The sequence below is a fragment of the Pseudomonas sp. CBS genome (genome assembly GCF_024734645.1).
Lineage (GTDB): Bacteria > Pseudomonadota > Gammaproteobacteria > Pseudomonadales > Pseudomonadaceae > Aquipseudomonas.
Window position 1 is genome coordinate 5,653,815 of sequence record NZ_CP102929.1, and the last position, 57,448, is coordinate 5,711,262.

Below are 57,448 nucleotides of genomic sequence, written 5' to 3' on the forward strand. Positions count from 1 at the left end.
CTACGGCACGCCATGCCAGATCGAACTGCCCGATGGCCTGCTGACGGCGGCGAGTGAGCAACGCCTGCTGATCAGCAACTACAACGACTGCCCACAGCGCTCGAGCCAGGTCTCGCTGCGCCCGTATGAATCGTTTGTGCTGCATCTCAAGGACTGAGACGCCAAATCCAGGCCGTAGCCGCTGTCGAGCACCAGCGAGGCTGCGTCAGGGGCGACTCGATGTCTGCGCCTGGCGTGATTGCGGCGGCGCGGCCAACGCAGCCTCGCTGGTGCTCGACAGCTGCTACGGGACGTGGCGCGTTAAAACCCTGCGTGGGAGCGCAGGGGGCTTCAAAAAAACATAATAAAAATATCGGAGTGCTTCATGAAAACAACAATAAAGCTGGGCCTCGTTGCATCCTGCCTGACCTTGCCGATGGCAGCTCAGGCGTTGGAATTTGCCGGCTACTTGCGTAGCGGTGCAGGGACTTCAACCGGCAGTGGCAAGCAGCAGTGCTTCCAGTTGCCGGGTGCACAATCCAAATACCGCCTGGGCAACGAGTGCGAGCAGTACGCCGAACTCGAATTGCGCCAGGACCTGCTGACCCTCGACGACGGCTCGGTGTTCAGCGTCGATGCCATGGCCTCGCTGTACAACAAGTACGACCGGGCGCTGAAGTTCCAGGGCGAAGACAACGGCTCGGCACGCATGCCGCAGATGTATGCGCAGTGGTCGAACATTCCCAGCCTCAACGGCGGTTCGCTGTGGGCCGGCCGGCGTTACTACAAACGAAACGACATCCATATCTCCGACTTTTACTACTGGAACCAGAGCGCCACGGGCGGCGGTATCGAGGACGTGAAAATCGGTGATCTGAAGTACAGCTATGCACTGTCCCGCAAGGACAACCTGTACCAGAAGGAATATGCGACCCGTCACGACTTCAACGTGGCCGGCTTCAAGACCAACCCCGGCGGTGAGCTGGAACTGGGCTTGAGTTACATCGAAAAAGCCGGTGGTCGTGATACCAACAGTGGCTGGGCCATTACCGCCCAGCACGTGCAGAAACCCTTCCTCGGCGGGCGCAACAAGTTTGCCCTGCAGTACGGCGAAGGCCCCGGCACCGGTCTCGGCTACACCGGCGATACCTTCCTCGATAAAAGCAGCAAGAGCTACCGCGCGGTGGAGTTCTTCGACTGGCAAGTGACCCCGCGGTTTGGCGGGCAGATCGAGGCTGTTTACCAGAAGGATATTCGCCCGGGCAGCCAGGATCAGACCTGGATGTCGCTCGGTGTGCGCCCGGCCTATGCGATTTCCGAACAGTTCAAACTGGTCACCGAACTAGGTCATGATCAGGTCGAGGCTAGTGGAGGCACGCGCAAGCTGAGCAAATTTACCTTCGCCCCGACCTGGTCGCCCAAAGGCCCGGATTTCTGGGCGCGGCCGGAAGTGCGGTTGTACTACACCTACGCGACCTGGAACGAAGCGGCCAAGCGTGCGGCGAATGAACTGGCGGCAGGGTCGGCGTTGTCCGACACCGGCAGCTACGGCACGGCGTTGCATGGTTCCAATTTTGGTGTGCAAGTCGAATATTGGTGGAAGTAATCACTTATCTGTAGGAGCGAGCTTGCTCGCGAAAAACTCAAGGGAAACGCGTCTACCCAGAAGGCACGCGTTATCGTTGACGACCTTCGCGAGCAAGCTCGCTCCTACAGGGATTTTTACAGAACAAGACAGCAGGTGAAGTCATGACCACAACTCAATCCCTGGAATTGCTGGCGCCGTTGTCCGGGGTGCTGCTCGCCCTGGACCGGGTGCCGGATCCGGTGTTCTCCAGTCGCCTGATCGGCGATGGCCTGTGCATCGATCCGACCTCGCAGACCCTCTGCGCGCCACTGGCCGGGGTAATCAGCAATATCCAGGACAGTGGTCATGCGGTGAGTGTCACCGACGACAACGGCGTCCAGGTGCTGATGCATATCGGCCTGGACACCGTGAATCTCGCGGGCAAGGGGTTTACCCGATTGGTCGAGGAAGGCCAGCGGGTGGAAGCCGGGCAACCGCTGATCGAATTCGATGCCGACTACGTGGCGCTCAATGCCCGTAGTTTGCTGACCCTGATGCTGGTGGTGAGTGGTGAGCCCTTTAAACTGCTGACGCCCGAGCAGGGTTTGGTCGATGTGGGGCAACCGCTGCTGCGAGTGACGCCGCAAGCCGTTGCCGACGAGGTAAAAGACGAGGAGGGTGACGCCCTGTTCTCCAAGCCACTGACCTTGCCCAACGCCAACGGCCTGCATGCGCGCCCGGCGGCGGTGCTGGCGCAGGCGGCCAAAGGTTTCAAGGCGAGTATTTACCTGCACAAGCAAACCGAGAGCGCCAACGCCAAGTCGCTGGTGCGGATCATGGCGTTGCAGACGGCGCAGGGTGACACCGTGCAAGTCAGCGCGGCAGGCGAGGACGCCGAAGCGGCGATCCAGGCGCTGGTGACCTTGCTGGCCGAAGGTTGCGGGGAAGCCGTCGCGGCTCATCAACCTGCCGCTTCGCCCGTGGCGCCTGATTCATCGGCGACCTTGTTGCGCGGTGTGTGCGCCTCGCCGGGTTCGGCGTTTGGCCAAGTCGTGCAGGTTAAAGAGCCGGCGCTGACCATCGTCGAAGCCGGTACGGGTGAAGCGCTGGAGCGTGCCGTCCTGACGCAGGCCCTGAGTGACGCGAATCTGGCCCTGCAAGCCTTGCAGGAAAAGGTCGTTGGCAGCGCCCGGTCCGAGATCTTCCGCGCGCACCAGGAATTGCTCGACGACCCGGCCCTGCTGGAACAGACCCGCGACCTGCTGGACCAGGGCAAAAGCGCGGCCTTCGCCTGGAACAGCGCCACCGAAGCCACCGCCACGCTCTTACAGGGCCTGGGCAATGCCTTGCTTGCCGAGCGTGCTGCCGACCTGGCAGACGTTGGCCAGCGGGTGCTGAAACTGATCCTCGGCGTTCAGGACCGCGCCTGGGATTTGCCGGAGCAGGCGATCCTGATTGCCGAGCAACTCACCCCTTCACAAACTGCCAGCCTCGACACTCGCAAGGTGTTGGGCTTCGTCACCGTGGGCGGCGGCGCTACCAGCCATGTCGCCATCCTTGCCCGCGCTCTTGGCTTGCCGGCCATCTGCGGCGTGCCGGCGCAGGTGCTGGAGTTGGTCAACGGCAAACAAGTGCTGCTGGATGCCGACAAAGGCGAGCTGCACCTGAACCCGGACCTGGCCGAGATCGAGCAGCTGCAAGTCACCCGCCAACAGCACGTGCTGCGCCGTCAGCGGGAAGTGGAGCAGGCTTCACTGCCCGCCACTACCCGCGACGGTCATCACGTCGAAGTGACGGCCAACGTCGCGTCGTTGCAGGAGGTGGAGCAGGCGTTGTCCCTGGGGGGCGAAGGCGTCGGTTTGCTGCGTTCCGAGTTCCTGTATCTGGACCGCAACCGCGCGCCGAGCCCCGAAGAACAGGCGGGCACCTACAGCGCCATCGCCCGCGCGTTGGGCCCGGAGCGCAATCTGGTGGTGCGTACCCTGGATGTCGGTGGCGACAAGCCGCTGGCCTATGTGCCGATGGACAGCGAGACCAACCCATTCCTCGGCCTGCGCGGGATTCGCCTGTGCCTGGAGCGCCCGGAACTGCTGCGCGAACAATTCCGCGCGATCCTCGCCAGTGCCGGTTTCGCCCGGCTGCACATCATGTTGCCGATGGTCAGCCTGCTTTCGGAATTGCGCCTGGCGCGGAAGATTCTTGAAGAGGAAGCACTGGCCATGGGGCTGACGGAATTGCCGAAGCTGGGAATCATGATCGAAGTCCCGTCGGCGGCGTTGATGGCTGATCTGTTTGCGCCGGAGGTGGATTTCTTCTCCATCGGCACCAACGACCTGACCCAATACACCCTGGCCATGGACCGCGATCACCCGCGGCTCGCCAGCCAGGCTGACAGCTTTCACCCGGCGGTGCTGCGCCTGATCGCCAGCACCGTCAAGGCGGCCCATGCCCATGGCAAGTGGGTCGGCGTGTGCGGGGCGTTGGCGTCTGAAGCGCTGGCGGTGCCGGTGCTGATCGGGTTGGGGGTGGATGAGTTGTCGGTCAGCGTGCCGTTGATCCCGACCATCAAGGCCACCGTGCGCGAGCTGGACCTGGCCGACTGCCAATCCATCGCTCGGCAGGTGCTTGGCCTGGAAGAAGCGGCGCAGGTACGCGAGGCGTTGCGCCTGTACCACGCGGCTACCGTTGAAACCTCATTGGTTGTGGAGCACTGATATGTTCGAGAAATTTCAGCGGGCGTTCTGGAAAGCCCTGACCCCGGATCTGGTTCTTGAAACGCCACAGGCGGTAGTTGCGCCAGTGGGCGAAACAGCCTTGGCGCCGGCGGTGCTGAATGCGCTGGGTGGAGCGGAGAATCTCAAGTCTCAGCAGCGAGTAGCACTGACCCGGGTGCGGGTGCAGTTGAAGGATGCGGGGCGGTTGGATACGCAGGCGTTGAAGGTGGCAGGCGTGCCGGGCGTGATGGTATTGGCGGGCGGGGTAGTGCACCTGCTCACCGGCCTGAACACCGCTCTATAAAACGATGAAGATCAAATGTGGGAGCGGGCTTGCTCGCGAATGCGGTGTATCAGCCAATGCATTTGCCGGCTGACACACCGCATTCGCGAGCAAGCCCGCTCCCACATTGGTTTTGTGGAGTTTGGAGAATCGGGGGATTAGAGCGGCGGGGGGTCGTCGGTCGGCTTGGTCTTGTCCACCCCCGGCACATGCAGGTTGCCTTGAATGCGCTGGGTGGGGCGGAGAATCTCACGTCGCAGCAGCGGGTGGCACTGACCCGGGTACGGGTGCAGTTGCCGGATGCGGGGCGGTTGGATACGCAGGCGTTGAAGGTGGCAGGTGTGCCGGGCGTGATGATATTGGCGGGCGGGGTAGTGCACCTGATCACCGGCCTGAACACCGCTCTATAAAACGATGAAGGTCAAATGTGGGAGCGGGCTTGCTCGCGAACGCGGTGTATCAGTCAATACATGTGCTGGCTGAACCACCGCATTCGCGAGCAAGCCCGCTCCCACATTGGTTTTGCGGTGTTTGGAGAATCGGGGGATTAGAGCGGCGGGGTTTCGTCGGTCGGCTTGGTCTTGTCCACACCCGGCACATGCAGGTTGCCTTGAAGGCGCTGGGCGGGGCGGAGAATCTCACGTCGCAGCAGCGGGTGGCACTGACCCGGGTGCGGGTGCAGTTGAAGGATGCGGGGCGGTTGGATGTGCAGGCGTTGAAGGCGGCAGGTGTGCCGGGCGTGATGGTGTTAGCGGGCGGGGTAGTGCACCTGCTCACCGGCCTGAACACCGCTCTATAAAACGATGAAGATCAAATGTGGGAGCGGGCTTGCTCGCGAAGGCGGTGTGTCAGTCAATACATGTGCTGGCTGAACCACCGCATTCGCGAGCAAGCCCGCTCCCACATTGGTTTTGTGGTGTTTGGAGAATCGGGGGATTAGAGCGGCGGGGTTTCGTCGGTCGGCTTGGTCTTGTCCACACCCGGCACATGCAGGCTGCCTTCCACTACCTGATTGCCTTCCAGCTGCGGCTGCGTCACCCACGTCAGGATGTCGTAGTAACGCCGGATGTTCGCCACAAAATGCACCGGCTCACCGCCACGGGCATAGCCATAACGGGTCTTGCTGTACCACTGCTTCTGCGACAGGCGTGGCAGCATCTTCTTCACGTCCAGCCACTTGTTCGGGTTGAGGCCTTCCTTTTCGGCCAGCTTGCGCGCGTCATCCAGGTGACCGGTGCCGACGTTGTACGCCGCCAGGGCAAACCAGGTGCGGTCCGGCTCGGCAATCTTGTCGTCCAGTTCATCCTTGATCTTGGCCAGGTACTTGGCGCCGCCCATGATGCTCTGCTTGGCGTCCAGGCGGTTGGACACGCCCATGGCCTGCGCCGTGTTCTGGGTCAGCATCATCAGGCCGCGCACGCCGGTCTTGGAGGTCACCGCCGGCTGCCAGAGTGATTCCTGGTAGCCGATGGCCGCCAGCAGTCGCCAGTCGACCTTTTCTTCCTTGGCGTAGGCGCGGAAGTGTTTCTCGTACTTGGGCAGGCGCTGCTGCAAATGTTGGGCAAAGGTGTAGGCGCCCATGTAGCCGAGTACATCCACGTGCCCGTAATAGCGATCTTTCAGACGCTGCAGGGTGCCATTCTTTTCGACCTTGTCGAGGTAGCTGTTGACCTCGTTGAGCAGGCTGTTGTCTTCGCCGGAGGCGACCGCCCAGGCTTGATGGCTGGCGTCACCGAGGTCAAAGGCCACCCGCACGTTGGGGAAGTACACCTGGTTCATCGCCACTTCGTTGGAGTCAACCAGGGTCAGGTCAATTTGCCCTTCGTCCACCATGCGCAACAGGTCGACCACCTCAACGGCGTCGGATTCTTCGTATTCAATCCCGGGAAATTGCTTTTTCAGCTGCGCCAGTTGCTCGGCGTGGGTGCTGCCCTTGAGCACCATGATCTTCTTGCCCACCAGGTCTGCCGCCGTGGTCGGGCGGGACTGGCCGTTGCGGTAGATGATCTGCGGGGTGACTTCCAGATACGGGTGGGAGAAACGCACTTGCTGGCGGCGCGGCTCACTGCTGACCAGACCGGCGGCGGCCAGTACCGGGCCGTTGGGTTTGCCGATCTGTGAGAACAGGTCATCCAGGTTGTCAGCGGTCTCGATCTCCAGCTTTACCCCCAGCTCGTCGGCAAAACGCTTCACCAGTTCGTATTCGAAACCGGTTTCGCCGTTACGGTCCTGGAAATAAGTGGCCGGGCTGTTTCGGGTGACCACCCGCAATACGCCATCCTCCTTGATTCGCTCGAGCGTGTTGGGTTTATCCACACACGCACTGAGCAGCAGGAAGAGTCCGGTGACGAAGAGCCATTTGGCGCATCGCGGGCGTAAAGCAGTAGGGGAGAACATCTGCGCAGTATACGCAAAGGACCCTCGGCGCCATATCTCGACAGCGGGGCACTTGTCTGCTAGCACCCGTAAAGCGTGGCTGCAGGCCGCAGAAACGGGGCTTGGCAGCCGATTGTGACGGTTAAAATAACTGCCCTGAATAGCGGGGATGGCCCTCTGATATCGTGCGATTTATGCCAACTGACGTCCGGCAGCGGCCATAGGTGCCGTTTCGGGTGCCGTTGGCGACGGTTTACGCTAGAATGCACGGCCTCAAAGCACACCCCCTTCCCGAGGCTGTCCCGAAGATGTTGATCCTGCGCGGCGCTCCTGCCCTTTCTGCCTTTCGCCACAGCAAACTCCTTGAGCAACTGAGCCAGAAGGTACCTTCTGTCAGTGGCTTGTATGCTGAATTTGCTCACTTCGCCGACGTTACCGGCGTTTTGACCGCCGACGAACAGCAAGTGCTGGCGCGCCTTCTGAAGTACGGTCCCAGCGTTCCAGTTCAAGAGCCTGCGGGCCGCTTGTTCCTGGTTCTGCCACGATTCGGCACCATCTCGCCCTGGTCGAGCAAGGCCAGCGACATCGCCCGCAACTGCGGCCTGGAAAAAATCCAGCGCCTGGAACGCGGGATCGCCTTCTATGTAGCAGGCCAGTTCAGCGAGGCCGAGGCCGAGCTGATCGCCAGCAGCCTGCACGACCGCATGACCCAGATCATCGTGGGCCAGCTGGAACAGGCCGCCGGTCTGTTCAGCCACGCCGAACCCAAGCCGCTGACCGCGATTGACGTGCTCGGTGGCGGTCGCGCCGCCCTGGAAACCGCCAACACCGAACTGGGCCTGGCCCTGGCCGAAGACGAAATTGACTACCTGGTCAATGCCTTCATCGGCCTGAAGCGCAACCCCCACGACATCGAACTGATGATGTTCGCCCAGGCGAACTCCGAGCACTGCCGTCACAAGATCTTCAACGCCAGTTGGGACATCGACGGCCAGAGCCAGGAAAAAAGCCTGTTCGGCATGATCAAGAACACCTACGTGATGCACAGCGAAGGCGTTCTGTCGGCTTATAAAGACAACGCCTCGGTCATCGTCGGCTCCGTCGCCGGCCGTTTCTTCCCGGACCCTGAGACCCGCCAGTACGGCGCGGTGCAGGAGCCGGTGCACATCCTGATGAAAGTCGAGACCCACAACCACCCGACCGCGATTGCCCCGTTCCCGGGCGCAGCCACCGGTTCCGGCGGCGAGATTCGCGACGAAGGTGCAACCGGTCGTGGCGCCAAGCCAAAGGCTGGCCTCACGGGCTTCACCGTGTCCAACCTGCAGATCCCGGGCTTCGAACAGCCGTGGGAGGTGCCGTACGGCAAGCCTGAGCGCATCGTCACCGCGCTGGACATCATGATCGAAGGCCCGCTGGGCGGCGCCGCGTTCAACAACGAATTCGGTCGTCCGGCCCTGACCGGCTACTTCCGTACTTTCGAACAGTCCATCACCACTCCGCGTGGCGATGAAGTGCGCGGTTACCACAAGCCGATCATGTTGGCCGGCGGCATGGGCAACATCCGCGCCGAGCACGTACAGAAAGGCGAGATTCTGGTCGGCTCCAAGCTGATCGTCCTCGGCGGCCCGGCGATGCTGATCGGCCTGGGCGGCGGCGCCGCTTCCTCCATGGCCACCGGCACCAGCTCGGCCGACCTGGACTTCGCTTCCGTTCAGCGTGAAAACCCTGAGATGGAACGCCGTTGCCAGGAAGTCATCGACCGTTGCTGGCAGTTGGGTGACAAGAACCCCATCAGCTTCATCCACGATGTCGGCGCCGGCGGTTTGTCCAATGCCTTCCCGGAACTGGTCAACGATGGCGACCGGGGCGGCCGTTTCGAACTGCGCAACATTCCAAACGACGAGCCGGGCATGGCCCCGCACGAAATCTGGAGCAACGAATCCCAGGAACGCTACGTGTTGGCGGTAGGTCCTGCAGACTTCGAACGCTTCCAGGCGATTTGCGAGCGCGAGCGCTGCCCGTTTGCGGTAGTCGGCGAAGCCACTGCCGAGCCGCAACTGACGGTCACCGACAGCCACTTCGGCAACAGCCCGGTGGACATGCCGCTGGAAGTGCTGCTGGGCAAAGCCCCGCGCATGCACCGTTCGGCCGTGCGTGAAAACGAACTGGGCGACGATTTCGATCCGTCGACCCTGGCCATCGCCGACTGCGTGGAGCGCGTCCTGCACCACCCGGCCGTTGCCAGCAAAAGCTTCCTGATCACCATCGGCGACCGCACCATTACCGGTCTGGTTGCCCGTGATCAAATGGTCGGCCCGTGGCAGGTTCCGGTGGCTGACGTTGCCGTCACCGCCACCAGCTTCGACGTCTACACCGGTGAAGCCATGGCCATGGGCGAGCGTACTCCGCTGGCGCTGCTGGACGCCCCGGCGTCGGGCCGCATGGCCATCGGCGAAACCCTGACCAACATCGCAGCGTCGCGAATCGCCAAGATCTCCGACATCAAACTGTCGGCCAATTGGATGTCCGCTGCCGGTCACCCGGGTGAAGATGCGCGTCTGTACGACACCGTGAAAGCGGTCGGCATGGAGCTGTGCCCTGAGCTGGGCATCACCATTCCGGTGGGCAAGGACTCCATGTCCATGGCCACCCGCTGGAACGATGAAGGCGTGGACAAGAGCGTCACCTCGCCGCTGTCGCTGATCGTCACCGGTTTTGCGCCGGTCACCGACATTCGCCAGACCCTGACCCCGCAACTGCGCATGGACAAGGGCACCACCGACCTGATCCTGATCGACCTCGGTCGCGGCCAGAACCGCATGGGTGCCTCGATCCTTGCCCAGGTGCACGGCAAGCTCGGCAAACAGGCCCCGGACGTCGACGACGCCGAAGACCTGAAAGCCTTCTTCGCCGTGATCCAGGGCTTGAACGCCGACGGTCACCTGTTGGCTTACCACGACCGTTCCGACGGTGGTTTGCTGACCAGCGCCGTGGAAATGGCCTTCGCCGGTCACTGCGGCCTGAACCTGAACCTCGATGGCCTGGCAGAAACTTCCGCCGACATCGCTGCAATCCTGTTCAACGAAGAGCTGGGCGCCGTGATCCAGGTTCGCCAGGACGCAACGCCAGACGTACTCGCACAGTTCAGCGCTGCTGGCCTGGGTGACTGCGTGGCCGTGGTTGGCCAGCCGATCAACAACGGTGAAATCAACATCGTCTTCAACGGCGAAACCGTGTTTGAAGGCCAGCGCCGCCTGCTGCAACGCCAGTGGGCCGAGACCAGCTACCAGATCCAGCGCCTGCGTGACAACGCCGACTGCGCCGAGCAGGAATTCGACGTGATCCTGGAAGAAGACAACCCGGGCCTGAGCACCAAGCTCAGCTTCGACGTCAACCAGGACATCGCCGCGCCTTACATCAAGAAAGGCATCCGCCCACAAGTGGCCGTACTGCGTGAGCAGGGCGTCAACGGCCAGGTGGAAATGGCGGCAGCGTTCGACCGGGCCGGCTTCAATGCGATCGACGTGCACATGAGCGACATCCTCGCCGGTCGCGTTGATCTCAACGAATTCAAAGGCCTGGTGGCCTGCGGCGGTTTCTCCTACGGCGACGTACTGGGTGCCGGTGAAGGCTGGGCCAAGTCGGCCCTGTTCAACAGCCGTGCCCGCGACGCGTTCCAGGGTTTCTTCGAGCGTAACGACAGCTTCACCCTGGGTGTGTGCAACGGTTGCCAGATGATGTCCAACCTCAGCGAACTGATCCCGGGCAGCGAGTTCTGGCCGCACTTCGTGCGTAACCGTTCCGAGCAGTTCGAAGCCCGGGTTGCGATGGTTCAGGTGCAGGAATCCAACTCGATCTTCCTGCAGGGCATGGCCGGTTCGCGCATGCCGATCGCCATCGCCCACGGTGAAGGCCATGCCGAGTTCGCCAGCGAAGAAGCACTGCTGGAAGCCGACCTGTCCGGTACCGTGGCCCTGCGTTTCGTCGACAACCACGGCAAGGTCACCGAAGGCTACCCGGCCAACCCGAACGGCTCGCCGCGCGGGATCACCGGCCTGACCAGCCGCGACGGTCGCGTCACCATCATGATGCCGCACCCGGAGCGTGTGTTCCGCGCCGTGCAGAACTCGTGGCGCCCGGAAGAGTGGAACGAAGACGGCGCGTGGATGTGCATGTTCCGTAACGCTCGCGTCTGGGTGAACTAAGACGGTGTACAAGCTCAGCTTCTTTGTGCCCGACAGCCATGTGGAGACGGTGAAAACCGCCGTCTTCGCAGCCGGCGGCGGGCGCATCGGCAACTACGACAGCTGCGCCTGGCAGGTCCTGGGCCAGGGCCAATTCCGCGCGATGGACGGCAGCCAGCCGTTTATCGGGCAGGTGGGGCAGGTTGAAGTGGTTGAAGAATGGAAGGTTGAGCTGGTGGTGGCGGATGAGTTGATCGTGGCTGTCGTGGCTGCGTTGAAACTGAGCCATCCGTACGAGACACCGGCGTATGAGGTGTGGCAGTTGGCGGATTTTTGATTCGCTGGCTGCAAAACAAGAAACCCGCTGGGCCAGTTTGGTCAGCGGGTTTTTTGTTGCCTGTCAGGGCCTAATCGCGGGCAAGCCCGGCTCCCACATTTGACCGCGTTGCCATGTCTGGTGGCGATCAAATGTGGGAGCCGGGTTGTCGGAGCGACTCGGATTTTTCTGACAAGCCTTTCAGGTTGTCCCTCGGAACCTGCCTCTCTAACCTTCGCCGGTCGCTGCCAATTCAGTGACCGGGACTGCAAGCTCGTAAACATCACTAGGAGCGTATTCTTCTCGGAGCTTCACGATGGTCAACGAAAACACTTCATCTTCCATAGCCTCGCTTCAAGCTGCAGCCCGTCAGGCGACGGGGCAACCTGCCGATCAGCTATTCACCCTTGTACCTAATCTGGATAGCGAAAGCCTGCTGGCCAACGCCTCTCAGGATCTTGCCTCAGTGCAGGCGCTGACGGTTCATCTGGCGTTTGAAGTCGACGGTTCCCACCGGGATGTGGCGCTGGGGATTTGTCGGATGCTGGAGGGGATTCAAATGATGGTGGATCGGATGCTGGACTTGTATGAGGTGCCTGAGCCTGAGTAATTCGGCGCCTGTGAGGGCCATTCGCGAGCAAGCCCGCTCCCACATTTGACCGCGTTGCCATGACGGGCACCGATCAAAATGTGGGAGCGGGCTTGCTCGCGAAGAGGCCCTGATGCTCAGTAAAGATTCAGGCTTTTACCCCAACCTCACGGCCACTGACCAACCGCTCCAACGCCTCACCCAACCCCGAAGCCTTGTCACCAATCAGCAAGTGCCAAACCCCACTCTCAAGCTGGCTAACCCCCTGGCAACCCAGCGCCGTCAGTTGGGATTCCGACAACACCGAACCATCCCCCAACTCCACCCGCAGCCGCGTCATCGCCACCGCATCCAGTTGCAATACATTGGCCCGACCGCCCAGCGCACTCAGCCATTTCTCGGCCTCATGCACATTCACCGGTGTGCTCTTCTCAACAGGCGCTACTACCACCGCAGCCGCCGCAACATACGAAGGCATCGCCAAGCGAATCTCATCGGCAATGCTGTCCGCCATCGGCCCGACCACAACCTGCAAGCTCCCGCCATTGCCTGGCCGAACCACTGCCATGGCACCCAGTGCTTTCAGCTCGGCATCTACCGCCTTGTTGCGATCCACCATGTCCAACCGCAGGCGCGTCGTGCAAGCACCCACACTCAGCAGGTTCTCCGCACCACCCAGCGCTCGAATGTAAGCCCCGGCCCGCTGGTTATCGGTCATGGCCTCAGCCTGTACGACCTGAATATCCTCACGCCCCGGCGTCTTCAAATTGAAGCGACGGATGCAGTAGTTGAACACGCTGTAGTAGATCACCGCATACGCCAGCCCAACCGGGAACACCAGCCAGCCGTTGGTGGATTTACCCCAACCCAGCACCATGTCGATAAACCCGCCGGAGAAGGTAAAGCCCAGGTGGATGTTGAGCATGTTGGTGACCGCCATCGACAAGCCGGTCAGCAACGCATGCAGCAGATACAGGAATGGCGCGAGGAACATGAACGCGAACTCAATCGGCTCGGTCACCCCGGTCAGGAACGAGGTCAGCGCCATCGACAGGAAAATCCCGCCCATGATCTTGCGCCGTTCCGGCAGGGCATTGCGGTACATCGCCAGGCACGCCGCCGGCAGGCCGAACAGCATCACCGGGAACATGCCGGTCATGAACTGGCCGCCTTTCGGGTCGCCGGCAAAGTAGCGAGTCAGGTCGCCGGTCACTACCGCGCCGGTCACCGGATCCGTGAAGCTGCCGAACACAAACCAGGCCATGTTGTTGAGGATATGGTGCAAGCCGGTGACGATCAGCAGGCGGTTGAACACGCCAAACACGAACGCGCCAAAGCTGCCGCTTTCCATCAGCAGTACGCCGAAGCTGTTGATGCCGTGCTGGATCGGTGGCCAGATCAAACCAAAGATCACCCCCAGCGCCACCGCCGAGAACCCGGTGACGATCGGTACAAACCGTCGCCCACCAAAGAACGCCAGGTACTCCGGCAGCTTGATGTCCTTGAAGCGGTTATACAGCGCACCGGCCATCAAGCCGCTGGCGATCCCCGCGAGCATGCCCATGTTGATGCTGGCGTCCATCACCTTGAGGGTGGAGACCATCACCAGGTACCCAATGGCACCCGCCAGGCCCGCCGTGCCGTTGTTGTCGCGGGCAAAACCCACGGCGATCCCGATGGCGAAGATCAGCGCCAGGTTGGCGAAGATCGCCTGCCCGGCGTCGTGCATCACCGCGATGTTCAGCAAGTCGGTGTCGCCCAGTCGCAGCAGGAGGCCGGCGATCGGCAGAATCGCGATCGGCAGCATCAGCGCACGGCCCAGGCGTTGCAGCCCTTCGATAAAATGTTGATACACGGCGTGTCTCCCTATTTTTGTTGTTTTCAGCTCAGCGGCCAGTGGTGTTGACAGGCTTGGCGAACGGCTTTGGCGCTGCTCAGGTTAAGCAGGCTTTGGCTCAGTTGCCGGCATTGGGCTGCGTCCAAGTGACGGACACGGTCCTTGATTTCTCCGATTTGCGGCGGGCTGACAGACAGCTCGCTGATGCCCAGGCCGATCAGCACCGGCGTGGCCAGCGGGTCGGACGCCAGTGCCCCGCACACACCCACCCAACGGCCATGCCTGGCGGCGCCGATGCAGGTCTGGGCGATCAGTCGCAGCAGCGCAGGGTGCATCGCGTCGACCCGGGCGGCGAGGCCGGCGTGGTCACGGTCCATGGCCAGGGTGTACTGGGACAGGTCGTTGGTGCCGATGGACAAAAAGTCCGCATGCTCGGCCAGTTGCTCAGCCATCAACGCGGCGGCAGGGACTTCGATCATCACGCCCAGCTCCGGGCGCTGGGTCAGTTCCAGTTCGGCGCACAGTTCATCGAGGCGCCGGCGGATGTGCAGCAGTTCGTCGACTTCGCTGACCATCGGCAGCAGGATCCGGCAGCGTTCCAGTGGCGAGACTTGCAACAGCGCACGCAGTTGCTGATCCAGCACTTCCGGACGCACTTGCGCCATGCGAATGCCCCGCAGGCCCAGCACCGGGTTGGTCTCGAACGGCAGCGGCAGGTAGTCGAGTTGCTTGTCGCCGCCGACGTCGATGGTGCGGATGATCACGGATTTGTCGCCCATGGCATCCAGCACGGCTTGGTAGGCCTGGCGCTGCTCTTGCTCGTCGGGCGCAGTGCGGCGGTCGACGAACAGAAATTCTGTGCGCAGCAGGCCGACGCCATCGGCGCCATTCTCGAAGGCCACTTGGGCTTCGGCGCTGGAGGCGACATTCGCGGCCACTTCAATGCGCACGCCATCCTGAGTGCTGGCGGTGCCTTGAGCCTCCGCCTGCTGTTGCTGGCGACGCAGTTTCTGTGCATCGCGCAACTGATGAACCTGAGCGTGGCGTGCATCATCCGGCGTCAGTTCCAGGCGACCATTGGCGGCATCCAGCACCACCCGTTGACCTTGTGGCACCTCCAGCACTTGCTCGCCCAAAGCAACCACACACGGCAGGCCTTTGCCCCGTGCCAGAATCGCCACATGAGAAGTCGCGCCGCCTTCGGCCATGCAGATGCCGGCGGCGTTTTGCTTGCTCAGTTGCAGCAGGTCCGACGGGGTCAATTCATGGGCCGAGACGATCGCGCCAGCCGGCAATTCGAAGTGCCAGGCCTCGCCCAACAGCGCCCGCAGCACGCGTTGTTGCAAGTCCCGCAGGTCGTTGGCGCGTTCGGCGAACAGCGGTTTGCCAAGGGCGAGCAGCACTGCGCATTGGGCCTGGATTGCATCGCGCCAGGCATGAGTGGCAGCGCTGCCGTGTTCGATGCTGGTGGTGGCGGCTTCCAATAGCGTCGGGTCTTCCAGCAGGGCCAGGTGGGCGGCGAAGATCTCTTCTTCTTCCACATCCTTGCGCTGGCGGGCCTGGTCCAGGGTGTGGCGGATTTCGCTGCGCACCTGTTCCAGGGCGCTGTCCAGGTGCTGCAATTGTTCATCCGGCACGTTGTTGCCCGGGTCCGCCGGCAGCTCGATTCCGTTCAGGCGGAACAACGGGCCGCAGACCAAACCGGGCGCTGCGCAGACGCCTTGCAGCACCCCGGCCTCGGTATTTGCGCGTCGCGGGGCGGCGGCCACCGGGGCGTGATGTTCTTCGCTGACGGGCACCGACAACGCGGCAATCAGTGCTTGCAGCGCCGCTTTACAATCCTTGCCGCGACAAGTGACCTGTACCTCGTCCTGCTCACCAATCCCCAGCCCCATCAAGCCGATCAAGCTGTCGCACGAAGCCGACTTGCCGGCGAAGTGCAGCTGCGACTGGCTGCTGAATTCTTGTGCGGTCTTGCGGATCAAGGCGGCGGGGCGCGCGTGCAGGCCGCCACGATGGGTGATGCGAATGGTTGCGCTGGCTTCGGCGACAGACTCATCAATCACTTTCGCCGCACCGGCCAACCGCGCAACCACCTGCAGCAGCGGCTCGCCGACCTTCACTGTTTTCAAGGTGATCGGCCGTAGCTCAAACAACTCGCTATTGGTCAGGATGATCAAGCTGACCAGGCTTTTGCACTGCCGCGCAATCAGGTCCAGGTCAAACTGCACCAGCGCCTGGCCCTTGCTGACCCGCGCCCCTTGCTTGACCAGCAGCGCAAAGCCTTCGCCGTTCAATTCCACCGTGTCGATGCCCAGGTGCATCAGCAATTCAGCGCCGTTATCGGCGCGAATGGTCAGCGCATGCCCGGTGCGGGCGACGTGGATGATCACGCCGTCGCACGGCGCATGCAGGCAATCGTTGAGCGGGTCGATGGCAATGCCGTCGCCCATGGCGCCACTGGCGAACACTTCGTCGGGAACGTTGCCCAGGGTCAGCACCGGCCCACTGAGGGGAGCGCTGAGGGTAAGGTCTTTATTATTGTGGGACATGGGCACGGTACTCATCAGGAAAACGCTGCAATCAACTCAGTGGGTGCGGGTCACTTTGCTCAAGTGACGCGGTTGGTCCGGGTCCATGCCCCGGGCCTCTGCCAAACCGGCGGCCATCACGTAGAAACTCTGGATTGCCAGGATCGGGTCCAGGGCCGGGTGTTCGGCGCGGCTCAGGGTCAGGTCGCGTTCGGCGATGTCGTCGGGAGCGGCCAGCAACACGCGGGCACCACGCTGGCGCATGTCGGCGGCGAGACTCAGCAGGCCGGCTTGTTCGGCACCACGGGGCGCGAAAACCAGCAGCGGGTAGTTGGCATCGATCAGGGCCATCGGGCCATGGCGCACTTCGGCGCTGCTGAACGCTTCGGCCTGGATCGCCGAGGTTTCCTTGAGTTTGAGCGCGGCTTCCTGGGCAATGGCAAAACCGGCGCCACGGCCGATCACCATCAGTTGCTGGCAGCCGCGCAGGGCTTCGATGGCCACGCTCCAGTCTTGCTTGGCGGCTTCACGCAAGCCTTCGGGCAATGCCTTACAGGCTTGAAGTAACTCGTCTTCCTGATTCCAGTGGCCGATCAATTGGGCGCTGGCGCTCAGGGTGGCGATAAAGCTTTTGGTGGCCGCGACGCTGCGTTCCGGCCCGGCGCACAGCGGCACGTGGAATTCGCAGGCGGCTTCCAGCGGTGAGTCTTCGGCGTTGACCATCGAGATGCTCAAGGCACCACGCTTGCGCAACAGGCGCAGGCTGTTGACCAGGTCCGGGCTTTGCCCCGACTGGGAGAAACCGAACGCCACTTGCCCGCTGACCTTGAGCGGCGATTGCAGCATGGTCACCACCGACATCGGCAACGACGCCACCGGAATCCCCAGGTGTTGCATGGTCAGGTAGGCGAAGTAACTGGCGGCATGGTCCGAGCTGCCGCGAGCAATGGTCATTGCCACTTGCGGCGGCTGGCGACGCAGGCGGCCGGCGACTTCCTCCAGCATTGGGTCCAGGCGTTGCAGTTGAGTCTCGACGGCCTCGCAGGAGGCCAGGGCCTCTTCAAGCATTTTTGAAGTCAATGGTTTCTCCTTCGACCATTACGTCGGTGAGGTGCAGGGAGCGGTCCAGGCGCACGCAGTCGGCGAAGCTGCCGGGTTGCAGGCGACCGCGTTCTTCGAGGCCCAGGTAGTCCGCAGGAAATTGCGACAGGCGTTGTGAGGCTTCACTGATGGGCAGACCGATCTTCACCAGGTTGCGCAGCGCCTGGTCCATGGTCAGGGTGCTGCCGGCCAGCGTTCCATCGGCCAGGCGTACGCCGCCCAGACACTTGGTCACGGTGTGGCTGCCCAGCTTGTATTCACCGTCGGGCATGCCGGCGGCGGCGGTGGAATCGGTGACGCAGTACAGGCACGGGATCGAACGCAGGGCCACGCGCATGGCGCCGGGGTGCACGTGCAGCAGGTCGGGAATCAGCTCGGCGTATTTGGCGTGGGCCAGGGCTGCGCCGACGATGCCGGGCTCGCGGTGATGCAACGGGCTCATGGCGTTGTACAAATGGGTAAAGCTGGTGGCGCCGGCGGCGAGGGCGGCGACGCCTTCTTCGTAGCTGCCCAGGGTGTGGCCGATCTGCATGCGCACGCCGCGTTCGCTGAGGGCGCGGATCAGGCCGTCATGGCCGGCGATTTCCGGGGCAATGGTGATCACCCGGATTGGCGCCAGGCGCAGGTATTCTTCGACTTCGGCCATCAAGGCCGTGTGGGCGAAGTTCGGTTGTGCGCCGAGTTTTCCCGGATTGATGTAGGGGCCTTCCAGGTGCACGCCGAGCACACGGGCGGTGCCGATTGGGCGGTTTTCGCAATAGGTGCCGATCTCGCCGAGCACACGGGTGATTTCGTCCACCGGCGCGGTCATGGTGGTGGCCAGCAGCGAGGTGGTGCCAAACCGCACGTGGGTGCGAGTGATGGTGTGGAAGGCGTCGGTGCCTTCCATGATGTCTTTGCCGCCACCGCCGTGCACGTGCAGGTCGATAAAACCTGGCAGCAAATACGGCAGGTCGTTGTCAGCCGGGTCGCACGGGCTGCCTTCAACGGCAGTGACCTTGCCGTGCTGGTGCACCAGGCGGCCGCGAATCCAGCCGTGTGGCGTGAGGATATTGTCTTCGGACATGGGCAGTTCTCTAAATTCGCAGTTCAGCGGAATAGTCGTGGCGGCGCAGTTCTGCGACGAAGTCGTAGTAGTCGTTGCGGCAATAGGTGTCGGTGATTTCAATCGGGGTGTTGTCGGCGGTGTAGCCCACCCGGGTCATCAGCAGCATGGCGGTGCCGGGGGCGATGCCCACCAGGGCTGCGAACTCGTCCGAGGCGTTGATTGCCTGGATGTGTTGCAGGGCGCGCACGATGGGCTTGCCGATGCTTTCCAGGTATTCGTACAGCGAGTTGCCGATGGCCTGCGGGTGGGGGAGGACGGAGGCGGGCATGGCGGTCATTTCAATCGCCATCACCGTGTCGTCGGCCTTACGCAAACGCTTGAGCCGCGCGACCTTGTCGCTCGGCGACAGGCCCAGGCGGATCAGCTCTTCATGGGTCGGCGGGGTGATGTCGCGCTCCAGCCACTGGGAAGTCGGCACAAACCCCTTGAGCCGGAGCATTTCGCTGAAGCCCGAGAGGCGCGACAGCGGCTGTTCCAGGCGTGGGGTGATGAAGGTCCCGGAGCCTTGGCTGCGACGGATCAGGCCTTGTTCGAAGAGTACTTCCAGCGCTTTACGGGCGGTCACCCGGGAAATGCTCAATTGCTCGCTGAGGGCACGTTCCGACGGCAATGCCTGCTCGGATTTCCATTGGCCGGCATGAATCGCGGCTTCGAGGTTGCGGGCCAGTTGCAGGTACAGCGGCGTCGATTGTTTATCGTCGGGGCGCAGGGCCAGGATGGGGTTCATCGTGTCGGTTTCCGATGCGGTTATTGGAGTGTTGTCGCCCGGTAGTGATCGCAAGCTAATACCACTTAAATACCATGTCAATGCAGCGAAAACGGTGCAGGCGAGTGTTTACGGGCGCCTTAATAGTGCGCCAGTTCAAGTGGTATTAGAGAGGTCTTTCTGTCGGGCAGAAGCGAGCAGCTTGCCGGGGTGAACTGGTATTCACCGGCAAGCGCCGCGTGGGGCGGGATTTTTTTTCGAATTATTTTACGAGCGGCAGGAAATTACGGACGAATCTCGATCATCGTGCCGTCTTTCACCAGGTTCCAGACTTCGCGCATGTCGACATTGCGCATGCCGATGCAGCCGTCGGTCCAGTCCAGGGTGTGGAACAGCTCTTCGGGGTAGTCCTCGGCGTCGGGGGTGCCGTGGATCATGATCATGCTGCCGGGCTTGACCCCTTCGCGGCGGGCGCGGGCGGAGTCGCTGATGTTGGGGTAGGAGATGTGCATGGCCAGGTTGAAGCGGTCGCTGGTCTTGCGCCAGTCGATCCAGTAGAAACCTTCCGGGGTTCGGCGGTCGCCTTCCATCAGCTTGGTGCCCTTGGGGTTTTTACCCAGGGAGATGCGATAGGTCTTGAGGGGCTTGCCGTCGTTGATCAGTTGCAACTGATGGGCGGACTTGAGCACCAGGATTTTCTCGACGGGCTTGCCCCCCAGGATCACTTGGGTGGAGGCTGGCGACAGCGTGGCAAACGACAGGCAGATCAGAGCAAGCAACCAACGCATTAAAACGGTATCCCCTGAAAAGACTACGTGCCGCCTGGATTGTTATTTGGCCAGCTGGGTCAGCGGCGGCACGGACTCGCTGCGCACCGGATACGACTGTTGCCGGCGGTCAGCAAAAAAGCATTCTAAGGTACGCCCGACCGTGCGGAAAGCCAGCTCGGACCAAGGGATGTCGGCTTCATCGAATAAGCGCACTTCAAGGCTTTCGGGGCCTGCGGCAAAATCCAGGTCGATCAGTTCGGCGCGGTAGAAAATGTGCACCTGGCTGATGTGCGGCACGTCGATCAAGGTATAGATGCTCAGGTTGCGCACCCGGGCGCAGGCTTCTTCCAGGGTTTCGCGCATGGCGGCCTGTTCGACTGTCTCGCCGTTCTCCATAAACCCTGCAGGCAAGGTCCAGAAACCCAGGCGCGGCTCGATGGCGCGGCGGCACAGCAGCACCTGCTCGCCCCACACCGGCAGCGTGCCGGCGACGATATTGGGGTTCTGATAGTGAATGGTCTGACAGTGATCGCAGACATAACGCAGGCGTGCGTCGCCTTCGGGAATGCGCTGGGTGACCGGTTTACCGCACTGGCTGCAGAAGTTCATGCTGGGGTTCCTGGAGAGTGCGCCTATCTTGGCGTGACCGGGTATGGGCTGCAAGTTGTCGTTTAGCGACATGGCCAGGGTTTTGGGGTTGGGCGTGCGCACGGTTTGGTGCATGATGCAAGGTAGCCAACAGACCGAGATGACTCATGCTGGACGAGCTACTTCGCCGGGTAAGCAATCATACGCCACGCACGCTGGAGACCGACGGTCGGTTCCCGGAAGCGGCGGTACTGGTGCCGATCACCCGCAGTGACGAACCCGAGCTGATCCTGACCTTGCGCGCCAGCGGGTTATCCACCCATGGCGGTGAAGTGGCGTTCCCTGGCGGGCGCCGCGACCCTGAAGATCCCGACCTGATATTCACCGCACTGCGCGAGGCCGAAGAAGAAATCGGCCTGCCGCCGGGGTTGGTTGAAGTGATTGGTCCGCTGAGCCCGCTGATTTCCCTGCACGGTATTCGTGTCACGCCTTATGTAGGCGTTATCCCTGATTACGTTGAATACCTGGCCAATGACGCCGAGATCGCCGCTGTGTTCAGCGTGCCCCTGGAGTTTTTTCGCCAGGATCCCCGCGAACACACTCACCGTATCGATTACCAGGGCCGCAGTTGGTATGTGCCCAGTTATCGGTTTGGCGAATACAAGATCTGGGGGCTGACGGCGATCATGATTGTCGAGCTGATCAATCTGCTCTATGACGATGCCGACATCAGCCTGCATCGACCGCCGAAAAGCTTCATCAATACCTAAGAGCCAGATGGCCATCGTTCCTGCCGTGAGGATCCACCTATGAAATACCGCCTGGGCGACGCCCGAGTCGAAACCCATCCCAACAGCTGGGTGGCTCCCAATGCCACGCTGGTGGGCAAGGTCAAGCTGGAGGAGGGCGCCAACGTCTGGTTCAACGCGGTGTTGCGCGGCGACAACGAGCTGATCCTGATCGGCAAGAACAGCAACGTGCAGGACGGCAGCGTGATGCACACCGACATGGGTTACCCGCTGACCCTCGGCACCGGCGTGACCATCGGCCATAACGCCATGTTGCATGGCTGCACCGTCGACGATTACAGCCTGATTGGCATCAATGCGGTGATTCTTAACGGGGCGAAGATCGGCAAGCACTGCATCATCGGCGCCAACTCGCTGATCGGCGAGGGCAAGGAAATTCCCGATGGTTCGCTGGTAATGGGCTCGCCGGGCAAAGTGGTACGGGAGCTGACCGACGTGCAGAAGAAGATGCTTGAAGCCAGCGCTGCACACTATGTGCATAACGCCCAGCGTTATGCCCGTGACCTGGTTGAGCAGGAAGAATGACCGTATCTGAACGGCCGGTAGCGTCGCCTTGCGTGAGCATTTGCGCGCTGGATGACGATGATATCTGCACGGGATGCCAGCGCACGGTGGAAGAGATTACCCGCTGGAGTCGCATGGACAACGCCGAGCGCCGGGTGGTGTTGGGGTTGTGCCATGAGCGGGCGAAGGCGAGTGGGCTGGTGTGGATGATTCCGGGGAAGTCCGGCGCCTGATCGCTAGAAGGCTGCACATAACTGTGGCGAGGGAGCTTGCTCCCGCTGGGCTGCGAAGCAGCCCCAAATCAGACGACAGGATTACTTCAGGGACACCGCTATCGCCCATTTCAGGGCCGCTTCGCGCCCCAGCGGGAGCAAGCTCCCTCGCCACATTGATGGGTTGTGAAGTACCCTGTGCCCCTTGTTCACAGGTCCCTCGCCCCATGTTCTTCCTGATTGCCTACATCAGCAGCGTCGTGCTGATCAACTTCGCCTTTTCCACAGCCCCGCACCTGGATGTCATCTGGTCTGCCTGGGGCGGCTTGGTATTTGTCCTGCGGGACATGGTGCAAACCCGCTTCGGCCATGGCGCGATCATTGCCATGCTGGCGGCGCTGGTGCTGTCCTATATCACCTCCGATCCGTCCATCGCCCTGGCCAGCGCCACGGCGTTCGCGGTGTCCGAATGCATTGACTGGCTGGTGTTCAGCATCACCAAGCGCCCGCTTCACGACCGCCTGTGGATCAGTTCGGCGCTGAGTATTCCCCTCGATACCTTCATCTTTTTCGGCCTGATCGGCGCGCTCACGCCTGCCGTGGCCGGCACTGCCCTGGTCTCGAAATTCGCCGGCGTTACCGTGGTGTGGCTGGCCATGGCCTGGCGTTTGCGCCGGCAGCGCGTCGCCAACTGAAGCCAATCCTTACAGTTCATGTAAAATGCCGGCCTTTCTCCACATGATCCGCTCCCCTGAGGACCTGAGATGACCCGAATCGGAACTCCATTGTCGCCAACCGCGACCCGCGTAATGCTGTGTGGCTGCGGTGAGCTGGGCAAGGAAGTGGTAATCGAACTGCAACGCCTGGGCGTTGAAGTGATTGCCGTGGATCGCTACGCCAACGCACCGGCCATGCAGGTTGCCCACCGTAGCCATGTGATCAACATGCTCGACGGCGCCGCCCTGCGTGCCGTGATCGAAGCCGAAAAGCCGCACTTCATCGTGCCGGAAATCGAAGCGATCGCCACCGCGACCCTGGTTGAGCTGGAAGCCGAAGGCTTCAACGTGATCCCGACCGCCCGCGCGACCTTGCTGACCATGAACCGCGAAGGCATCCGTCGCCTGGCCGCTGAAGAGCTGGACCTGCCGACCTCGCCGTACCACTTCGCTGACACCTTCGAGGACTACAGCAAGGCCGTCACCGACCTGGGCTTCCCGTGCGTGGTAAAACCGGTGATGAGTTCGTCGGGCAAGGGCCAGAGCCTGCTGCGCAGTGCCGATGACGTGCAGAAAGCCTGGGATTACGCTCAGGAAGGCGGGCGTGCCGGCAAGGGCCGGGTGATCATCGAAGGCTTTATCGACTTCGACTACGAAATCACCCTGCTGACCGTGCGCCACATCGGCGGCACCACGTTCTGCGCGCCTGTCGGTCACCGTCAGGAGAAGGGCGACTACCAGGAATCCTGGCAGCCACAGGCCATGAGCCCGATTGCACTGGCAGAGTCCGAGCGCGTTGCCAAGGCAGTGACCGAGGCCCTGGGCGGTCGTGGTCTGTTTGGTGTCGAGCTGTTCATCAAGGGCGATCAGGTGTGGTTCAGCGAAGTATCGCCGCGGCCCCATGACACTGGTTTGGTGACCCTGATTTCCCAGGATCTTTCGCAGTTCGCCCTGCATGCGCGGGCAATTCTCGGCCTGCCGATCCCGTTGATCCGTCAGTTCGGGCCTTCGGCTTCGGCGGTGATTCTGGTGGAAGGCAAGTCGACCCAGACGGCGTTTGCCAACCTGGGTGCAGCCTTAAGCGAGCCGGATACGGCGTTGCGTTTGTTCGGCAAGCCGGAAGTGAACGGTCAGCGTCGTATGGGCGTGGCGTTGGCGCGGGATGAGTCGATTGAGGCTGCCCGGGCTAAAGCGACCCGTGCTTCGAAAGCGGTTGTTGTAGAGCTGTAACCCCCCGCTGATCGTTCCCACGCTCCGCGTGGGAATGCCGCGCTGGACGCTCCGCGTCCGCTCTTAAGGGCGTGACGCAGAGCGTCACCGGATGCATTCCCACGCAGAGCGTGGGAATGATCATCATCAGGCGACCTTGTTCAAATCGTTATTGCGCGTCTCTTTCAGGCACAACACAGCAATCAAGCTGATCACCGCTGCCGCCGACACATACCCGCCGACATAACTCAAACCACCCATCGCCACCAGCTTGGTCGCGAAGAACGGTGCGGCCGACGCGCCTACGATCCCGCCCAGGTTATACGCCGCCGAAGCACCGGTATAACGCACGCGGGTCGGGAACAGTTCCGGCAACATCGCGCCCATCGGGGCGAACGTCACGCCCATCAGGAACAGCTCCAGCGCCAGGAACAATGCCACGGCCCAGGTTGAACCGTGGGTCAGCAACGGTTCCATGGTGAAGCCGGAGAGGATGGTCAGAATCGCCCCCACAATCAGCACCGGCTTACGCCCGTAACGGTCGCTTGCCCAGGCGGCCAGCGGCGTCGCCGCGCCCATGAACAGCACGGCGAAGCACAGCAGCCCTAGGAAGGTTTCACGGCTATAGCCCAGCGTGGACACGCCGTAGCTCAGGGAAAACGCCGTGGTGATATAGAACAGCGCATAACACACCACCATCGACGCCGCGCCCAGCAGTACCGGCAGCCAATGCTGGCTGAACAGTTCCACCAGCGGCACTTTCACCGGAGCTTCCTTGGCTACGGCATTCGCGAATACTGGCGTTTCGTGCAGTTTGAGCCGCGCGTACAGACCGACCATCACCAGCGCTGCGCTGAGGATGAACGGAATGCGCCAGCCCCAGCTGCGGAACTGCTCGTCGCTCAGGTTCATGGCCAGGATCAGGAACAGCCCGTTGGCTGCCAGAAAGCCGATCGATGGCCCCAGTTGCGGGAACATGCCGAACCAGGCGCGTTTGCCCTTCGGTGCGTTCTCGGTGGCCAGCAACGCCGCGCCGCCCCATTCGCCGCCAAGCCCGAGGCCTTGGCCAAAGCGCAGCACGCAGAGCAGGATCGGTGCCCAGGCGCCGATGCTGTCATAACCGGGCAGCAAGCCAATCAGCGTGGTGCACACGCCCATCAGCAGCAGGGACGCCACCAACGTCGATTTACGACCAATCCGGTCACCAAAGTGGCCGAACAGCGCCGACCCCAACGGCCGCGCGATAAACGCGATACCGAAGGTCAGGAACGAGGCGAGCATCTGCGCCGTGCCGGAGGTTTGCGGGAAGAACACCGGGCCGATCACCAGCGCGGCGGCAGTTGCGTAGATATAGAAGTCGTAGAACTCGATGGCGGTGCCGATGATGCTCGCGGTGGCGACCCGGGCCGTCGAATTGGTCGGGGCGGCGTTCGCCGTCTCTTTATAGGTGGTGCTCATTGAGTTATCCCTGACGGTCATTGCGCGTTTGGACGCGGATTATTATTGGTCGAACACCCATGGATCAGGGTTGTGCGCGGGGCGGCTCGGGATGGGAGCAAACACCGGTCAGACACGGTAAAGCGGTGCCTGGACGCGCTCAGTGCGGGTAGCACGCGGTCGGGCGGGGCTTGGGTAAGCCGCCCGATTATAGGAAGGGGTTTGCGGATCCAACAAGGGGCTTAAGCGGCGACCGGCACCGTGCTGGTGTGCCAGATCAGCACCTTGGCGACGCGGTTGTCCTCGGTCTCGAGGATTTCCAGGCGATAACGGCCGATTTTCAGGCACACGGCGCAATCCGGGATGGTCTCCAGCGCTTCGGTCACCAGGCCGTTGAGGGTCTTGGGGCCGTCGCTGGGCAGGTGCCAGCCGAGGGTTTTGTTCAGGTCGCGAATCGAGGCGGCGCCGTCGATCACGTAGCGGCCATCCAGTTGGGGCTGGATGTGCGGGTTGTCGAGGTGCTGCTCGTTTTCGAACTCACCGACGATTTCTTCAAGAATGTCTTCCAGGGTCACAATGCCCAGCACTTCGCCGTACTCATCCACCACCATGCCCAGGCGGCGCTGTTGCTTGTGGAAGTTCAGCAATTGCAGTTGCAGCGGTGTGCTTTCCGGGACGAAGTAGGGCTCGTGACAGGCCTCCAGCAGCGCTTCCTTGGTCAGGCTGGCGTCCGGCAGCAGGTGGCGGATCTGCCGGGTGTTGAGCACCGCTTCGACCTGGTTGATGTCGCTGTGGAACACCGGCAGCCGGGTACGCGTGGAAACCCGCAGTTGCTCGATGATTTCCTCTACCGAGTCATCCAGGTTGATGCCGTCCACTTCGCTGCGGGGCACGAGGATGTCATTCACGGTGATGTTGTCCAGGGCATGAATGCCTGGCATGCCCGGTGCACGGGTGTTGGGGATTTCGGCTTCCGGCTCGTCGTCCTGATCCGGCTGCGGCTCATCGCTTTTCTTGACCACACCCGGCTTGCGGGTGAACGGGCGCAGCAGCAACAGGCTGATTCCGTTGAGCAGCCAGGCCAGCGGGGAAAGGATTTTCAGCGGCACGCTCAGCAGGGTGTTGCCAAAGCCGAGGATGGTTTGCGGGTGGCGAGTGGCCAGGGCGCGCGGCAGGTAGTCGGCCAGCACCAGCAGGACCGCGCTGGAGATCACCCAGCCGAGCCACGGGCCGTTTTCCGCCCAGGCGTAGATCGCCAGCAGGGTGCAGAGAATCACCACCACGGCGCGGCACAGGGTGTTGCAGAGGATCAGGCTGTTGCGCGGGAAATTCAGGCGGGCGGCGGCTTTGTCACCCTGGCGGGTGCCAGGGCGCAGGGCCAGCAAATGTTGCTGGGCGGCTTCGATGGCGGTAAACAGCGCCGACCATAAAACCAGCAAGGCTACTACGGCAAGCATCGGCCCTAAGGGCAAGTTGTCCATGTCGGCTGCCCGTCAGATATGCAGGATGTATTCGCGAACCAGCTTGCTGCCGAAATAGGCCAGCATCAGCAGGCAGAAACCGGCCAGGGTCCAGCGGATCGCCTTGTGCCCGCGCCAGCCGAGGCGGTTGCGGCCCCACAGCAGCACGCTGAACACCACCCAGGCCAGGCACGCCAGCAGGGTTTTGTGCACCAGGTGCTGGGCGAACAGGTTCTCGACGAACAGCCAGCCGGAGATCAGCGACAGCGACAGCAGCGTCCAGCCGGCCCAGAGGAAGCCGAACAGCAGGCTTTCCATGGTTTGCAGCGGCGGGAAGTTCTTGATCAGCCCGGACGGGTGCTTGTGCTTGAGCTGGTGGTCTTGCAACAGCAGCAGCAAGGCCTGGAACACCGCAATGGTGAACATGCCGTAGGCGAGGATCGACAGCAGAATGTGGGCGAGGATGCCCGGCTCTTCATCAATGACCTGCACGGTGCCCGTCGGCGTGAATTGCGCCAGCAGCACCGTCAGCATCCCGAGCGGGAACAGCAGCACCAGCAGGTTCTCCACCGGGATCCGGTAGCAGGCCATCAGGGTCAGCGCGATCACCGCGGCGGCAATCAGACTGGCGGCGCTGAAAAAATCCAGGCCCAGGCCGACCGGCGTCATCAAATGCGTGAACAGGCTGGCCGCGTGGGCCAGCAGGGCGATCACGCCAAGGCCTACCAACAGGCGTTTGTCGGCCTTGGCGCCTTGGGCCAGACGAGTGCCCTGATAGAGGGTCGCAGCGGCATACAAGATGGCGGCGGCGAGGCTGGGTAGCAAACTGGGTGACAAAGGGAGCATAAATCCTGTTAAGCAGGCCCGAAAGGCGCTGAGTTTGGCATACACCTGCGTAACACGAAAGACTCTCAGGCCAGACAGCGGGTGTGCATGGCGGCAGTCTTCGCTATAATCCGCGACCTGCCCACGCCGCAGGCTCGCCGAGCGCTGTTTTTAATAGCGATTTACCACAGCCTGGGCCGCCATTACCTCGGTCTAACAATGCATTTCGATGAATAGGGCCTGAAAGGATCGCGCATGTTTGAAAATCTGACTGACCGTCTCTCGCAGACGCTGCGCCATGTCACCGGCAAGGCCAAGCTGACCGAGGACAATATTAAAGACACCCTGCGTGAAGTACGCATGGCGTTGCTGGAAGCCGACGTCGCCTTGCCGGTGGTGAAGGACTTCGTCAACTCGGTCAAAGAGCGCGCGGTCGGCACCGAAGTGTCCCGCAGCCTGACCCCGGGCCAGGCGTTTGTGAAGATCGTCCAGGCTGAACTCGAAAGCCTGATGGGCGCGGCCAACGAAGATTTGAACCTCAGTGCCGTGCCGCCAGCCGTTGTGCTGATGGCCGGCCTGCAAGGTGCGGGTAAAACCACCACGGCCGGCAAACTGGCGCGCTTCCTTAAAGAGCGCAAGAAGAAGTCGGTGATGGTGGTGTCTGCGGACGTTTACCGTCCGGCCGCTATTAAACAGCTGGAAATGCTTGCGGGCGAAGTGGGTGTGACCTTCTTCCCGTCCGACCTGAGCCAGAAGCCGGTCGATATTGCCCAGGCGGCTATTAAAGAAGCCAAGCTGAAATTCATCGACGTGGTCATCGTCGATACCGCCGGTCGCCTGCACATCGATGAAGAGATGATGGGCGAGATCAAGGCGCTGCATGCCGCGATCAACCCGGTAGAAACCCTGTTCGTGGTCGACGCCATGACCGGCCAGGATGCGGCCAACACCGCCAAGGCCTTTGGTGATGCGCTGCCGCTGACCGGTGTGATCCTGACCAAGGTCGACGGCGACGCCCGTGGCGGTGCCGCCTTGTCGGTGCGTGCGATTACCGGCAAGCCGATCAAGTTCATCGGTATGGGCGAGAAGAGCGAAGCGCTCGAGCCTTTCCACCCTGAGCGGATCGCCTCGCGTATCCTCGGCATGGGCGACGTGCTCAGCCTGATCGAGCAAGCGGAAGCGACCCTCGACAAGGACAAAGCCGACAAGCTGGCTAAAAAGCTGAAGAAGGGCAAGGGCTTCGACCTCGAAGACTTCCGCGACCAGCTGCAACAGATGAAGAACATGGGCGGTCTCGGCGGCCTGATGGACAAGCTGCCGAACATCGGCGGCGTGAACCTGGCGCAAATGGGCAATGCCCAGGGCGCGGCAGAGAAGCAGTTCAAGCAGATGGAAGCCATCATCAATTCCATGACCCCGGCCGAGCGCCGCGACCCTGAGCTGATCAGCGGTTCGCGCAAACGTCGGATCGCCATGGGTTCCGGCACCCAGGTGCAGGACATCGGTCGCTTGATCAAGCAACACAAGCAGATGCAGAAGATGATGAAGAAATTCTCCGCAAAAGGCGGAATGGCCAAGATGATGCGCGGCATGGGCGGTATGTTGCCCGGCGGCGGCATGCCGAAAATGTAAAGAATTCGAGCAAAAGCCTGCTTTTGCTCCGACCCACAGGGATGTGGGATCTCCAGCAAACCCGCCGTTGGCGGGAGCTGACTTGCCGTTTTAACCGACGGCTCTATAGCAGATCTGAATGGCACGCTGATAGGCGCCAGAAAAAGACATTTGCAAAAGTCCGGATATTCCTTAGAATATGCGGCCTTTCGGGCACCTATGCCCGCTGTGCATTTAGATTTGCAGCACCGACTACAGGAACGATGTTCACATGCTAACAATCCGTCTTGCCCTTGGCGGCTCCAAAAAGCGCCCGTTTTACCACTTGACCGTAACTGACAGCCGCAACCCACGTGACGGCTCTCACAAGGAACAAGTTGGCTTCTTCAACCCGATCGCTCGTGGTCAAGAAGTCCGTCTGTCCGTGAACCAAGAGCGCGTAGCCTACTGGCTGAGCGTTGGTGCACAACCTTCTGAGCGCGTTGCTCAGTTGTTGAAGGATGCATCTAAGGCTGCGGCCTGAGCAATATGAACGCGACGCCAGCGGTTGCTGATGATTTGATCGTTATCGGCAAGATTTATTCTGTTCATGGCGTTCGCGGCGAAGTGAAGGTGTATTCCTTTACTGATCCGACTGAAAACCTGTTGCAGTACAAGACCTGGACGCTCAAGCGCGAAGGTAGTGTGAAACAGGTAGAGCTGGTCAGTGGACGCGGGAACGACAAGTTCCTGGTCGCAAAGCTCAAGGGTCTTGATGATCGTGAAGAAGCTCGTCTTCTGTCCGGTTATGAGATCTGCGTGCCGCGCAACCTGTTCCCTGAATTGACCGACGGCGAGTACTACTGGTACCAGCTGGAAGGTCTGAAGGTTATTGATCAACTCGGGCAATTGCTCGGGAAAATCGATCATCTTCTGGAAACCGGCGCCAATGATGTAATGGTGGTCAAGCCTTGCGCTGGCAGCCTGGATGATCGTGAACGCCTGTTGCCCTATACAGAGCAATGCGTGTTGGCCGTCGACCTCGCAGCGGGCGAGATGAAGGTGGAATGGGACGCGGATTTCTAACGTGGCTAACCTGCGCGTTGAAGTGATCAGTTTGTTTCCCGAGATGTTTTCCGCCATCAGCGAGTACGGCATCACCAGTCGGGCGGTGAAACAGGGGCTCTTGCAGCTCACCTGTTGGAACCCGCGAGACTACACGACGGATCGACATCACACTGTGGACGACCGCCCATTTGGCGGTGGCCCGGGCATGGTGATGAAGATCAAGCCCCTGGAAGATGCGTTGGTTCAGGCCAAGGCAGCCGCCGGGGAGAAGGCGAAGGTAATTTACCTGTCCCCTCAAGGCCGTCAGCTGAATCAGTCGGCGGTACGCGAGTTGGCGAATCTGGAAGCATTAATCCTGATTGCCGGTCGCTATGAAGGCATTGACGAGCGGTTTATTGAAGCTCATGTCGATGAAGAGTGGTCGATTGGGGACTATGTCCTGTCTGGCGGCGAGCTGCCGGCGATGGTCCTGATAGATGCGGTTACACGACTGCTGCCTGGAGCTTTAGGGCATGCGGACTCCGCGGAGGAAGATTCCTTCACGGATGGTTTGCTGGATTGCCCGCACTACACCCGACCGGAGGTGTATGCGGATCAGCGTGTTCCCGACGTATTGCTAAGTGGCAATCACGCACACATCCGGCGTTGGCGTTTACAGCAGTCCCTCGGGCGGACCTATGAACGACGCGCCGATCTTCTGGAAAGCCGCTCGCTTTCTGGAGAAGAGAAGAAGCTGCTCGAGGAATACATCCTCGGGCGGGACGATAGTTAACAACGTATCGATGGTAGGTCCGACGACTTACCTTAGGAGCACAGCATGACTAACAAAATCATCCTTGCACTCGAAGCAGAGCAGATGACCAAAGAGATCCCTACCTTTGCCCCGGGCGACACCATTGTCGTTCAGGTGAAAGTGAAGGAAGGCGACCGTTCGCGTCTGCAAGCGTTCGAAGGCGTGGTAATTGCCAAGCGTAACCGTGGTGTGAACAGTGCTTTCACTGTTCGTAAAATCTCCAACGGTGTTGGCGTAGAGCGTACTTTCCAGACCTACAGCCCGCAAATCGACAGCATGGCCGTTAAACGTCGCGGTGACGTACGTAAAGCCAAGCTGTACTACCTGCGTGACCTGTCCGGTAAAGCAGCTCGCATCAAGGAAAAACTGGCTTAAGTCCAGCTTCCCGATGCAGAAAAAAGCAGCCTACGGGCTGCTTTTTTGTTGCCTGCAATTTGTCTATTTCCCCGGTATCTATTCATGACTACCCGCCTCGAAGAAATTCAGCGTCGTACTGACCTTTCCGTTACCCATGTGACCAAAGCCGTTTTCCCACCGACTACCAACCACCACAACACGCTGTTCGGCGGTACCGCACTGGCATGGATGGACGAAGTGTCGTTCATTACGGCGACGCGTTTCTGCCGCTTGCCTCTGGTGACGGTCTCCACCGACCGTATCGACTTCAATCACGCGATACCGGCGGGCTCCATCGTTGAACTGATCGGTCGCGTGATCAAGGTGGGTAACACCAGCCTTAAGGTTCAGGTGGAAGTATTTGTCGAAAGCATGAGCGCTGACGGACGAGAAAAGGCCATCCAGGGTGTGTTCAGTTTTGTCGCGATTGATGCTGACAAACGACCGGTGCCCGTGCTGCCAGGGTTTGCCGACTGATCTTGAATCGAGTCGCTTTTGTGGCGAGGGAGCTCGCTCCCGTTGGGCTGCGCAGCGGCCCTGAAACCGGCAATAGAAGTCTCTCTGTTGGGCCTCAGGGTCAGTCAGGGCCGCTTCGCGCCCCAGCGGGAGCAAGCTCCCTCGCCACAGATTATTTGCCCGCCTTCATTGATGTGTAGATGCCTGTGCTGCGATAGGATCTACCCGACACCGCCACTTTCCCAGCCTGAGCCCTCATGCCCGCCATTGACCATCCCCAGATAGACCGCTTCCTCGATGCCCTATGGCTGGAAAAAGGCCTGTCAGACAACACCCGCCAGGCTTACCGCAGTGACCTGGCGTTGTTCAATGGCTGGCTGCAGGAGAAAAACCTCGAACTGCTTAACGCCGGTCGCGAGCTGATCCTTGACCATTTGTCCTGGCGCCTCGAGCAAAACTACAAACCTCGTTCTACCGCGCGTTTTCTTTCCGGCGTACGTGGCTTTTATCGCTACCTGCTGCGGGAAAAGCTGATCGCTGTCGACCCAACCCTGCAAATCGACATGCCACAGTTGGGCCGGCCACTGCCCAAATCCCTGTCGGAAGCCGACGTCGAAGCCCTGCTCGCAGCCCCCGACCTGAGCGAAGCCATCGGCCAGCGTGACCGCGCGATGCTGGAAGTGCTGTATGCCTGCGGCTTGCGCGTCACCGAGCTGATCAGCCTGACCCTGGAACAGGTCAATCTGCGCCAGGGCGTATTGCGCGTGATGGGCAAGGGCAGCAAGGAGCGCCTGGTGCCCATGGGCGAAGAGGCGATTGTGTGGGTCGAGCGCTACATGCGCGATGCCCGCAGCGAGTTGCTCAACGGTCGGCCCAGCGATGTGCTGTTCCCCAGCCTGCGCGGTGAGCAGATGACCCGCCAGACCTTCTGGCATCGCATCAAGCACCAGGCCAAGGTCGCGGGGATCGGCAAGTCGCTGTCGCCCCACACCCTGCGTCACGCCTTCGCCACGCATTTGCTCAACCACGGCGCGGATTTGCGCGTGGTTCAAATGCTCCTGGGCCACAGCGACTTATCCACCACCCAGATCTACACCCACGTGGCCCGGGCGCGTTTGCAGGAGATGCACGCCAAGCACCATCCCCGTGGATGAAAAACCCTTCGGAAAAAGCCCAATTTCCCCGCGACTGGCTGCCCTGCGGCCCAACTGTGGTAGGCTTTGCCGGTTCGCAAAGGGGACGGCCCAAACCCGTGTTTGAAGATCGGTGTTCCTGCTCCCGTCCCTGCATCTGCCTTCAGGAGTTCCCATGCGCTTGACCCAGATTTTCGCCATCGCAGCCATTGCGTTGGTCTCCACCTTTGCCGTCGCCGATGACGCCGCAGAAAAGACAATCCGCAAGAGCCTGGAAGCCCTCCAGCTCGATACCCCGATTGAAAGCATCAGCGCCAGCCCGATGGCCGGTCTGTATGAAGTCAAGCTCAAGGGCAGCCGCGTGCTGTACGCCAGCGCCGATGGCCAGTACATCGTCCAGGGCTACCTGTTCCAGTTGAAAGACGGCAAGCCGGTGAACCTCACCGAGAAAGCCGAGCGCCTGGGCGTGTCCAAGCTGATCAACGGCATTCCGGTGGCTGAAACCGTGGTTTACCCGGCCATTGGCGAAACCAAGACTCACATCACCGTCTTCACCGACACCACTTGCCCGTACTGCCACAAGCTGCACGCCGAAGTGCCTGAGCTGAACAAGCTTGGCGTTGAAGTGCGCTACGTGGCGTTCCCGCGCCAGGGCCTGGGTTCGCCGGGTGACGAGCAGTTGCAAGCCGTCTGGTGTTCGGCCGACAAGAAAGCCGCCATGGACAAGATGGTCGATGGCAAGGAAATCAAGGCCGCCAAGTGCGCCAACCCGGTTTCCAAGCAGTTCGCCCTCGGCCAGTCGATTGGTGTGAGCGGCACGCCGGCCATCGTTTTGGCTGACGGTCAGGTGATTCCGGGCTACCAGCCGGCGCCGCAAGTTGCCAAACTGGCACTCAACGCAAAGTAAGCAAAATCGTCGAGCCTTGACGATCATGACTCGCCGACAGTTCGGCGGGTCATTAATAGAGAGCCGCAGTTGTGCGGCTGTTTTCACGGCCGACCTTGAGTCGGCCGTTTCATGGGGAGTTCTTCAGTGAAACCGGTCAAAGTAGGCATCTGTGGGTTAGGGACCGTCGGTGGCGGCACCTTCAACGTACTTCAGCGTAACGCTGAAGAAATTTCCCGCCGTGCAGGGCGTGAGATTGAAGTGGCGCAAATTGCCACGCGTACGCCAAAGCCTCAGTTCCAAACGACCGGTATTGCGATTACCAACGATGTCTTCGAAGTCGCCACCAACCCTGAAATCGATATCGTCATCGAGTTGGTGGGCGGCTACACCGTGGCCCGCGAACTGGTGCTCAAGGCCATCGAAAACGGCAAGCATGTGGTTACTGCCAACAAGGCGCTGATCGCCGTGCACGGTAACGAAATCTTCGCCAAGGCCCGCGAGAAGGGCGTGATCGTGGCGTTCGAAGCCGCAGTGGCCGGTGGTATCCCGGTGATCAAGGCGATCCGTGAAGGCCTGTCCGCCAACCGCATCAACTGGGTGGCCGGCATCATCAACGGCACCGGTAACTTCATCCTCACCGAAATGCGCGAGAAAGGCCGCACCTTCGAAGACGTGCTGGCCGAAGCCCAGGCCCTGGGTTACGCCGAAGCCGATCCGACCTTCGACGTCGAAGGCATCGACGCTGCCCACAAGCTGACGATCCTGGCGTCCATCGCCTTTGGTATCCCGCTGCAGTTCGACAAGGCCTACACCGAAGGCATCACCAAGCTGACCACCGCCGACGTGAACTACGCCGAAGCCCTGGGCTACCGCATCAAGCACCTCGGTGTGGCGCGCAGCACCCCGGCCGGTATCGAGCTGCGTGTGCACCCGACGCTGATCCCGGCCGACCGCCTGATCGCCAACGTCAATGGCGTGATGAACGCCGTGATGGTCAACGGTGATGCTGCCGGTTCGACCTTGTTCTACGGTGCCGGTGCCGGCATGGAGCCGACCGCTTCGTCGGTGATCGCCGACCTGGTGGACGTGGTTCGCGCCATGACCAGCGACCCGGAAAACCGCGTACCGCACCTGGCCTTCCAGCCGGACTCGCTGTCGGCCCATCCGATCCTGCCGATCGAGGCCTGCGAAAGTGCCTACTACCTGCGCATTCAGGCCAAGGATCACCCGGGCGTGCTCGCTCAGGTGGCCAGCATCCTGTCGGAGCGTGGCATCAATATTGAATCGATCATGCAGAAGGAAGTCGAAGAACAAGACGGCTTGGTGCCCATGATCCTGCTGACCCACCGTGTGCTGGAACAGCACATCAACGATGCCATCGCCGCGCTCGAAGCGTTGCAGGGCGTAGTTGGGCCGGTGGTGCGGATTCGCGTCGAACACCTGAACTAATCGTTTTGCGGCAAGGGCCCCACACGTTCGGCGGCCCTTGTTCAAGCATGCTCTAGAGGAGCCAGTCATGCGTTATATCAGCACCCGCGGCCAGGCACCGGCCCTGAATTTCGAAGACGTTTTGCTGGCCGGTCTGGCCACTGACGGCGGCCTGTATGTGCCGGAAAACCTGCCACGCTTCACCCACGAAGAAATCGCTTCCTGGGCCGGCCTGCCGTACCACGAGCTGGCGTTCCGGGTCATGCGCCCGTTCGTCACCGGCAGCATCCCCGATGCGGATTTCAAGAAGATCCTGGAAGAAACCTATGGCGTGTTTTCCCACAGCGCCATCGCCCCGTTGCGTCAACTGAACGGCAACGAATGGGTCCTGGAGCTGTTCCACGGCCCGACCCTGGCGTTCAAGGATTTCGCCCTGCAACTGCTGGGTCGCCTGTTGGACTACGTGTTGGAAAAACGCGGCGAGCGCGTGGTGATCATCGGCGCCACTTCCGGTGATACCGGCTCGGCGGCGATCGAAGGTTGCAAGCACTGCGAAAACGTCGACATCTTCATCCTGCACCCGCACAACCGCGTGTCGGAAGTGCAGCGTCGGCAGATGACCACGATCTTCGGCGAGAACATTCACAACATCGCCATCGAAGGCAACTTCGATGACTGCCAGGAAATGGTCAAGGCCAGCTTCGCCGACCAGAGCTTCCTCAAGGGCACGCGCCTGGTGGCGGTGAACTCGATCAACTGGGCGCGGATCATGGCCCAGATCGTCTACTACTTCCATGCGTCCCTGCAGTTGGGCGGCCCGGCGCGTTCGGTGTCGTTCTCGGTGCCAACCGGCAACTTCGGCGACATCTTCGCCGGTTACCTGGCGCGCAACATGGGCCTGCCGATCAACCAGTTGATCGTCGCCACCAACCGCAACGACATCCTGCACCGCTTCATGAGTGGCAACCAGTACGTCAAGGAAACCCTGCACGCCACGCTGTCGCCGTCGATGGACATCATGGTCTCGTCGAACTTCGAACGCCTGCTGTTCGACATGCACGGTCGCAACGGCGCGGCCCTGGCTGGCCTGATGGACAGCTTCAAGCAGGGTGGCGGCTTCAGCGTCGAGCAAGAGCGCTGGACCGAAACCCGCAAGCTGTTCGACTCCCTGGCCGTGGACGATGCACAAACCTGCGAGACCATTGCCGAAGTCTACGCCCAGACCGGCGAGCTGCTGGACCCGCACACCGCCATTGGCGTCAAGGCCGCGCGGGAATGCCGTCGCAGCCTGGACATCCCGATGGTGATTCTCGGCACCGCGCACCCGGTCAAATTCCCGGAAGCGGTAGAGAAGGCCGGTGTTGGCAAAGCGCTGGAATTGCCGCCGCACCTTACCGACCTGTTTGAGCGCGAGGAGCGTTGCACGGTGTTGGCCAATGACCTGAAAGCGGTGCAGGCGTTTGTCAGCCAGCATGGCAATCGCGGCAAGCCACTCTGAGCCAACGGCTTTACGTGGTGGCTCAAGCCCGTCCTCGTGACGGGCTTTTTCATTCTGGCGAGCCATACTTGCGCGGCGACCAACAAGAATAATCAAGGAAACCCAACCGGTGTATTTATCGACCCGCGCGTGTGTGTGGCTGACAGGTGTGCTGTTGCTTGTGCAGGGTTCGGCAAGCCTTGCGGCTGTCAGCCTGCCGTTCAAGCTGGTACCGGCGTTCATTGCCCTGGAGCCCATGCCCCTGACGGCCAGCGAGCAGCAATGGCTGGCGGCGCATCGGCCGTTGAGGGTGGGCATCTCGATTGATGACTATCAGCCGATTGATATCACCCGCGACCGCAATCGCTACCAGGGCATCAGCGCCGATTACCTGAGCCTGATCGGCGCGCGCCTGAATGCACCGATGCAAGTGCTGGGCTTCGCCGAACGGGCGCAGGCGGTGGAAGCTTTGCGTAACGGCACCATCGATATTCTCACCAGCGCCAACGGTTATGAGCGTGACGTACCGGGGCTGCGCTTTACCGACGATTACATGCCGGACCGTTCGGTGGTGGTTGTGCGCCGGGACGACACCACCCAGAACGAAGACCTCAATGACAAGAAGCTGGTGTTGCTGGACGGCTACGCCAACGTCAAGAACGTCCATCAAGCGTATCCCGGCAGCCACATCATGCTGGCGCCGAACCTCTACAGTGGCCTCGAAGCGCTGAAGCAAGGCGATGCCGATGCGTTTATCGGCAACGAAGTGATTGTGCGCGCCTACAAGTCTTTGCGGCCCTACCTGGGCTTGCAGATCAAGGTGGAAAGCCGCCTGGCGCCCATTGGTTTTGCCTTTGCCACACGGGAGGCCGACCCGTTGCTGGGAGCGATGATGGACCAGGCGCTGGCAAGTATCGATGACTCAGTGCGCCGGGAAATCCTCGCACGCTGGACCACCGGCCTGGGCGTCGGCATGGCCGCCGAGCGCATCGCCTTGTCGGCCCGGGAGCGGGCCTGGGTGCTCCAGCATCCCCATGTGGTGGTGGCGTCCCAGCAACTCTCGCCTTACGTATTCAAGGACAAGGACGGTCAATGGGTGGGGCTGAATGTGGACTTGCTCAACCGCATTTCACGCATGACTGGCCTGCAGTTCGTCATGGAGGATGTGACTTCCACGGCGCAAACCCTGGCGTTGCTGGAAACGGGCAGGGCGGACATGAACACCACCCTGGCCGAGAATCAGGAGCGCAAGGCATTCCTCAATTTCAGCCATGGTTTCGGGGGCTCAGGCTGGGTGTTTATCCAGCGCGCGGATGCGCCGCCAGTGGCCAGTTTGAGCGAGCTGTCAGGCAAGGTCCTGGCGCTGCCGGCGCGCCATGTCCTGGAGGGGTACATTCGTCGCGAGCACCCCGGGATCAAGCTGCACTCGGTGGATAACTACGCACAGGCCCGTGAGCTGGTAACGCAGGGCCGCGCGGCGGCGACTATCCAGAGTGAAGTGGAAGTGCAGAGTTACCCGGCCGATGAATTGCGCATCGGTCGCAGTGTCGAGGGCAAGTGGTCGGCCAATAGTCTCTCGGTGCGCAAGGATCAACCCGAGCTGCTGAGTATTTTGAACAAGGCCTTGGAGGCACTGCCGGTAGCGGAGTTGAGTGCCCTGCGTTTGCGTTGGCTGGGTACCGTGCCGGTCCCGGTGCCCGCCTGGCAACGGGTGCCACCGTGGGCGTATTGGACGGTCGCCATGGCGTTGCTGTTTGTGCTGGTGTCCCTGGTCTGGAACAGCCGGCTCAAGCGCCAGATTCGCCAACGCCTTCAAGCCGAGCAGCGGCTCAACGACCAGTTGGCATTCAAGCGCGCGTTGCTGGATGGCATGCCCAACCCGGTATTTGTGCGTGATCTGGAAGGACGCCTGGTGACCTGCAACACCCGCTATGAGCAACAGTTGAACACCCGGCGTGAGCAGATCCAGGGCCTGACGCTGATGGAAAGCGGATTGATGCCTGACGCAACGGCCGCGCGCCTGCACGCCGGCCATATGGAGCAGTTGGCGACCCAGCAGTCGCTGTTCGTCGACCGGCAACTGGAGTTCAACGGCGGGGCGTTTCATGTCTATCAGTGGACGGTGCCGTTCTTTGACGCCAAGGGCCAATTGCAAGGGTTGCTCGGTGGCTGGATCGACATCAACGAGCGCAAGATCCTGGAGCACCAACTGATGGATGCGCGCCAGGCTGCTGACGAAGCGAACTACGCGAAAAGTGCCTTTCTCTCGACCCTGAGCCATGAGATTCGTACACCGATGACTGCCATTATCGGTCTGCTTGAATTGGAGCAGGAGCGTGCCCTGGCCGAAGGCAAACCGGTGTCTGAAGCGCTGCGGGTAGCCCATCGCTCGGCGCGGGAATTGATTGCCTTGATGGGGGACAGCCTGGACCTGGCGAAGATTGAAGCCGGTCATCTGCAACTGGCGCCGCAGACCACTGACTTGAAAGCATTCTTTGAGGGCATACAGCGGCTGTTTGAAGCCATGGCGCAGAAAAAGGGCCTGCACTTGACTCTTTCCTTCGATCCCGCAGCGCAAGGGTACTACTGGTTCGACCCGCTGCGCCTGCGCCAGGTGATCCATAACCTGTTGGGCAATGCGATTAAATTCACCCAGCACGGCGAGGTTCGGGTCAGTGTCGCGCGCAAGCTCGACCAGGCGGGAGCTGAATACTTGCACATCTGCGTGGAGGACAGCGGCCTGGGTATCAGCATCGAGCAGCAGGCGCGGGTGTTCAAGCCGTTTATCCAGGTCAGCGCGCTGACGGCTGCGGAGCACGGTGGTACGGGGCTGGGCTTGAGCATCTGCCAGCAACTGGTGGAGTTGATGGGCGGCAGCATCACCTTGAGCAGTGTTGTGGGGCAGGGCACGGTGGTGTGCATCGAGCTGTACCTGGACCGGGTCAGCAGCGACGACGTGCCGGCGGCACCTGCGGTGTCGCCGCCCGTCGCCGGCCGCAGCCTGTCGGTGCTGGTGGTGGATGACCTGCCGGCCAACCGTCTGGTACTGGTTCAGCAGTTACAGTTCCTTGGCCATCAGGTGGTGGCCGTCGACTCCGCCGAGGCTGCCTTGCAGCATTGGCGCAACGAGGTGTTTGATCTGTTGGTCACCGACTGCAACATGCCGGGCATGTCCGGCTATGCCTTGAGCGAGGCCATCCGCCGGCTTGAAGCCCAGGAGCAACGGCCACGCCTGGCGCTGGTGGGGTGCACGGCGAATGCCCAGGATGACGAACAACAGCGCTGCCGGGAGGCGGGAATGGATGAACTGCTGGTCAAGCCCGTGACCCTTGAACACTGGACGCGCGTGCTCGCCCAGGTGGCGCCTTCGCGTTCTTTCAGTATCGAGACCCTGCGCACCATGACCCAGGCCGACGGACCGGTTTTGCAGCAGATGTTGCAGGAGCTGGCGAGGAGTCTTGAGCAGGAACAAAGCGTGATGACCGCCGCCATGGCGGACCACGATCAGGCCCGGCTGGTCGCCTCGTTGCACCGTCTGAAGGGCATATGCTGCCTGGTGGACGCGTTGTCGCTGGCCAAGGCCTGCGTGGCGCTGGAAGGTTGTATTCGGGAGCAGCGCCACGCTGAGTTTGAAAGGCATTGGTTAGCGCTGCGCGAAGCATTGATCGAGTTCCGGTGCGAGCTTGATGCCTGTCTGGATCAGTCCGAATAAGACATGTCCTATGGGGAAGGTGCGGGGTTTTGACTAGTCTGTGCACCCTCGCTTCTCCCCGGTAAAGTTTTCATGCGTTCCCTCAAAGTCCTGATCCTCGAAGATAACCCGTTCCAACTGATGGCCCTGCATCAGATGCTCAATGCCAACGGCGTATTCAATGTACGCACTGCCGAAACGGTTGACGCCGCTCGGCAGTCACTGGAGAGCAAGGGCGCGGTAGACATTGCGATTTGCGATCTGTACCTGGAGCAGGGCGATGGCCTGGAGCTGATCCGTGAACTGGCTGAACGTCGCCAGGCTCAGGTGTTGATCTTGTTGAGCAACGCCGAGCCCGAGGTGTTGGAGGGCGTGGCGAACATGGCGCGGCAGTTGGGGCTCAACGTGCTCGGCTGCTTGCCCAAGCCCGCATCGGCAAAGTTGATCGGGCAAGTCCTGACGGCGTGCCAGGAACGCCTGCGGCCCGGGCCGGCGGCGATGTCCTGGGAGCAGGTGCGCCAGTTGCTGGGTTTGAGCGACATCGAGGTGTTGCCACCTTCAGCCGATCTGAGCCAGGCGGTTATCGCACGCTGTGGCACGGTCTGGTATCAGCCTATCGTCAGCCAGGCCGGTGCGTTGCAAGGTGTTGAAGCGCTGGCGCGTTGGCAGCTGCCTGAAGGTGAGCTGTTGCTGCCTGACGAGTTTCTACCGGTGCTGGAGTTTGCCGGAATGGAAGAGGCGTTTACCTGGCACGTGTTGGAGCAAGCGCTGGGCCTGTCGGCACACGTCATGCGCGAGACCGGCCAAGCGCTGCCGGTGGCGGTGAATATCCCGGGGCGAATGCTGGAGCGCGCGCACTTTCCCCAGGTGCTGCAAGGCTTGCTGCAACTTCACGGCGTGCCCGCTCATGGCCTGACCCTGGAACTGGTTGAAACCTCGCGCTTGAACACCGACAGCGCCCACGTCACCGGCTTGCTGCGTTTGCGGATGATGGGGTGCAAGCTGTCCATTGGTGATTTCGGCGTGGGCGGCACCAGCCTGCAGCGCTTGCTGGAATTGCCCTTCAGCGAATTGAAGATCCCGCCGGCGTTTGCCAGCGGCATGGCCAGGGACGATCGCAAGGCAGCAGTGGTTGCCGGTGCCATGAGCATGGCGGGGCGACTGGGTGTGGGGGTGGTGGTGACCGGGGTTGAAAGTGCCGCCGATTATCACGCGGTGAGTGAGCTGGGGGCTGCGTGGTTGCAAGGCTGTTTTATCGCCCGGCCCATGGATGTCGAGGCGCTGAAACAGTGGATCGCGTTTCAGGCTAGGCCAGCCCGTGTTCCTGCACATAGATAAACAGCGCGGCGTCGTTGCTCAGGCCCAGCTTGCGCATGGCGCTGACTTTTTGCGCGCTGACGGTCTGCTTGCTGCGATGAAGATTCGCGGCGATCTCGCCTACCGTCAAGCCGCCGGCCAGCAGGCGGATGACTTCCAGTTCACGGGGTGACAGTTGATCCTGGGAGTGCACGCGCTCGACGCCTGCCAGGTTCAGTGACTGACTGATGGTCTGGGCCACATAACGTCGCTGCTGGCGCACCTGGCGGATCGCCTCAGGCAATTCGTCTGCGAGACTGGCCTTGCTCAGCAGGCCCAGGACGCCCAGCTCCAGGATGGCGTGGAACAGGCCAGCGTTGTTCAGCATGGTCACCACCACGATGGGCAGGGCCGGGTGATGCCGGCGCAGTTGCTCGATCAGGCGCAAGCCATCGGCCTGGGGCTCGGCGGGCATCATGAAGTCGGTGACCAGTACGTCGCAGGTGCAGTGTTGCAGTAGCTCGGCAAGGGCTTGGGGGGAATTGGCTTCACCGACGATGGTCAGCCGTTCGTCACGTTCCAGGACCGCCCGCAGACCGATGAGGAAAATCGGATGGTCGTCGGCGAGGACGATGCGCAATGGCTTGTCAGACGCTTCTTTCAATACAGGCTCCCGGGGTAATTTGGGGATTCTAGCCTGTTAACGCAGGAGAGGCTCTGAAGGTGCGGTTTTAGAAAGGGGTAAAAAAACGCCGCGTTCCCGTCCTTGGGTCAGCGGCGTTTTTCGTTTCTGGCAGGCCCGGTCGGGGCGATCGTTTATGCGAGTAATTTGTGCGCCAGGGCCATTATGGTGCCGATAGCCGTAAACATGCCCAGGACGATGCCCATGGGGTACCAGAAATTCTCACGGGTTATCTTGTGAGCTTCGGCGTTGAGTTTGCGCTGCTCTGCATAGATGCGTGATATATCTGCGTGAATCTTTTCCAGTGCAGCCTGCTCTTGGTTGTGTTCCAGCATCGCCTTTATCCTCCGAATCAGGGGCCTTTTGATATGCGCTTTGGTCTGCATGGCAGCATGATCAGCACTCACCGAGTATAGGATTCACCCTCGGTATCAGCGCCAAAACGGCAACTCATTGAGTAAGCAGTTATGTACTGCCGTTTTTTGGTTGTCATGTTGCAAGCGCATGCTGGACACGTCATCCCCCGCCAACCCTTGAAAGACGAAAAAGCGAACTTTCCTACGACACAAATAGTCACTTAGGATAGATGCAGCTCCCGTTTACACGATTGTTCCCGAACTATTGAGTGGTGATCGAGATGGAAAGTATCAGCCTATTGCTCGGTGAAGCACTGAGCCCTTATCAGGTCACGCTGACCACCTCGGGTGTGCAGGGCGAATGCCTGGTAACCGTAAAGAATCCGGCCGGTGCCATCGTGGTCGAACGTGAAGTCGACCAGGCGCAATTGACCGACAAGCGTGCGTTGGTGGATGTGGTGGACTGTTTGCACCGCGACCTGATGATTGCCGAAGGACGCCTGGAACCCTCGGTCATGGCGGCTCTGCGCAACGCGGCCCTGACTCGGCCGAACGCCTGCGCATGAAGATTTATTTTTGTTGGGAACCTTCCTACGGTAAGGCGAGTCAGACTTTGTAACAGCGAGACCAAGCATTGTGCTCCGGTGCTTGTGGCTCATTGTTACTGGTCTTTGTAGGCCCTTATTAACCCCGAGTTGTCTCCCCACTGCTCGGGGTTTCTTTTTGCCCGCGATTTGTCAGGGCCTCGGGGCATCCTGGAAAAACGTCGGGTTGTCTTGCAGGTATTGCTCACGCATGACCGGGTCGAGCCAAGAGGCGTAGGACTGCCGCAGTTGCTCCTGCGGGATCTCGCGCAGTACCTGATTGATGCGCTCGATAGCCTCGCGCCCTGCTGCTGTATCCGTGCAGCCGATATGGGTCAGTTGATAGGGCGGGGTGCCCTTGATGGGATAAAAGATCAGCTCCTGGGGATCGATGCCCTGTTGCAGCGCCTGATAGCGAACTTCTGCCCAGTAACCCAACACCGCCTCCAGCCGCTCCTTTCGCTGCATTTGCAGCAGACTGCCGAGGGCGTCATTGCCGTAGTGCGGTGCCAGCTTGTGATCACTGGCGTGCTTGAGCGCTTCATCGATAAGGGCGCCGTAACTGCGTTCGGCGATGATGCCAAGGCGCGCATCCCGGGCATTTAAAAACGCCTCCAGGTCAAACAGTCCATCCACCACAAATGGCGCCAGCGCTGCCCGCTGACTTTGGCGGATGGTCACCCCATTGCTCACCGTCGCAAAGGCCTGGGCGGAAAATACAACGGTTTTTGCGCGTTCTGCTGTCCGCAGCAGCGACGGGTCACACGTCAGCGTGTCTGGGTCGCGGAGCATTTGCATGCCACGGGCGCGGTTTACGTGGAGCGTCCTGTGTCGATACTCCGGCATATGCTCGGCGAGCATCGGCAGCAATTGGTCGAGGGCACCCTGGCCCTTTTGCGGGCCGTCGAAAATGGTCACGGGCGGCAGGTCACGCAGCAGCCAGGTCAAGGTCTCCTGAGCCTGGCTCGACAGCGGCCAAGCCCCGAGCAGTGAACCCAGGAGGCATAGACGAATGATGAAGCGCGGCGCCATCAGATCGCGCCATTCTCACGCAGGCGGGTAATGGCGGCTGCGTCGTAGCCCAACTCATTGAGCACCATTGCGTTGTGTTCACCCAACTGTGGTCCGACCCACTCACAACTGCCCGGTGTGTCCGACAGTTTGGGCACGATGCCGGGCATCTTGAAGTCCTTGCCGCCAGGGAGTTGGGCCTTGAGGAACATCTCGCGGGCGAGAAACTGCGGGTCTCCCAGCATGTCTTCGGCGCTGTAGATTCGGCTGGCGGGGACTTCGGCCTTGTTCAGCTGTTCCACCACTTGCTCCAGCGGCAGTGAGTTGACCCAGCGATCAATCACGCCGTACAGCTCATCGCGCCGACTGTCGCGGCCATCGTTGCTGGCCAGGGCGGGGTCATTGGCCAGGTCGTCCCGACCAATGGCCGACATGAACCGCTTGAAGATCGCATCGCCATTGGCGCCGATCTGCACATGCTTGCCATCCTGGCTGGTGTGGATCGAGGACGGCGTGATGCCGGGCATGATGTTGCCGGTGCGCTCGCGGATAAAGCCAAATACGTCGAACTCCGGGATCATGCTTTCCATCATCGCGAAGATCGCTTCATACAGCGCCACATCCACGACCTGGCCGAGCCCACCGTTCACTTCACGATGACGCAGGGCCATCAATGCCCCAATCACCGCCCACAAGGCCGCTATCGAGTCACCGATGGAAATTCCGGTGCGCACCGGCGGGCGGTCCTCGAAACCGGTGATGTAGCGCAGACCGCCCATCGACTCGCCCACCGCGCCAAACCCTGGCTGGTCCTTCATCGGCCCGGTCTGGCCAAAGCCCGAGAGGCGCACCATCACCAGTTTCGGGTTCAGGGCGTGCAGGGTTTCCCAGCTCAGGCCGAGCTTTTCCAGCACGCCAGGGCGAAAGTTCTCGATCAAAATGTCGGCGTCCGCCAACAGTTGCTTGAGGATCGCCAGGCCGTCCGGGTGTTTCAGGTTCAGGGTCAGGGATTTCTTGTTGCGCGCCTGCACAAACCACCACAGCGACGTACCTTCATACAGCTTGCGCCACTTGCGCAGCGGGTCGCCGCCATCCGGGGATTCGACCTTGATCACCTCGGCGCCGAACTCGGCACAGATGCGGGACGCGAACGGGCCGGCGATCAAGGTGCCAAGTTCGATGACTTTCAGGCCGGCAAGTGGTTTGGCGGTAAACGACATGAGGAACCTTTCGGGCAGGGCTGGGATGTGAGCCTTTTAACATAGGCGAGTCGCGCAGTGATAAGGATGATGCAGCGCAGGATTCGTTGAATCAGCTCACCATCGGTTAGACTTGCCGCCTTTCCCTGTCTCTAGAAGTCCGTTCATGGCCCAGCCGTCCACGACCTACAAGTTTGAACTCAACCTCACCGACCTTGATCGTTCGGTGTACGAGAGCGTCAAGCAGACCATCGCCCGCCACCCTTCGGAAACCGAAGAGCGCATGACCGTGCGTTTGCTGGCCTACGCCCTTTTCTACAACGAACAGTTGTCTTTTGGTCGTGGCCTGTCAGATGTAGACGAGCCAGCGTTGTGGGAAAAAAGTCTGGATGATCGCGTCCTGCACTGGATCGAAGTCGGCCAGCCGGATGCGGACCGTCTGACCTGGTGTTCCCGTCGTACCGAACGCACCACCTTGCTGGCCTATGGCAGCTTGCGCGTCTGGGAAGGCAAAGTGGTGCCGGTGGCGAAAACCCTGAAAAACGTGAGCATCGCCGCCGTACCCCAGGAAATCCTGGAAGTGCTGGCCAAGGACATGCCCCGGGTGATCAAGTGGGACGTGATGATCAGCGAAGGCACGATCTTCGTGACCGATGATCGTGGCCAGCACGAAGTCCAGCTGGAATGGCTGGCTGGCGAGCGCGGCTGAAACGTCGACAGGTCGAATGTGGGAGCTGTCGAGCTTCAGCGAGGCTGCGCTGCAGGCGCTGCGGTCTGACAGGTACACCGAGGTGATCCTGTCGCAGCCTCGCTGGGGCTCGACAGCTCCTACAAGGGATCACCGCTAATTTTCAACATTAAAGAGAAGCTTCCGTCACCCCATGCGTATTGATCCTCGCCCGTTGCCTGCCGTCCTGCCATTCCTCGGTGAATTGCCACCGTTGTTGACCCGTCTCTACGCCGCACGCGGGGTGCAATCGGAAGCCGAGCTGGATAAAAGCCTGGCGCGGCTGATTCCGTATCAGCAGCTCAAGGGCATCGATGCCGCCGTGGACCTGCTGGTGACGGCCCTGGAACAGCGCCAGCGGATCCTGATCGTGGGTGACTTCGACGCCGACGGCGCCACCGCCAGCACCGTGGGCACCCTGGGCCTGCGCTTGTTGGGTGCCGCCCATGTCGATTACCTGGTGCCCAACCGCTTTGAGTACGGCTACGGCCTGACCCCGGAAATCGTCGCCGTGGCCTTGCAGCGCGAGCCACAGCTGCTGATCACCGTGGACAACGGCATCTCCAGCGTCGAAGGCGTGGCGGCGGCGAAAGCGGCGGGGCTCAAGGTGTTGGTTACCGACCACCACTTGCCGGGCGACGAACTGCCGGCGGCGGATGCGATCGTCAACCCGAACCAGCCGGGCTGTGAATTCCCCAGCAAGGCCCTGGCCGGTGTAGGCGTGATCTTCTACGTGCTGATGGCCCTGCGCGCGCGTTTGCGCAGCCTTGGCTGGTACGAGAACAAGACGCAGCCGAACATCGGTGAACTGCTGGACCTGGTGGCCCTGGGCAGCGTGGCCGACGTGGTCCCGCTGGACGCCAACAATCGCATCCTGGTCTATCAAGGCCTGGAACGCATTCGTGCCGGTCGCGCTCGCCCGGGGATCAAGGCGATCCTCGAAGTGGCCAAGCGCGATCACGCCCGCATCACCTCCACCGACCTCGGGTTTATCCTCGGCCCGCGCCTGAACGCCGCCGGTCGCCTGGATGACATGAGCCTGGGCATCGAATGCCTGCTCACCTCGGATTTCGCCGCTGCCCGGGAAATGGCCGCGCAGCTGGACGGCATGAACCAGGACCGCAAATCCATCGAGCAAGGCATGCAGCGTGAGGCCCTGGCCCAGCTCAAGGACTTGCCGGTGGAATCGATGCCGTATGGCTTGTGCCTGTTCGACCCGGAATGGCACCAAGGCGTGATCGGCATCCTCGCCTCGCGGATGAAAGAGCGCTACTTCCGCCCGACCATCGCCTTTGCCGATGCCGGGGATGGCCTGCTCAAGGGCTCCGGGCGTTCCGTGCCGGGCTTTCATATCCGTGACGCGCTGGCCGTGGTGGCCAGCCAGCACCCAACGCTGATCGCCAAGTACGGCGGCCACGCCATGGCGGCGGGGCTGACCTTGCCCGAGGCCAACTTCCCACTGTTCGCCGAAGCCTTTGACGCCGAAGTGCGCCGCCAACTGCGTGAAGAAGACCTGACGGGCCGATTGCTGTCCGACGGCACCCTGGCGGTTGAAGAGTTTCACCTGGAACTGGCCCGCGCCCTGCGCAATGCCGGGCCTTGGGGCCAGCATTTCCCCGAGCCGTTGTTTCACGGGGTGTTCCAGTTGGTGGAGCAGCGTGTCGTTGGCGAGCGGCACCTGAAAGTGGTGCTCAAGAGCGAATGCGGTTCGGTGAAACTCGATGGCATCGCCTTCGGCATCGACCGCGAGATCTGGCCCAACCCGACCATTCGCTGGGTGGAACTGGCCTACAAGCTCGACGTGAACGAGTTCCGAGGCCAGGAAACCGTGCAACTGATGATCGCGCATATCGAGCCACGCTGAACCCTGTGCAATCCTCTGTTGTCGACTAGTCTCTAAGCACTGTGTGATCGGTCTTGTGACCTTGTCTTAATTTCAGCCCGCCGGGGACGGGTTTTTCGTCGACCTTTCAAACAGAACCCTGGAGCCTGCCCACTGCATAAAAGAGGTGCCCCATGAGTCTGCTGCTTGAACCCTATACCCTGCGCCAACTGACCCTGCTCAACCGCATCGCCGTGTCACCGATGTGCCAGTATTCCAGTGTCGATGGCCTGGCCAATGACTGGCACCTGGTGCACCTCGGCAGCCGTGCCGTCGGTGGCGCCGGGCTGATCTTTACCGAGGCCACCGCCGTGACCGCCGATGGCCGCATCACCGCCCAGGACCTGGGCCTGTGGAACGACGAACAGATCGAACCCCTGCAACGCATCACACGCTTCATCAACGCCCAGGGCGCGGTGGCTGGCATTCAACTGGCCCACGCCGGGCGCAAGGCCAGCACGCACCGGCCATGGATCGGCAAGCACGGCAGCGTCAAACCGGAAGACGGCGGTTGGGTGCCGGTGGGCCCATCACCGATTGCCTTCGATCCGCAGCACACTTCACCCAAGCAACTGGACGAAGGGCAGATCCAACAAGTGATCGCTGACTTTGTCGCTGCCGCCAAGCGTGCGTTGACCGCCGGTTTCAAAGTGGCGGAAATCCACGCAGCCCATGGCTACCTGCTGCATCAGTTCCTTTCGCCCCTGAGCAATCAACGTCAGGACCAGTACGGCGGCTCGTTCGAAAACCGCATCCGCCTGGTGCTGCAAGTGACCACGGCGGTGCGTGAAGCCTGGCCGCAAGAGCTGCCGCTGTTTGTGCGGGTCTCGGCCACCGATTGGGTCGAAGACGGCTGGAACCCGGATGAAACCGTCGAACTGGCGCGCCGTCTGAAAGACCTGGGCGTCGACCTGATTGACGTCTCCTCCGGCGGTACCGCGGCCAATGCGGAAATTCCTACCGGCCCCGGTTACCAGACCCGCTTCGCCGAACGTGTGCGTAAAGAGTCGGGGATTGCCACCGGCACCGTGGGCATGATTACCGAGCCCGCCCAGGCCGAACACATCCTGCGTACGTGCCAGGCCGATATCATCTTCCTCGCCCGCGAGCTGTTGCGTGACCCGTACTGGCCACTGCATGCCGACGATGACCTGGGTGGGCGCAAGGCGACTTGGCCGGCGCAGTATCAGCGGGCCACCCATCGCGACCAGCCGATTCATGAGTCGGATTTGCGGGATTGATCTGCACAGCAATCCTGGTAAACATAAAAGCCCGCCCTTGAACCGGCGGGTTTTTTATTGGCTTCAACACCGGAGGAACCCATGTTGCACCTGATCTGCGGCAAAATCGCATCCGGCAAATCGACCCTGACCCAGCAGTTGTCACAGGCTCCCCAGACGGTATTGATCAGCGAAGATGAGTGGCTGGCATGCCTTTATCCCGGACAGATCCAGGCGCTGGGCGACTACGTGCGCTGCACCGGCCACCTGCGCGATGCGTTGACAGCCCATATCATCTCTCTGCTCAAGGCTGGCATCTCGGTGGTGCTGGATTTTCCCGCCAACACCCTGGCCAGCCGTCGCTGGATGCGGTCTTTGTTCGAGGGCGCGGGCGCCGATCACCAATTGCATTACCTGGACGTGCCGGACGAGGTCTGCAAGGCGCGCCTGCGTGCACGTAATGCTGCCGGTACCCACGCGTTTGAAACCAGTGACGCCCAGTTCGACCTGATCACCGGCTATTTCGAAGCGCCAACGCCTGGGGAAGCCTTCAACCTTGTTCACCATCACTCCTCGGACGCACAGCATGTTGATCAAGCGTGACCTGGCCGAAAAAGACCTGCCGTTGCTGGCACTGATTGACCGTACCGAACGGGTCGATGAGTGCTATCGCGTGGAACACGGTGAGTTGCGGCTATATTCCGAGCACCACGACATGCACGGCTGGCCTGAAGGCGAAGCCGAGCAGGATGCCGTGGCCCTGCACGCGTGCCTGAAGCGCGGCGGCTGGCTGCATGGGGTGTTCGACGGCCAAACGTTGCTGGCTGCCGTGGTGGTGGACAACCGGGTTATCCACAACCAGGGCCTGCACATGCGCCAGCTCAAGTTTTTGCATGTGAGCCATGGTGCCCGTGGTCTGGGCCTGGGTGGCCAGCTGTTTGCCCTGGCCTGTGAGCACGCCCGCACGGCGGGGGCCGAGGCGCTCTACGTATCGGCCACCGAGTCGCGTAACACAGTGGAGTTCTATCTCCGGCACGGTTGCCACCTGCTCAAGCTGCCGGACCCCGAGCTGTATCAACAGGAACCGGACGACATCCACCTCTACCGGCCACTTGTGGGATAACGCTGTAGGTGACTGCCCTATAAGCATTTTTTTAAGTGATTGCTCTAAAAAAGTCCCACGTCCGGCAAGATAGTTTCTACGCTTACAGTAAGTCTGGTTTCTGGCCCAGGAAGTCGGCTTGATGAGCCTCGCGGGTCGAACTGCGGGATGAGGTTATGGGCAACCAGGAGCAGTTGATTGATACGAGGAGACAGTCCATGGCCAAGTCTTATGGTGTTGCGGGTGTTGTGTCGTCCTTTCTGGCCCGACGGATGTCGTTGCGTAGCCGGCGGTTGAGTTCGGACGAGGCGGAATTGCTGGAACAGTACCGCGCCCTGACCGAGAGTGATCAGGTGGCGATGCGGTACTTGATCGGGGCGATGAAGAGTATTTCGCGGTTTTGAAAGCGCCGAAGGGATGTTCCCACGCAAGCGTGGGAACATTCGGTATCAGGTGTACTTGCGCTTGTCTGGCGCGGGTGGGAAGTACTGGTACAGCCAGGTTTCGCTCAAGGTACGGTCCTGGGTGCGGATGAACAGCCGCAGTTCAACCGGCTCGACACTGTCGCTGGTCGGGTACCAATCAAACAGGATTCGATAACCCTTGATGGCATCCAGCACCAACACGCTGAAGTCTTTGACCTCGCCATGGGAGCACGTCACCACCGGCTCGATCCCGGTGCCTTCTGGCAGACGATCCAGCCCGCCGCCGTTGAAGTCCACCGCAAAGCGCCGCGCCCATACTTCAGGGTAATGCTCGCCCGGTGCCCAACCTTCGGTGAAGCCGCCCATGCCCGAACGGGTGGCATTGACCTTCGCCAGTGGTGTGCTGACCGGCGGCAGGGCGCTCCAGTACAGCTTGTAGCCGTAGTTCAGGGATTCACCGGCTGCCACGGGTTTCTTCGGGGTCCAGAAGGCCACGATGTTGTCCAGGGTCTCGCCGGTTGTAGGAATTTCCAGCAGGTCGATAGAGCCTTCGCCCCACGAGGTTGTAGGTTCTACCCACAGGCTTGGGCGCTTGCTGTACCAGTCCACGGTGTCCTGGTAGCTGGCGAACTCATGGTCGGTCTGCACCAGGCCGAAGCCTTTCGGGTCTTTGTCGGCAAACGCGTTGAATTGCAGGGTGGCCGGGTTGTTCAGCGGGCGGCAGATCCACTCGCCATTGCCGCGCCACATGGCCAGGCGATCCGAGTCGTGGATTTGCGGGTGGATGGTGTCGCACATCCGCCGCTCAACCGTGCCGCAGCTGAACATGCTGGTCATCGGCGCGATGCCCAGTTGTTCGATGGCGGTGCGCGCGTTGATGTGGGCGTCGATGCCCATCACCACTTGGTTGGCCTGGCAGTCGATATCGAAGCGGTAGGCACCGGTGGCGCTTGGCGAATCCAGCAGGGCGTAGACCACGAAGCGAGTGCTGTCCTTGTCCGGGGTTTCGAACCAGAACTTGGTGAAGTCCGGGAATTCCTCGCGCTTCTTCGCGTAAGTATCGATGGCCAGGCCGCGTGCGGAAAGGCCGTACTGGCCGGTGGAATCCACCGCGCGGAAGTAGCTGGCGCCGAGGAAGGACAGCACGTCATGGCGGTCCAGTTCCGGGGCCTTGAACAGCTTGAAGCCGGAGAAACCCAGGTCGCCGGTCAACTGCTTGGTGTCTACCGTGGTTTTTTCATAGTTGAACAGCGAAGGGCGGAAGTGCACCTCGCGGGCCTGACGGGTTTTCGGGTCGACGCTGTACATGCGCACCGGCGTCTTGAAGCCCATGCCGACGTGGAAGAACTGCACGTCCAGCTGGCCGTTCAATTCTTTCCACAGCGAATGCTTGCCGTCGTAGCCGATGGCATTGAAATTCTGCGGGGTCATGGTCGCCAGGGTCGGCGGCAATACCTGTTTGGTGTCCTGGTAGCGATTGCCGGCCAGTTGCTTGGCCTGAATCTTCAGCGCCTCGAAATCGAAGGCCTCAGCCTCGCCATCAGCGGCGCGATTGCCCGCCCAGGCTTGGGCGGCCAGCAGGCCACTGGCCGACAGACCGGTGTAAGCCGCAATGGCCATGGACGCTTTGAGCAAATTCCTGCGGTGCATAAATACAACCTGTCGTGAACAATCCCGCGCCGTTCCTGGCACGTGCTGGATCAAGGAAAACGGTTCGGACATGCCTTCGGCCAAACGCAACGGACATTAAACAGATGCCAAATAGCTTAAGCGGTTCGGTGCGGAAGGAAAAATGATTGATGGCGGGTTGATGGCGTTGCATGTGAAACAAGACGTTTCTGCGAAGCGTTGTGGCGCGGAGCGCCACGAGATGCATTCCCACGCAGAGCGTGGGAACGATCATTCACAGGGATTAGCCCACTTGCAGGCTGCGCTTGACGTTGTCGCCGGTGGCAAGGATCAGGTGCGCCTGGCGCAGGATTTGTTCGAGTGCATATCGTTTTAATTGAGGGGTAAGCGCGTTACATCTGGAAGCACTCTAGATCGGGGGTTTTTGGCACTTAGTTTTACGCTGGGGGCCTATTGGTCCTGTGAACCCTAGTTTCTGGAGGCTGTGAATGAATACCCGTGGATTGCTCGATCAACTGCTCAAATCCGGCCAGGACATGTTGCAGAACAAGGCTGGCGGGCAGCGCAAGTCAGATGACAAAGGTGCCCTTGGCAGTCTGCTGGGCGGCGGCGGGTTGGGTAGCTTGCTCGGCGGTGCCGGTGGTGGGGCCCTCGCGGCCGGTGCCATGGGGTTGTTGCTGGGTAACAAGAAAGCCCGCAAGTTTGGCGGTAAGGCGCTGACCTACGGTGGGTTGGCGGCGTTGGGGGTGATTGCCTACAAGGCGTATGGCAACTGGCAGGCGCAGCAGGCCAATGCGCCTCAGGGGGAGCCGCAGACCATTGATCGCCTGCCGCCGGCCCAGGTCGAGCAGCATAGCCAGGGGATTTTGAAGGCGCTGGTGGCCGCAGCCAAGGCTGACGGGCATGTGGATGAGCGGGAGCGGGCGTTGATCGAAGGGGAGTTTTTGAAGCTGGATAACGATCGTGAGTTGCAGCAGTGGTTGCATGCTGAGCTGAACAAGCCGCTGGATCCGGCAGATGTGGCTCGGGCTGCGAGCACTCCGGAGTTGGCTGCCGAGATGTATATCGCCAGTGTGATGTTGGTGGATGAGGAGAACTTCATGGAGAAGTCGTATCTCGATGAGTTGGCGCGGCAGCTTAAGTTGGAGCCTGGGTTGAAGGCTGAACTGGAGAAGCAGGTGCGGCAGGCTGTGGTGGGTTGATTGTGTACATATCCGTTATTTAGGTAACGGCGGCTTATGGTTCCGCTCTTACAGCGGCTCACTTTGGAAAAGCCGGAATGCCGGCCCAGCCCAAAGTAAGCAAAGGGCTCTGCCCCGCCTGTCGGCACCTCGCTAGGGCTCGGCGTTCCCTCACTCCGGCATTGCTCCGCGGGCCGCCGCGATGGGCCATCCATGGCCCAGCGCGGCTAAACCGGCGTCCTGCCGGTTTACCCGCTCCGCACTGCCTGCGTTCGGCCTCGGGCTTATTGGGGCAGTCAGATCAAGATCAAAAGCAAGAGCACAGCGGCCTCCCGGCCGGCTTGAGTGTTAAAAGCAAAAGCAAAAACCAGAGCGAAAACAAATCTGCTTTTCTGTGGGAGCGGGCTTGCTCGCGAAAAACCTGAGAGCGCCGCGTTCATCCAGAATGCCCGCGTCATCGTTAACGACCTTCGCGAGCAAGCCCGCTCCCACATTTTTTGGACCGTGCCCGCTTTAGCTTTTGATTTGGCTTCTAAACATTCAAGCCGGCCGGGAGGCCGCTGTGCTTTTGCTTTTGATCTTGATTTTGATCTTAGGCGCCCCGTTAAACCACGCTGGCCGAACGCAGGCTTTGGAGCGTGGGTAACCTGGCAGGACGCCAGGTTAGCCGTCCTGGGCCAGGGATGGCCCATGACGGCGGCCCACGGTCCAAAGCCGGAGTGAGGGCACACCGAGCCTAGGCGAGGTGCCGAGTGGTGGGGCAAGAGCGTTTTGCTTACTTTTGCGCTCTTCAAAAGTGAGCCGCTGTAAGAGCGGAACCATAAGCGGCCGTTACCGCAGCAACGGATATGCCCCCCCCAAGAAAACTTTCCCCCCGAGCGTGACCCAGATCCCACAACCCGTTGATTAATGATGGCACCCGCTCAGCTATACTCCCCTCCATTTGAATGGCCCTCGAGGAATTACTGTGAAGAACTGGACCTTGCGCCAACGGATATTGGCAAGCTTTGCGGTCATCATCGCGATCATGCTGCTGATGGTAGTGGTCTCGTATTCACGCCTGTTGAAGATCGAAGCTGGCGAAGAGTCAGTCCGCGACGACGCAGTCCCCGGGGTCTACCTCAGCTCGATGATCCGCAGCGCCTGGGTCGACAGTTACCTCGACACCCTCGACATCATCGGCCTGCGCAAAGACAAGACACTCACCGAAGCCGACAAGGCCGACTACAAGTCCTTCGAAGCGCGCATCATCACGCAGATGGCCAATTACAAGGCAACCATCAACGGCGCTGACGATCAGGCCGAGTTCGATAAATTCGAAGCCCTGCACCAGGCCTACAACAAGGCATTGGCCACCGTAACCGACAATCTGCAACGCAATGATGTCGCCGCCGCCCGCAAAGTGTTCGACGAAGAGCTGACCCCGACCTGGACCGCAGGCCGCAAGAAGCTCAACGACATCATTACCGAAAACAAAAACGTCGCCGATCGCGCCACCAACGCTATCGACGACGCGGTGTCCGCTGCAAAAATCAGCATGGGCGTCTCACTGATCCTCGCGATCCTCGCCGCCGGTCTCTGTGGCCTGCTGCTGATGCGCGCGATCATGGCGCCGATGAAACGCATCGTCGACATCCTCGAAGTCATGCGCACCGGTGACCTGAGCAAACGCCTGAACCTGGAACGCAAGGACGAATTCGGCGCGGTGGAAACCGGCTTCAACGACATGATGACCGAGCTCACTGCCCTGGTATCCCAGGCCCAACGCTCTTCGGTCCAGGTCACCACCTCGGTCACCGAGATTGCCGCCACCTCCAAGCAACAACAGGCCACCGCCACGGAAACCGCTGCGACCACTACAGAAATCGGCGCGACTTCCCGGGAAATCGCCGCCACGTCCAAGGACCTGGTCCGCACCATGACCGAAGTCTCCACCGCTGCCGACCAGGCCTCGGTAGCCGCCGGTTCCGGCCAGCAAGGCCTGGCACGCATGGAAGAAACCATGCACTCGGTGATGGGCGCGGCCGATCTGGTGAACGCCAAGCTGGCGATCCTCAATGAGAAGGCCGGCAACATCAACCAGGTGGTCGTGACCATCGTCAAGGTTGCCGACCAGACCAACCTGCTGTCCCTCAATGCCGCCATCGAGGCCGAGAAGGCCGGTGAATACGGTCGCGGGTTTGCCGTGGTGGCCACCGAAGTACGGCGCCTGGCCGATCAGACCGCCGTCGCCACTTATGACATCGAGCAGATGGTGCGCGAGATCCAGTCGGCGGTGTCGGCCGGGGTGATGGGTATGGACAAGTTCTCTGAAGAAGTGCGCCGTGGCATGTTCGAGGTGCAGCAAGTGGGCGAGCAGTTGTCGCAGATCATCCATCAGGTGCAGGCCCTGGCGCCGCGGGTGTTGATGGTCAACGAAGGCATGCAGGCCCAGGCCACCGGCGCGGAACAGATCAACCATGCGCTGGTGCAGTTGGGCGATGCCAGCAGCCAGACCGTAGAGTCCCTGCGCCAGGCCAGCTTTGCCATCGACGAGCTGAGCCAGGTCGCGGTCGGCCTGCGCAGCGGCGTGTCGCGTTTCAAAGTCTGATGAGCGACTTCGCGGCTAAACGCGGTGCCGTTGCGGCAGTGAAGAAAGCACTGTTCCTGGTGTTTCACATCGGCAATGAACGCTATGCCCTCAAGGCCACGGAAGTGGCCGAGGTACTGCCACGCTTGCCGCTCAAGCCGATTGCCCATGCGCCTGTGTGGGTCGCCGGGATCTTTGCCCATCGCGGGGCGATGGTGCCGGTGATCGACCTCAGTGCCCTGACCTTCGGCACGCCGGCGCAGGCGCGCACCAGTACACGTCTGGTGCTGGTCAATTATCAGCCGGATGCACTCATTCCGGCGCGCTGGCTGGGGCTGATCCTCGAACAAGCCACCGACACCTTGCGCTGTGATCCGGCAGAGTTCCAGCCTTACGGGTTGGACAACCGCGAAGCACCGTACCTGGGCCCGGTGCGTGAAGATGAGCACGGCTTGATGCAGTGGATTGGCGTGGCCGACCTGCTGACGGCTGATGTGCAGGCGCTGCTGTTTGCCGCCGGCGAGGAGGGTTGATGAGCAGTGATCAACGCTTCTTCGACTTCCTGAAAGAACGCATCGGCCTCGATGTGGCCTCGGTGGGCGAAGCGATCATCGAGCGTGCCGTGCGTCAACGCAGCCTGTCACTGAATGCGCAGACCGCAGATCAATACTGGCAGCAGTTGCTGGCCTCCACCGACGAACAGCAAGCGCTGATCGAAGCGGTGATCGTCCCCGAAACCTGGTTTTTCCGTTACCCCGAGTCTTTCGCCACTTTGGGCCGGCTGGCGGTCGCACGCTTGGCTGAAATCAAACACATGCGCGCCCTGCGGATCCTCAGCCTGCC

General features: G+C 61.2%; 52 protein-coding genes and 2 pseudogenes (2 of these 54 only partly in view). 38 read left to right on the plus strand and 16 right to left on the minus strand.

All coding sequences use genetic code 11. The features are described 5' to 3' along the window. The 6 genes and pseudogenes from treC to NVB75_RS25765 all read left to right on the plus strand — a co-directional run. Positions 1–157: the end of an alpha,alpha-phosphotrehalase gene (gene treC / locus NVB75_RS25740; protein WP_258343908.1), read on the plus strand. It extends 1,490 nt beyond the left edge of the window; 157 of the gene's 1,647 nt are visible here — the last part of the coding sequence; its start codon lies off the left edge, out of view; its stop codon occupies positions 155–157. Positions 158–364: 207 nt separating this feature from the next. After that, positions 365–1,585, plus strand: coding sequence for a carbohydrate porin (locus NVB75_RS25745; RefSeq protein WP_258343909.1), 1,221 nt, complete (start codon positions 365–367; stop codon positions 1,583–1,585). A gap of 143 nt (positions 1,586–1,728) precedes the next feature. After that, positions 1,729–4,260 (plus strand): phosphoenolpyruvate--protein phosphotransferase, encoded by a 2,532-nt coding sequence (ptsP, locus tag NVB75_RS25750; RefSeq protein WP_258343910.1) that lies wholly within the window; start codon positions 1,729–1,731, stop codon positions 4,258–4,260. 1 nt (position 4,261) lies between these two features. Next, positions 4,262–4,564, plus strand: coding sequence for a PTS transporter subunit EIIB (locus tag NVB75_RS25755; RefSeq protein WP_258343911.1), 303 nt, complete (start codon positions 4,262–4,264; stop codon positions 4,562–4,564). Positions 4,565–4,764: 200 nt separating this feature from the next. Continuing rightward, positions 4,765–4,953, plus strand: a pseudogene (locus NVB75_RS25760) (PTS glucose transporter subunit IIB); the annotation flags it as partial. Between the two features lie 200 nt (positions 4,954–5,153). After that, a pseudogene (locus NVB75_RS25765) lies at positions 5,154–5,342 on the plus strand (PTS glucose transporter subunit IIB); the annotation flags it as partial. Between the two features lie 137 nt (positions 5,343–5,479). Here NVB75_RS25765 and mltF read toward each other — a convergent pair. Then, positions 5,480–6,940, minus strand: a complete 1,461-nt coding sequence (mltF, locus tag NVB75_RS25770) for a membrane-bound lytic murein transglycosylase MltF (RefSeq protein WP_258343912.1) — start codon at positions 6,938–6,940, stop codon at positions 5,480–5,482. A 287-nt stretch (positions 6,941–7,227) separates the two neighbouring features. Between mltF and purL the strand changes: the two genes are divergently transcribed. The 3 genes from purL to NVB75_RS25785 all read left to right on the plus strand — a co-directional run bounded on the left by purL (position 7,228) and on the right by NVB75_RS25785 (position 12,029). Beyond that, positions 7,228–11,124 carry a phosphoribosylformylglycinamidine synthase gene (gene purL, locus NVB75_RS25775; RefSeq protein ID WP_258348741.1) on the plus strand — a complete coding sequence of 1,299 codons (3,897 nt, stop codon included), beginning with the start codon at positions 7,228–7,230 and terminating at the stop codon, positions 11,122–11,124. A gap of 4 nt (positions 11,125–11,128) precedes the next feature. Next, positions 11,129–11,440 carry an NGG1p interacting factor NIF3 gene (locus NVB75_RS25780; protein ID WP_087695123.1) on the plus strand — a complete coding sequence of 104 codons (312 nt, stop codon included), beginning with the start codon at positions 11,129–11,131 and terminating at the stop codon, positions 11,438–11,440. Between the two features lie 295 nt (positions 11,441–11,735). Next, positions 11,736–12,029 (plus strand): DUF6124 family protein, encoded by a 294-nt coding sequence (locus NVB75_RS25785; RefSeq protein ID WP_258343914.1) that lies wholly within the window; start codon positions 11,736–11,738, stop codon positions 12,027–12,029. A gap of 127 nt (positions 12,030–12,156) precedes the next feature. Here NVB75_RS25785 and nagE read toward each other — a convergent pair whose 3' ends face one another. The 7 genes from nagE to NVB75_RS25820 all read right to left on the minus strand — a co-directional run bounded on the left by nagE (position 12,157) and on the right by NVB75_RS25820 (position 20,670). Then, positions 12,157–13,863 carry an N-acetylglucosamine-specific PTS transporter subunit IIBC gene (gene nagE, locus NVB75_RS25790; protein WP_258343915.1) on the minus strand — a complete coding sequence of 569 codons (1,707 nt, stop codon included), beginning with the start codon at positions 13,861–13,863 and terminating at the stop codon, positions 12,157–12,159. 26 nt (positions 13,864–13,889) lie between these two features. Beyond that, on the minus strand, positions 13,890–16,397 hold the full coding sequence (ptsP, locus tag NVB75_RS25795) for a phosphoenolpyruvate--protein phosphotransferase (protein ID WP_258343917.1): 2,508 nt from the start codon (positions 16,395–16,397) through the stop codon (positions 13,890–13,892). Positions 16,398–16,433: 36 nt separating this feature from the next. Further along, a complete protein-coding gene (locus NVB75_RS25800; protein WP_258343919.1) occupies positions 16,434–17,456 on the minus strand; it encodes an SIS domain-containing protein in 1,023 nt (340 codons plus the stop codon). After that, positions 17,437–18,543, minus strand: a complete 1,107-nt coding sequence (nagA, locus tag NVB75_RS25805) for an N-acetylglucosamine-6-phosphate deacetylase (protein WP_258343920.1) — start codon at positions 18,541–18,543, stop codon at positions 17,437–17,439. Before nagA ends, NVB75_RS25800 begins: the two co-directional genes overlap by 20 nt. A gap of 10 nt (positions 18,544–18,553) precedes the next feature. Continuing rightward, complete coding sequence (locus tag NVB75_RS25810) at positions 18,554–19,312, minus strand: GntR family transcriptional regulator (protein WP_003209609.1); 759 nt, start codon at positions 19,310–19,312, stop codon at positions 18,554–18,556. A gap of 263 nt (positions 19,313–19,575) precedes the next feature. After that, a complete protein-coding gene (locus NVB75_RS25815; protein WP_017478692.1) occupies positions 19,576–20,079 on the minus strand; it encodes a murein L,D-transpeptidase family protein in 504 nt (167 codons plus the stop codon). A gap of 42 nt (positions 20,080–20,121) precedes the next feature. Continuing rightward, on the minus strand, positions 20,122–20,670 hold the full coding sequence (locus NVB75_RS25820) for an NUDIX hydrolase (protein ID WP_258343921.1): 549 nt from the start codon (positions 20,668–20,670) through the stop codon (positions 20,122–20,124). A 146-nt stretch (positions 20,671–20,816) separates the two neighbouring features. Here NVB75_RS25820 and NVB75_RS25825 point away from each other — a divergent pair, with 146 nt between their 5' ends. From NVB75_RS25825 to purT, 5 genes are all read left to right on the plus strand, one after another. Beyond that, positions 20,817–21,419, plus strand: a complete 603-nt coding sequence (locus NVB75_RS25825; RefSeq protein WP_076017515.1) for a CoA pyrophosphatase — start codon at positions 20,817–20,819, stop codon at positions 21,417–21,419. Positions 21,420–21,458: 39 nt separating this feature from the next. Beyond that, entirely contained in the window at positions 21,459–21,983 is a 525-nt protein-coding gene (locus tag NVB75_RS25830; protein WP_008438249.1) for a gamma carbonic anhydrase family protein, read from the plus strand. After that, positions 21,980–22,195 carry a DUF1289 domain-containing protein gene (locus NVB75_RS25835; protein WP_167664509.1) on the plus strand — a complete coding sequence of 72 codons (216 nt, stop codon included), beginning with the start codon at positions 21,980–21,982 and terminating at the stop codon, positions 22,193–22,195. Before NVB75_RS25830 ends, NVB75_RS25835 begins: the two co-directional genes overlap by 4 nt. 206 nt (positions 22,196–22,401) lie before the next feature. Next, positions 22,402–22,869, plus strand: a complete 468-nt coding sequence (locus tag NVB75_RS25840; RefSeq protein WP_003209599.1) for a hypothetical protein — start codon at positions 22,402–22,404, stop codon at positions 22,867–22,869. Positions 22,870–22,938: 69 nt separating this feature from the next. After that, positions 22,939–24,120, plus strand: a complete 1,182-nt coding sequence (purT, locus tag NVB75_RS25845) for a formate-dependent phosphoribosylglycinamide formyltransferase (protein ID WP_026078133.1) — start codon at positions 22,939–22,941, stop codon at positions 24,118–24,120. Positions 24,121–24,246: 126 nt separating this feature from the next. Here purT and NVB75_RS25850 read toward each other — a convergent pair whose 3' ends face one another. From NVB75_RS25850 to NVB75_RS25860, 3 genes are all read right to left on the minus strand, one after another. After that, positions 24,247–25,557: an MFS transporter gene (locus NVB75_RS25850; RefSeq protein ID WP_258343923.1), complete on the minus strand. Its 1,311-nt coding sequence runs from the start codon at positions 25,555–25,557 to the stop codon at positions 24,247–24,249. Between the two features lie 221 nt (positions 25,558–25,778). Next, on the minus strand, positions 25,779–27,017 hold the full coding sequence (locus NVB75_RS25855; RefSeq protein ID WP_258343925.1) for a transporter associated domain-containing protein: 1,239 nt from the start codon (positions 27,015–27,017) through the stop codon (positions 25,779–25,781). Positions 27,018–27,029: 12 nt separating this feature from the next. Further along, positions 27,030–27,842 carry an inner membrane protein YpjD gene (locus tag NVB75_RS25860; RefSeq protein ID WP_076017511.1) on the minus strand — a complete coding sequence of 271 codons (813 nt, stop codon included), beginning with the start codon at positions 27,840–27,842 and terminating at the stop codon, positions 27,030–27,032. A 234-nt stretch (positions 27,843–28,076) separates the two neighbouring features. Here NVB75_RS25860 and ffh point away from each other — a divergent pair, with 234 nt between their 5' ends. The 12 genes from ffh (at position 28,077) to NVB75_RS25920 (ending at position 42,080) form a co-directional block, all read left to right on the plus strand. Beyond that, positions 28,077–29,453, plus strand: coding sequence for a signal recognition particle protein (ffh, locus tag NVB75_RS25865; RefSeq protein ID WP_003209589.1), 1,377 nt, complete (start codon positions 28,077–28,079; stop codon positions 29,451–29,453). A 250-nt stretch (positions 29,454–29,703) separates the two neighbouring features. After that, the gene (gene rpsP / locus NVB75_RS25870) at positions 29,704–29,955 is read left to right on the plus strand and encodes a 30S ribosomal protein S16 (protein ID WP_003209587.1); all 252 of its coding nucleotides are present in this window, start codon (positions 29,704–29,706) and stop codon (positions 29,953–29,955) included. A gap of 5 nt (positions 29,956–29,960) precedes the next feature. Next, positions 29,961–30,497 carry a ribosome maturation factor RimM gene (gene rimM, locus NVB75_RS25875; protein WP_258343926.1) on the plus strand — a complete coding sequence of 179 codons (537 nt, stop codon included), beginning with the start codon at positions 29,961–29,963 and terminating at the stop codon, positions 30,495–30,497. Positions 30,498–30,540: 43 nt separating this feature from the next. Further along, positions 30,541–31,251, plus strand: coding sequence for a tRNA (guanosine(37)-N1)-methyltransferase TrmD (gene trmD / locus NVB75_RS25880; RefSeq protein ID WP_231988895.1), 711 nt, complete (start codon positions 30,541–30,543; stop codon positions 31,249–31,251). 45 nt (positions 31,252–31,296) lie between these two features. Continuing rightward, the gene (gene rplS / locus NVB75_RS25885) at positions 31,297–31,647 is read left to right on the plus strand and encodes a 50S ribosomal protein L19 (protein WP_003175895.1); all 351 of its coding nucleotides are present in this window, start codon (positions 31,297–31,299) and stop codon (positions 31,645–31,647) included. A gap of 84 nt (positions 31,648–31,731) precedes the next feature. Then, entirely contained in the window at positions 31,732–32,145 is a 414-nt protein-coding gene (locus NVB75_RS25890) for an acyl-CoA thioesterase (protein ID WP_258343927.1), read from the plus strand. A gap of 236 nt (positions 32,146–32,381) precedes the next feature. After that, positions 32,382–33,278, plus strand: coding sequence for a site-specific tyrosine recombinase XerD (xerD, locus tag NVB75_RS25895; protein ID WP_218263901.1), 897 nt, complete (start codon positions 32,382–32,384; stop codon positions 33,276–33,278). Positions 33,279–33,432: 154 nt separating this feature from the next. Further along, positions 33,433–34,164 carry a bifunctional protein-disulfide isomerase/oxidoreductase DsbC gene (gene dsbC, locus NVB75_RS25900; RefSeq protein WP_063032964.1) on the plus strand — a complete coding sequence of 244 codons (732 nt, stop codon included), beginning with the start codon at positions 33,433–33,435 and terminating at the stop codon, positions 34,162–34,164. Positions 34,165–34,290: 126 nt separating this feature from the next. After that, complete coding sequence (locus NVB75_RS25905; protein WP_017478702.1) at positions 34,291–35,595, plus strand: homoserine dehydrogenase; 1,305 nt, start codon at positions 34,291–34,293, stop codon at positions 35,593–35,595. A 67-nt stretch (positions 35,596–35,662) separates the two neighbouring features. Continuing rightward, positions 35,663–37,072 carry a threonine synthase gene (gene thrC / locus NVB75_RS25910; protein WP_258343930.1) on the plus strand — a complete coding sequence of 470 codons (1,410 nt, stop codon included), beginning with the start codon at positions 35,663–35,665 and terminating at the stop codon, positions 37,070–37,072. A 109-nt stretch (positions 37,073–37,181) separates the two neighbouring features. Then, positions 37,182–40,763, plus strand: a complete 3,582-nt coding sequence (locus NVB75_RS25915; RefSeq protein WP_258343931.1) for a transporter substrate-binding domain-containing protein — start codon at positions 37,182–37,184, stop codon at positions 40,761–40,763. Between the two features lie 72 nt (positions 40,764–40,835). Continuing rightward, the gene (locus NVB75_RS25920; protein ID WP_258343932.1) at positions 40,836–42,080 is read left to right on the plus strand and encodes an EAL domain-containing protein; all 1,245 of its coding nucleotides are present in this window, start codon (positions 40,836–40,838) and stop codon (positions 42,078–42,080) included. Here NVB75_RS25920 and NVB75_RS25925 read toward each other — a convergent pair. Next, complete coding sequence (locus NVB75_RS25925; protein ID WP_258343934.1) at positions 42,049–42,702, minus strand: response regulator transcription factor; 654 nt, start codon at positions 42,700–42,702, stop codon at positions 42,049–42,051. The genes NVB75_RS25920 and NVB75_RS25925 overlap by 32 nt on opposite strands. Positions 42,703–42,854: 152 nt before the next feature. Then, positions 42,855–43,055: a hypothetical protein gene (locus NVB75_RS25930; RefSeq protein WP_177046462.1), complete on the minus strand. Its 201-nt coding sequence runs from the start codon at positions 43,053–43,055 to the stop codon at positions 42,855–42,857. A 302-nt stretch (positions 43,056–43,357) separates the two neighbouring features. Between NVB75_RS25930 and NVB75_RS25935 the strand changes: the two genes are divergently transcribed. Next, positions 43,358–43,642, plus strand: a complete 285-nt coding sequence (locus NVB75_RS25935) for a DUF3509 domain-containing protein (protein ID WP_017478706.1) — start codon at positions 43,358–43,360, stop codon at positions 43,640–43,642. A 171-nt stretch (positions 43,643–43,813) separates the two neighbouring features. Here NVB75_RS25935 and NVB75_RS25940 read toward each other — a convergent pair whose 3' ends face one another. Then, positions 43,814–44,692 carry a TIGR02285 family protein gene (locus tag NVB75_RS25940; RefSeq protein WP_258343937.1) on the minus strand — a complete coding sequence of 293 codons (879 nt, stop codon included), beginning with the start codon at positions 44,690–44,692 and terminating at the stop codon, positions 43,814–43,816. Further along, entirely contained in the window at positions 44,692–45,891 is a 1,200-nt protein-coding gene (locus tag NVB75_RS25945; RefSeq protein WP_219273919.1) for a CaiB/BaiF CoA-transferase family protein, read from the minus strand. The genes NVB75_RS25940 and NVB75_RS25945 overlap by 1 nt, the downstream gene beginning before the upstream one ends. A gap of 145 nt (positions 45,892–46,036) precedes the next feature. On the opposite strand from NVB75_RS25945, the gene NVB75_RS25950 reads away from it, so the two are divergent. The 6 genes from NVB75_RS25950 (at position 46,037) to NVB75_RS25975 (ending at position 51,205) form a co-directional block, all read left to right on the plus strand. Further along, a complete protein-coding gene (locus NVB75_RS25950) occupies positions 46,037–46,579 on the plus strand; it encodes a YaeQ family protein (RefSeq protein WP_258343938.1) in 543 nt (180 codons plus the stop codon). Positions 46,580–46,751: 172 nt separating this feature from the next. Further along, positions 46,752–48,461: a single-stranded-DNA-specific exonuclease RecJ gene (gene recJ, locus NVB75_RS25955; protein WP_258343940.1), complete on the plus strand. Its 1,710-nt coding sequence runs from the start codon at positions 46,752–46,754 to the stop codon at positions 48,459–48,461. 152 nt (positions 48,462–48,613) lie between these two features. Beyond that, on the plus strand, positions 48,614–49,720 hold the full coding sequence (locus tag NVB75_RS25960) for an NADH:flavin oxidoreductase/NADH oxidase (protein ID WP_003209564.1): 1,107 nt from the start codon (positions 48,614–48,616) through the stop codon (positions 49,718–49,720). Between the two features lie 81 nt (positions 49,721–49,801). Next, positions 49,802–50,302, plus strand: coding sequence for an ATP-binding protein (locus NVB75_RS25965; protein WP_258343942.1), 501 nt, complete (start codon positions 49,802–49,804; stop codon positions 50,300–50,302). Continuing rightward, positions 50,286–50,822: a GNAT family N-acetyltransferase gene (locus NVB75_RS25970; RefSeq protein WP_258343943.1), complete on the plus strand. Its 537-nt coding sequence runs from the start codon at positions 50,286–50,288 to the stop codon at positions 50,820–50,822. Before NVB75_RS25965 ends, NVB75_RS25970 begins: the two co-directional genes overlap by 17 nt. A gap of 197 nt (positions 50,823–51,019) precedes the next feature. Beyond that, a complete protein-coding gene (locus tag NVB75_RS25975) occupies positions 51,020–51,205 on the plus strand; it encodes a hypothetical protein (RefSeq protein WP_258343944.1) in 186 nt (61 codons plus the stop codon). A 45-nt stretch (positions 51,206–51,250) separates the two neighbouring features. On the opposite strand, the gene NVB75_RS25980 is transcribed toward NVB75_RS25975, so the two are convergent. Further along, entirely contained in the window at positions 51,251–52,876 is a 1,626-nt protein-coding gene (locus tag NVB75_RS25980; RefSeq protein ID WP_258343945.1) for a glucan biosynthesis protein D, read from the minus strand. Between the two features lie 142 nt (positions 52,877–53,018). On the opposite strand from NVB75_RS25980, the gene NVB75_RS25985 reads away from it, so the two are divergent. From NVB75_RS25985 to NVB75_RS26005, 5 genes are all read left to right on the plus strand, one after another. Beyond that, a complete protein-coding gene (locus NVB75_RS25985) occupies positions 53,019–53,231 on the plus strand; it encodes a hypothetical protein (RefSeq protein WP_258343946.1) in 213 nt (70 codons plus the stop codon). Between the two features lie 112 nt (positions 53,232–53,343). Next, positions 53,344–54,057: a tellurite resistance TerB family protein gene (locus tag NVB75_RS25990; protein WP_258343947.1), complete on the plus strand. Its 714-nt coding sequence runs from the start codon at positions 53,344–53,346 to the stop codon at positions 54,055–54,057. Positions 54,058–55,003: 946 nt separating this feature from the next. Further along, positions 55,004–56,626 carry a methyl-accepting chemotaxis protein gene (locus NVB75_RS25995; RefSeq protein ID WP_258343948.1) on the plus strand — a complete coding sequence of 541 codons (1,623 nt, stop codon included), beginning with the start codon at positions 55,004–55,006 and terminating at the stop codon, positions 56,624–56,626. Continuing rightward, positions 56,626–57,138: a chemotaxis protein CheW gene (locus NVB75_RS26000; RefSeq protein ID WP_258343949.1), complete on the plus strand. Its 513-nt coding sequence runs from the start codon at positions 56,626–56,628 to the stop codon at positions 57,136–57,138. The genes NVB75_RS25995 and NVB75_RS26000 overlap by 1 nt, the downstream gene beginning before the upstream one ends. Beyond that, positions 57,138–57,448: the beginning of a CheR family methyltransferase gene (locus NVB75_RS26005; protein WP_258343950.1), read on the plus strand. It continues 940 nt past the right edge of the window; the window shows 311 of its 1,251 coding nt (coding positions 1–311); its start codon is at positions 57,138–57,140; its stop codon lies beyond the right edge, outside the window. Before NVB75_RS26000 ends, NVB75_RS26005 begins: the two co-directional genes overlap by 1 nt.

Coding starts and splice junctions, on each gene's coding strand:
- rplS (WP_003175895.1), top strand. CDS start 31,297: ATGACTAACAAAATCATCCTTGCACTCGAAGCAGAGCAGATGACCAAA.
- NVB75_RS25890 (WP_258343927.1), top strand. CDS start 31,732: ATGACTACCCGCCTCGAAGAAATTCAGCGTCGTACTGACCTTTCCGTT.
- NVB75_RS25835 (WP_167664509.1), top strand. CDS start 21,980: ATGACCGTATCTGAACGGCCGGTAGCGTCGCCTTGCGTGAGCATTTGC.
- purL (WP_258348741.1), top strand. CDS start 7,228: ATGTTGATCCTGCGCGGCGCTCCTGCCCTTTCTGCCTTTCGCCACAGC.
- ptsP (WP_258343910.1), top strand. CDS start 1,729: ATGACCACAACTCAATCCCTGGAATTGCTGGCGCCGTTGTCCGGGGTG.
- NVB75_RS25745 (WP_258343909.1), top strand. CDS start 365: ATGAAAACAACAATAAAGCTGGGCCTCGTTGCATCCTGCCTGACCTTG.
- NVB75_RS25815 (WP_017478692.1), bottom strand. CDS start 20,079: ATGCGTTGGTTGCTTGCTCTGATCTGCCTGTCGTTTGCCACGCTGTCG.
- NVB75_RS25985 (WP_258343946.1), top strand. CDS start 53,019: ATGATTGATGGCGGGTTGATGGCGTTGCATGTGAAACAAGACGTTTCT.
- NVB75_RS25830 (WP_008438249.1), top strand. CDS start 21,459: ATGAAATACCGCCTGGGCGACGCCCGAGTCGAAACCCATCCCAACAGC.
- NVB75_RS25820 (WP_258343921.1), bottom strand. CDS start 20,670: ATGAACTTCTGCAGCCAGTGCGGTAAACCGGTCACCCAGCGCATTCCC.
- NVB75_RS25860 (WP_076017511.1), bottom strand. CDS start 27,842: ATGCTCCCTTTGTCACCCAGTTTGCTACCCAGCCTCGCCGCCGCCATC.
- NVB75_RS25930 (WP_177046462.1), bottom strand. CDS start 43,055: ATGCTGGAACACAACCAAGAGCAGGCTGCACTGGAAAAGATTCACGCA.
- rpsP (WP_003209587.1), top strand. CDS start 29,704: ATGCTAACAATCCGTCTTGCCCTTGGCGGCTCCAAAAAGCGCCCGTTT.
- NVB75_RS25970 (WP_258343943.1), top strand. CDS start 50,286: ATGTTGATCAAGCGTGACCTGGCCGAAAAAGACCTGCCGTTGCTGGCA.
- NVB75_RS25965 (WP_258343942.1), top strand. CDS start 49,802: ATGTTGCACCTGATCTGCGGCAAAATCGCATCCGGCAAATCGACCCTG.
- nagA (WP_258343920.1), bottom strand. CDS start 18,543: ATGTCCGAAGACAATATCCTCACGCCACACGGCTGGATTCGCGGCCGC.
- NVB75_RS25975 (WP_258343944.1), top strand. CDS start 51,020: ATGGCCAAGTCTTATGGTGTTGCGGGTGTTGTGTCGTCCTTTCTGGCC.
- NVB75_RS25810 (WP_003209609.1), bottom strand. CDS start 19,312: ATGAACCCCATCCTGGCCCTGCGCCCCGACGATAAACAATCGACGCCG.
- NVB75_RS25950 (WP_258343938.1), top strand. CDS start 46,037: ATGGCCCAGCCGTCCACGACCTACAAGTTTGAACTCAACCTCACCGAC.
- ffh (WP_003209589.1), top strand. CDS start 28,077: ATGTTTGAAAATCTGACTGACCGTCTCTCGCAGACGCTGCGCCATGTC.
- thrC (WP_258343930.1), top strand. CDS start 35,663: ATGCGTTATATCAGCACCCGCGGCCAGGCACCGGCCCTGAATTTCGAA.
- xerD (WP_218263901.1), top strand. CDS start 32,382: ATGCCCGCCATTGACCATCCCCAGATAGACCGCTTCCTCGATGCCCTA.
- NVB75_RS25850 (WP_258343923.1), bottom strand. CDS start 25,557: ATGAGCACCACCTATAAAGAGACGGCGAACGCCGCCCCGACCAATTCG.
- NVB75_RS25785 (WP_258343914.1), top strand. CDS start 11,736: ATGGTCAACGAAAACACTTCATCTTCCATAGCCTCGCTTCAAGCTGCA.
- NVB75_RS25960 (WP_003209564.1), top strand. CDS start 48,614: ATGAGTCTGCTGCTTGAACCCTATACCCTGCGCCAACTGACCCTGCTC.
- NVB75_RS25940 (WP_258343937.1), bottom strand. CDS start 44,692: ATGGCGCCGCGCTTCATCATTCGTCTATGCCTCCTGGGTTCACTGCTC.
- ptsP (WP_258343917.1), bottom strand. CDS start 16,397: ATGTCCCACAATAATAAAGACCTTACCCTCAGCGCTCCCCTCAGTGGG.
- NVB75_RS25980 (WP_258343945.1), bottom strand. CDS start 52,876: ATGCACCGCAGGAATTTGCTCAAAGCGTCCATGGCCATTGCGGCTTAC.
- NVB75_RS25840 (WP_003209599.1), top strand. CDS start 22,402: ATGTTCTTCCTGATTGCCTACATCAGCAGCGTCGTGCTGATCAACTTC.
- NVB75_RS25935 (WP_017478706.1), top strand. CDS start 43,358: ATGGAAAGTATCAGCCTATTGCTCGGTGAAGCACTGAGCCCTTATCAG.
- NVB75_RS25990 (WP_258343947.1), top strand. CDS start 53,344: ATGAATACCCGTGGATTGCTCGATCAACTGCTCAAATCCGGCCAGGAC.
- recJ (WP_258343940.1), top strand. CDS start 46,752: ATGCGTATTGATCCTCGCCCGTTGCCTGCCGTCCTGCCATTCCTCGGT.
- rimM (WP_258343926.1), top strand. CDS start 29,961: ATGAACGCGACGCCAGCGGTTGCTGATGATTTGATCGTTATCGGCAAG.
- NVB75_RS25755 (WP_258343911.1), top strand. CDS start 4,262: ATGTTCGAGAAATTTCAGCGGGCGTTCTGGAAAGCCCTGACCCCGGAT.
- NVB75_RS25945 (WP_219273919.1), bottom strand. CDS start 45,891: ATGTCGTTTACCGCCAAACCACTTGCCGGCCTGAAAGTCATCGAACTT.
- dsbC (WP_063032964.1), top strand. CDS start 33,433: ATGCGCTTGACCCAGATTTTCGCCATCGCAGCCATTGCGTTGGTCTCC.
- trmD (WP_231988895.1), top strand. CDS start 30,541: ATGTTTTCCGCCATCAGCGAGTACGGCATCACCAGTCGGGCGGTGAAA.
- NVB75_RS25920 (WP_258343932.1), top strand. CDS start 40,836: ATGCGTTCCCTCAAAGTCCTGATCCTCGAAGATAACCCGTTCCAACTG.
- mltF (WP_258343912.1), bottom strand. CDS start 6,940: ATGTTCTCCCCTACTGCTTTACGCCCGCGATGCGCCAAATGGCTCTTC.
- purT (WP_026078133.1), top strand. CDS start 22,939: ATGACCCGAATCGGAACTCCATTGTCGCCAACCGCGACCCGCGTAATG.
- NVB75_RS25855 (WP_258343925.1), bottom strand. CDS start 27,017: ATGGACAACTTGCCCTTAGGGCCGATGCTTGCCGTAGTAGCCTTGCTG.
- NVB75_RS25825 (WP_076017515.1), top strand. CDS start 20,817: ATGCTGGACGAGCTACTTCGCCGGGTAAGCAATCATACGCCACGCACG.
- NVB75_RS26000 (WP_258343949.1), top strand. CDS start 56,626: ATGAGCGACTTCGCGGCTAAACGCGGTGCCGTTGCGGCAGTGAAGAAA.